This is a genomic window from Hymenobacter sp. (assembly GCF_036388155.1).
GTDB lineage: Bacteria > Bacteroidota > Bacteroidia > Cytophagales > Hymenobacteraceae > Hymenobacter.
This window is the reverse complement of record NZ_DASVSI010000043.1, coordinates 1-46283: the sequence shown is the minus strand read 5'-3', so window position 1 is coordinate 46283 and position 46283 is coordinate 1. Positions and strand designations below refer to the sequence as shown.

At 61.4% G+C, this 46283-nt stretch carries 33 protein-coding genes; 18 read left to right on the top strand and 15 right to left on the bottom strand.

Annotation, left to right across the window (positions count from 1 at the left end; all coding sequences use genetic code 11):
• Together VF629_RS06520 and VF629_RS06515 are read right to left on the bottom strand one after the other, a co-directional pair.
• The coding region (locus VF629_RS06520; protein ID WP_331057651.1) for a hypothetical protein at window positions 1-320 on the bottom strand (320 nt) is incomplete at its 3' end.
• A 282-nt stretch (window positions 321-602) separates the two neighbouring features.
• Window positions 603-1526 (bottom strand): bestrophin family protein, encoded by a 924-nt coding sequence (locus VF629_RS06515; protein WP_331057650.1) that lies wholly within the window; start codon window positions 1524-1526, stop codon window positions 603-605.
• A gap of 438 nt (window positions 1527-1964) precedes the next feature.
• On the opposite strand from VF629_RS06515, the gene VF629_RS06510 reads away from it, so the two are divergent.
• Complete coding sequence (locus VF629_RS06510; RefSeq protein WP_331057649.1) at window positions 1965-2639, top strand: DedA family protein; 675 nt, start codon at window positions 1965-1967, stop codon at window positions 2637-2639.
• Between the two features lie 113 nt (window positions 2640-2752).
• Entirely contained in the window at window positions 2753-3493 is a 741-nt protein-coding gene (locus VF629_RS06505; RefSeq protein ID WP_331057648.1) for a shikimate dehydrogenase, read from the top strand.
• A gap of 205 nt (window positions 3494-3698) precedes the next feature.
• Here the strand turns inward: VF629_RS06505 and VF629_RS06500 are convergent, their stop codons facing one another.
• The 6 genes from VF629_RS06500 to VF629_RS06475 all read right to left on the bottom strand — a co-directional run bounded on the left by VF629_RS06500 (window position 3699) and on the right by VF629_RS06475 (window position 11752).
• On the bottom strand, window positions 3699-6212 hold the full coding sequence (locus VF629_RS06500; protein WP_331057647.1) for a TonB-dependent receptor domain-containing protein: 2514 nt from the start codon (window positions 6210-6212) through the stop codon (window positions 3699-3701).
• Between the two features lie 187 nt (window positions 6213-6399).
• Window positions 6400-7143 carry a LytR/AlgR family response regulator transcription factor gene (locus tag VF629_RS06495; RefSeq protein WP_331057646.1) on the bottom strand — a complete coding sequence of 248 codons (744 nt, stop codon included), beginning with the start codon at window positions 7141-7143 and terminating at the stop codon, window positions 6400-6402.
• Window positions 7140-8354 (bottom strand): sensor histidine kinase, encoded by a 1215-nt coding sequence (locus VF629_RS06490; protein WP_331057645.1) that lies wholly within the window; start codon window positions 8352-8354, stop codon window positions 7140-7142. The genes VF629_RS06495 and VF629_RS06490 overlap by 4 nt, the downstream gene beginning before the upstream one ends.
• A 148-nt stretch (window positions 8355-8502) precedes the next feature.
• On the bottom strand, window positions 8503-9330 hold the full coding sequence (locus VF629_RS06485) for an ABC transporter permease (RefSeq protein ID WP_331057644.1): 828 nt from the start codon (window positions 9328-9330) through the stop codon (window positions 8503-8505).
• Window positions 9327-10250, bottom strand: a complete 924-nt coding sequence (locus VF629_RS06480; RefSeq protein WP_331057643.1) for an ABC transporter ATP-binding protein — start codon at window positions 10248-10250, stop codon at window positions 9327-9329. Before VF629_RS06480 ends, VF629_RS06485 begins: the two co-directional genes overlap by 4 nt.
• A 68-nt stretch (window positions 10251-10318) precedes the next feature.
• The gene (locus VF629_RS06475) at window positions 10319-11752 is read right to left on the bottom strand and encodes a serine hydrolase (RefSeq protein ID WP_331057642.1); all 1434 of its coding nucleotides are present in this window, start codon (window positions 11750-11752) and stop codon (window positions 10319-10321) included.
• A 271-nt stretch (window positions 11753-12023) separates the two neighbouring features.
• Here VF629_RS06475 and VF629_RS06470 point away from each other — a divergent pair, with 271 nt between their 5' ends.
• Entirely contained in the window at window positions 12024-13226 is a 1203-nt protein-coding gene (locus VF629_RS06470) for a sensor histidine kinase (protein ID WP_331057641.1), read from the top strand.
• A gap of 259 nt (window positions 13227-13485) precedes the next feature.
• Window positions 13486-14241: a LytTR family DNA-binding domain-containing protein gene (locus VF629_RS06465; RefSeq protein WP_331057640.1), complete on the top strand. Its 756-nt coding sequence runs from the start codon at window positions 13486-13488 to the stop codon at window positions 14239-14241.
• 236 nt (window positions 14242-14477) lie between these two features.
• Here the strand turns inward: VF629_RS06465 and wrbA are convergent, their stop codons facing one another.
• Window positions 14478-15092 carry an NAD(P)H:quinone oxidoreductase gene (wrbA, locus tag VF629_RS06460; RefSeq protein WP_331057639.1) on the bottom strand — a complete coding sequence of 205 codons (615 nt, stop codon included), beginning with the start codon at window positions 15090-15092 and terminating at the stop codon, window positions 14478-14480.
• Between the two features lie 382 nt (window positions 15093-15474).
• Between wrbA and VF629_RS06455 the strand changes: the two genes are divergently transcribed.
• The 6 genes from VF629_RS06455 to VF629_RS06430 all read left to right on the top strand — a co-directional run bounded on the left by VF629_RS06455 (window position 15475) and on the right by VF629_RS06430 (window position 21461).
• A complete protein-coding gene (locus VF629_RS06455; RefSeq protein WP_331057638.1) occupies window positions 15475-16128 on the top strand; it encodes a sigma-70 family RNA polymerase sigma factor in 654 nt (217 codons plus the stop codon).
• Complete coding sequence (locus VF629_RS06450; protein WP_331057637.1) at window positions 16118-17794, top strand: hypothetical protein; 1677 nt, start codon at window positions 16118-16120, stop codon at window positions 17792-17794. The genes VF629_RS06455 and VF629_RS06450 overlap by 11 nt, the downstream gene beginning before the upstream one ends.
• Before the next feature lie 264 nt (window positions 17795-18058).
• Window positions 18059-20101 (top strand): excinuclease ABC subunit UvrB, encoded by a 2043-nt coding sequence (gene uvrB, locus VF629_RS06445; protein ID WP_331057636.1) that lies wholly within the window; start codon window positions 18059-18061, stop codon window positions 20099-20101.
• Between the two features lie 48 nt (window positions 20102-20149).
• Window positions 20150-20377 carry a DUF433 domain-containing protein gene (locus VF629_RS06440; protein ID WP_331057635.1) on the top strand — a complete coding sequence of 76 codons (228 nt, stop codon included), beginning with the start codon at window positions 20150-20152 and terminating at the stop codon, window positions 20375-20377.
• An 89-nt stretch (window positions 20378-20466) separates the two neighbouring features.
• Window positions 20467-20652, top strand: a complete 186-nt coding sequence (locus VF629_RS06435) for a DUF5615 family PIN-like protein (protein ID WP_331057634.1) — start codon at window positions 20467-20469, stop codon at window positions 20650-20652.
• A 101-nt stretch (window positions 20653-20753) separates the two neighbouring features.
• On the top strand, window positions 20754-21461 hold the full coding sequence (locus tag VF629_RS06430) for a head GIN domain-containing protein (protein ID WP_331057633.1): 708 nt from the start codon (window positions 20754-20756) through the stop codon (window positions 21459-21461).
• A 94-nt stretch (window positions 21462-21555) separates the two neighbouring features.
• On the opposite strand, the gene VF629_RS06425 is transcribed toward VF629_RS06430, so the two are convergent.
• Window positions 21556-22887 (bottom strand): amidohydrolase family protein, encoded by a 1332-nt coding sequence (locus VF629_RS06425; protein ID WP_331057632.1) that lies wholly within the window; start codon window positions 22885-22887, stop codon window positions 21556-21558.
• Window positions 22888-23210: 323 nt separating this feature from the next.
• Between VF629_RS06425 and VF629_RS06420 the strand changes: the two genes are divergently transcribed.
• The 4 genes from VF629_RS06420 (at window position 23211) to VF629_RS06405 (ending at window position 33375) form a co-directional block, all read left to right on the top strand.
• Window positions 23211-26387, top strand: coding sequence for a T9SS-dependent M36 family metallopeptidase (locus VF629_RS06420; RefSeq protein ID WP_331057631.1), 3177 nt, complete (start codon window positions 23211-23213; stop codon window positions 26385-26387).
• Between the two features lie 295 nt (window positions 26388-26682).
• Window positions 26683-27393: a GAF domain-containing protein gene (locus VF629_RS06415; protein ID WP_331057630.1), complete on the top strand. Its 711-nt coding sequence runs from the start codon at window positions 26683-26685 to the stop codon at window positions 27391-27393.
• A 468-nt stretch (window positions 27394-27861) separates the two neighbouring features.
• Window positions 27862-30729, top strand: a complete 2868-nt coding sequence (gene galA / locus VF629_RS06410; protein ID WP_331057629.1) for a beta-galactosidase GalA — start codon at window positions 27862-27864, stop codon at window positions 30727-30729.
• A 21-nt stretch (window positions 30730-30750) separates the two neighbouring features.
• Window positions 30751-33375 carry a beta-mannosidase gene (locus tag VF629_RS06405; protein ID WP_331057628.1) on the top strand — a complete coding sequence of 875 codons (2625 nt, stop codon included), beginning with the start codon at window positions 30751-30753 and terminating at the stop codon, window positions 33373-33375.
• Between the two features lie 233 nt (window positions 33376-33608).
• Here the strand turns inward: VF629_RS06405 and VF629_RS06400 are convergent, their stop codons facing one another.
• Window positions 33609-34649: a glycoside hydrolase family 5 protein gene (locus VF629_RS06400; RefSeq protein WP_331057627.1), complete on the bottom strand. Its 1041-nt coding sequence runs from the start codon at window positions 34647-34649 to the stop codon at window positions 33609-33611.
• Window positions 34650-34712: 63 nt separating this feature from the next.
• A complete protein-coding gene (locus VF629_RS06395) occupies window positions 34713-36707 on the bottom strand; it encodes a glycoside hydrolase family 97 protein (protein ID WP_331057626.1) in 1995 nt (664 codons plus the stop codon).
• A 622-nt stretch (window positions 36708-37329) separates the two neighbouring features.
• Here VF629_RS06395 and VF629_RS06390 point away from each other — a divergent pair.
• Window positions 37330-38517, top strand: coding sequence for a DUF1624 domain-containing protein (locus VF629_RS06390; RefSeq protein ID WP_331057625.1), 1188 nt, complete (start codon window positions 37330-37332; stop codon window positions 38515-38517).
• 67 nt (window positions 38518-38584) lie between these two features.
• On the opposite strand, the gene VF629_RS06385 is transcribed toward VF629_RS06390, so the two are convergent.
• Complete coding sequence (locus VF629_RS06385; RefSeq protein ID WP_331057624.1) at window positions 38585-39550, bottom strand: hypothetical protein; 966 nt, start codon at window positions 39548-39550, stop codon at window positions 38585-38587.
• Window positions 39551-39974: 424 nt separating this feature from the next.
• Between VF629_RS06385 and VF629_RS06380 the strand changes: the two genes are divergently transcribed.
• Window positions 39975-41501, top strand: coding sequence for a response regulator (locus tag VF629_RS06380; protein WP_331057623.1), 1527 nt, complete (start codon window positions 39975-39977; stop codon window positions 41499-41501).
• A gap of 109 nt (window positions 41502-41610) precedes the next feature.
• Here VF629_RS06380 and VF629_RS06375 read toward each other — a convergent pair whose 3' ends face one another.
• Complete coding sequence (locus VF629_RS06375; protein WP_331057622.1) at window positions 41611-42339, bottom strand: hypothetical protein; 729 nt, start codon at window positions 42337-42339, stop codon at window positions 41611-41613.
• A gap of 63 nt (window positions 42340-42402) precedes the next feature.
• Window positions 42403-44004: a PKD domain-containing protein gene (locus VF629_RS06370; RefSeq protein ID WP_331057621.1), complete on the bottom strand. Its 1602-nt coding sequence runs from the start codon at window positions 44002-44004 to the stop codon at window positions 42403-42405.
• Window positions 44005-45185: 1181 nt separating this feature from the next.
• Between VF629_RS06370 and VF629_RS06365 the strand changes: the two genes are divergently transcribed.
• Window positions 45186-45746, top strand: coding sequence for a Crp/Fnr family transcriptional regulator (locus tag VF629_RS06365; protein ID WP_331057652.1), 561 nt, complete (start codon window positions 45186-45188; stop codon window positions 45744-45746).
• Between the two features lie 106 nt (window positions 45747-45852).
• Window positions 45853-46242, top strand: coding sequence for a RidA family protein (locus VF629_RS06360; RefSeq protein WP_331057620.1), 390 nt, complete (start codon window positions 45853-45855; stop codon window positions 46240-46242).
• Window positions 46243-46283 lie beyond the last annotated feature (41 nt).

Here is a 46283-nt window from a genome sequence, read left to right as displayed (position 1 = left end):
AGCGGGATGTTGACAAACTGCGTGGCCCCGGCGTTGTTGGCCAACGAGCCCTGGAAAACCCGCACAGACAAGAAACCTTCGTCAAAGGGGTCGCCGCCGTTTTCGTCAATAACCAGGTTACCGGCTGTGAGTTGGAAAACGTCGCTGGCAACGCTCAAATCGAACGTACCAAAGTCACGGTCTATAAAGTTGGGAGTTCCCACCACGCCCGCTACGACGTTGTAGTCGCTGGTCGTGCCGCGTTCGTTTAGCGTGACAAAGGCATCGGCTATCGTTGCCTGTGCCTGTGCCGTCTGCGACGCGCCCAAGCCTATGAACAAGGCTAAAAGGGGAACTAAGGAGCTTAGGAAACCACGCTGTCGGAACAGCTTTTGCGTAAAAGTTTGCTTATGCATTTGAATGGAAATTGGATGTTTAGAAGAGAAAACTGACACCTTAGCGTATCGTAACGAGGCGCATATACGCAGAGGTCAAAAAAAAGTCTATGGTTGCAGAAAAAATTAAAAGGTTTGTCAAGAGCGTTCAAATGGCGTTAAATCAGTAAATCCAAATACTTTCGTTAGAATGGAGAGCTTGCCGGTCGAAACTTGCCAACTGCGCGGTCAATGCACCACGCTGTAGGGAATGCTGGCCAAGGCCTTTTTCTCGGCCGGGAGCTCCACTCCCAGCAAATCGTGCACGCTCACGCGGATTTTGTTGGAGAGTTGGGTAATGGGCAAGTCGTTGCTGTCGTAGCCGAACGGGTTTTCGATTTCGTTGCCTATCATCTCCAGCCCCAGCATGGCGTAGGCTCCAATCATGGTGATGGGCACCATCCACCAGCCGCACGAGTCCACCAGCACCAGGGGCATTATCATGATGAAGATGGTGATGTAGCACTTGATGAAGAAGCTATAGGAATACGGAATCGGCGTGGCTTTGATGCGCTCGCAGGTGCCGTTTACGGCCATCATGCTTAAGTAGTGCTGCTTGATGTTGACCAAGTGGATGGGGTCGAAAATCTGCACCTGGCGCAGCTGCTCCACGCTTTCCATGAGCACGGCGATGATGGTAGACGCCACGCTTTCCGCTTTCTGCAGGCGCTCGATGATGTCGGGAGTGGCCTCCATCTTGTCGAAGCGCACGCGGTTGCGCAAGCTGCCTTCCACGGCAATGGGGAAGTTGGAGATGAGGGCGGCGAAATAGCGGCGGCTCGATTTGGCCTCGCGGGGCAGCAGGGCGTTCATTTCCATGGCCAGCCCCCGGCACTGCGACACAAGCACGCCCCACACCTTGCGGCCTTCGTAGTACCGGTCGTAGGCCGTGTTGGTGCGGAACACCAGCAGCAAGCTGAGCAGGATGCCCAGTATGGACAGGTACTCGCGCCCAATGCGGACGTTGAGGGTGTGAAAGTCGATGCTGATGACCGCAATGGCCGAGCCGTAAAGGCCCACCAACGCCACGCGCTTCAGCAGCAAGCGAATAACCGCGGAGGCATGAAAGTGCCCTAGAGCCCTCCACCAGTCTCCTCCCTGATAAACAATCATTGTTTTAGTAAAAATTTATGTCCTGCAACGGCAAAGCAAACGAGGAGGTTGAGGCCGGAGAGGGCCGTCTTAATAAAGAACAAATTGGTCCTGATTGCTACCCTTGTCGCCGGGGCGCACATCACACGTCATGCCAGTTTTAATGAAGAATCAGCTTACTTGCCTATTTAGCGACTGCTGCGCGGCAGGCAACGGGGCCAGAGTCGTCAAGGGCAGTGCTTTGGGGGTGGGGCAGCACTCAAAAAAACAATTGAGAAATACCAGCCGCCGGCACTGGGCCAGCAAACGGGGCCGCAAAAGTACGCCCAAAGGCTCAGCTTATTTCAGAATTTGATAAGATAAATGCTACCCCGCGGCGGGCCGAGGCGGCGGGTCGGGGCCGGGCGTAGCGCCATATCGGCGGCGGCCGGTTTTCTTTGTGGTTCACTTACCCCCGGCATGGAACTCCTCAAGCACTTCTTCGACATCGTACTGCACCTAGACGTGCACCTCAAATTGCTGGTGCACGACTATGGCAACCTCACGTACCTGATTCTGTTTCTCATCATCTTCACCGAAACCGGGGTGATTGTGATGCCTTTCCTGCCGGGCGACTCGCTGCTGTTTGTGGCCGGCACGCTGGCCGCGCAGCCCAACTTGGAAACGGGCCACCCCCTGCTGAATATTGTGGTGCTCATTCCGCTGCTCATTGCCGCGGCTTTTATTGGCGACAACCTCAACTATGCGGTGGGTGACTACTTAGGTCCGCGGGTATTTCGGGAAAATTACAAATTCCTGAACCGGAAGTACCTCGACCAAACGCAGGCGTTCTACGCCAAGCACGGCGGCAAAACCATCATCATGGCGCGCTTCGTGCCCATTGTGCGCACGTTTGCGCCGTTTGTGGCCGGCGTGGGCACCATGACGTACCGCTACTTTGCTTCGTACAGCATCATGGGGGCGTGCCTGTGGGTGATTTCGCTCACGCTGGCGGGGTATTTCTTCGGCAACATCGAATGGGTGCAGAAGAACTTTACGCTGGTCATTTACGCCATCATTCTCGTCTCGGTGCTGCCGCCGCTGTGGTCGTTCCTGAAAAGCAAGTTTGGCGCGCAGCCCGCCACCGAAGTCTAGCTGCCAGCCACTGACTGGCCAATTGATAGTGCGAAATGCCCCGGACAACATTGTGCGGGGCATTTTTGTTGAGCTAGCTTTGAGCTGCTTCTACCACTCTCTCCTGCCTTCCTATGCGTCGATTTGGGCTCATTGGCCGCACCCTGGGCCACTCGTTTTCGCAGACTTACTTCACCCAGAAATTCTACTCACTGAGCCTGCAAGAGCACCAGTACGACTTGTTTGAGCTACCCACCATTGGCGAGCTGCCCGCCGTGCTGGCCGCCCACTCCGACCTGGTGGGCCTGAACGTGACGGTGCCTTATAAGGAGACGGTGATGACCTACGTGGACGAGCTGGCACCGTCGGCCACCCGCGTGGGCGCGGTGAACGTGATAGAGTTCACGGCCGACGGGCGCCTGCGCGGCCACAACACCGACTGCGTGGGCTTCCGCAACTCGCTGCGCACCTTCTTCACCCCCGTGCCGTCGGACGCGCGCGCCCTGGTGCTGGGCACGGGCGGCGCGGCCAAGGCCGTGGCGGTGGCGCTACAGGAGCTGGGCATTCCGCACTGGCAAGTATCGCGTGACCCGCTGGGCACGGGCCTGACTTACAACGACCTCACGCCCCAGCTGCTGGCGGCCCACCAGCTCATCGTCAATGCCACGCCGCTGGGCACCTTCCCCCGCATTGATGAGTGCCCCCCCCTGCCCTACCAAGCCCTTTCCGAGCGGCACTACCTCTACGACCTGGTGTACAACCCCACCGAAACCCTGTTTATGGCCAAGGGCAAGGAAGCCGGCGCGCAGGTAAAAAACGGCTTCGAAATGCTGTGCCTGCAAGCCGAGGCCGCCTGGGATATTTGGAATGCGTAATGAAGAATGGTGCTATTGCGAGCGCAGCGTGGCAATTTTTCCTGGCTCAACGGCCAGCCCTTCGAGTGATACTTTTTCGAACAAAAAGCCCCGGCACTGTATAGTGCCGGGGCTTTTCACATTAGGAGAATAGTCGCTGAGAACGGAACGGATTGCCACGGCCTGCGGCCTCGCAATGACAATTTCTCATTAAGCAGCAGGCGTCTTACTGCTGGCCTTGAGTTTCACCGGCTTTGGTGTCGTCGTTGCGGATGCTGCGGCGGGGTTTGGGCGGCGCGTTTTCAATCTTGCCGAAGCGGTAGCCAAAGGCCAGGCGCACGCCGCGCAGGGCAATGTAGTTGTGCTGCTCCAACTCAAAGAAGGGCGTGCTCACGCGGGAGTTGAGGTCGCGGCGGGCCGAGAGGAAGTTGTCGGCGTTGAGGGTGAGGTCGCCTTTCTCCTTCAAGATGGTCTTTTTGATGCCGATGGAGTACCAGTTCCAAGCGGCGGCGCGGCCCTGCAGCTGCACCCGAGAAGAGTTGATGCCGCCGAAGAACTGCGCGCTCAGGCTCTTGGTGAATTTGTAGGTGGAGTTGGCGTTGATGTTGAAAATCAGGCCTTCGTTGCTGGTGTTGAGGAAGCCCGAACGCAGCACCACGTAGGTGAACGTGCTCGACCCGCTGACCTCCCACTTGGTGGTGGGCTTGAAGGAGCCGAACACGCTGCCGCCGTAGCTGCGGTTGCGGGCAATGTTGTCGTAGCTGGTGGTGGTGATGTCGAGGTTCTGGGTGCGCACCGCCTCGATGGCGTTGTTGGTCTGGCGGGTGAAGAGCGAGAAGTTTAGCACCGAGCCTTTTACGAAGGTGCTGTAGTTCAGCTCGTAGCTATCGGTAAATTCGGGGTCCAGGGTGGGGTTGCCGCGGCTGATGTTGAATTTGTCGACGCGGTTTTCGTAGGGGTTGAGGTAGAAAATCTGGGGGCGCTGGATGCGGCGGCTGTAGGCCAGGCGCAGGGTATTGCCCGGCTTGCGCGTGTAGCTAATGTTGGCGTTGGGCAGCAGGCTGGTGTAGCCGCTGGTGAAGCGGGTGACGTCGTTTTGCTGGAAGCGGCCGATGATGTCCGTGCGCTCCAAGCGACCGCCCACGCGGGAATTCAATTTTTTGCTCAGCGGGAAGCCGTAGGTGGCGTAGGCCGCGGCCACGTTCTGGTCGTAGTCGAAGCGGTTGGAGCGGAGGTTGTCGCGCAGGAAAGCGCCGTTTTCGCCCCGTAGCGTGTCAATTTGGTAGTCGCTCAGCACCCGGCGCAGGATGGTTTTGGCGCCCAGTTCCACGCTGCGCTTGTCGCCGATGGGGTGCACATAATCGGTTTGGAGCGTGGTTTCGAGGTTGCGCGAGAGGTTGTCGCTGCTTTCGCGGTAGTTGGGCAGGCCGGTGGCTGTGTAGCCGTCGTACTGGTCGAGCGAGTAGGGCTGTTGGTTGCGGTTGCGCGAGTGCTGGCCCAGCACGCTCCACTCGCGGCGCGGCTGGCCTTCGAAGGTGCGCGTGTAGGTACCGTTTAGGTCGAAGCTGTGCGACTGGTACTCGTAGTTGGTGGCGCGGGTGAACAGCTCATTATCCGCGGGCCGAACCCGCGAAACGAAGTCGTTGGTTTGGTCGCTTTCGCTGTTGTTGCGGTTCAGGTTGCCGCTGAAACCCACCGTGAGGTTGTGGTTTTTGGCCGGGTCGTAGTCCAGCGTGACGCGCCCGAAACCGCCGCCGCCAATGTTGTCGCCGCTGCCGTCCTGGTTCAGCGTCGACACCACGTTGTCGGGCGAGCCGCCGAAGTCGGTGCGGCGCGCGTTGCTGGCGCTGGGGCTGTAGTAGAGGTAGCTGCTGGCGCTGGTGTTCACGCCAATCTTGCCGCGGCGGACGTTCAGGCTGAAGTTGCCGTTGGAGCTGCGGTTGCCGGCGGCGGCGCCCACGCTGCCGTTCACGCCCTGCAGGTTGTTCTTTTTCAGGATAATGTTCACGATGCCGGCCGTGCCTTCGCCGTCGTATTTCGCGCCCGGCGTGGTGATGACTTCCACCGAGGCAATCTGGTCGGCGGGCAGCTGCTTCAGGGCGTCGGCCAGGTTGCCGGCCAGGATGCTGCTGGGCTTGTTGTTGATGAGCACCCGGATGTTGGAGCTGCCGCGCAGCTGCACGTTGCCATCCAGGTCCACATTCAGCAGCGGCACTTTGCGGAGCACGTCGGCCGCCACGCCGCCCTTGTTGGTCAGGTCGCGGTCGGCGTTATACACAATGCGGTCGGGCTTCACTTCCACGGTTTCCTTTTCGCCGGTCACGGTCACGTCGCCGAGCTGCTGGGCGGTGGCGGCCAGCGTGAGCGTGCCGAGGTCGGTGGCGCCGCTGGTCACGGTCACGTCCCGGGTGAGGGCCGCGTAACCCAGAAAGCTGAGCTGCAGGCGGTAGGTACCCGGCGCGAGGCCGCGGAGGTTGAAACGGCCTTTTTCGTCGGCCACGGTCCCGTCGATGGGCGTGTCGCCGGTGAGCGGCAGCAGGGCCACGGTGGCAAACTCAACGGGCTTTTTGGTGGCCGCGTCGAGCACGGTGCCGGTGAGGCGGCCGTTGCCTTTGGGTGCTTCGGGCAGCACCAACGCTTTAGGCGCGGCTGGAACTGGGGCAGTGGTTTGGGCGGCGGCGGGCAGGCGTAGGCCCAGTGCGGCCACGAATAACCCCGTGGCAAGCGTAGTGTGTTTCATAAAAAGGTACTGATTTGCAGAAAAAAGGCGCTGGAAAGGCGGTGTAGGACGGTTATGCCGCGCGGGCGGCCCGCCACATTATCGCAGAAAGCAGGTGAGCATTACAGGTGTGAGAAGACGTTTGGCAAAGACGGACTGATTGGTTGTGATAAAACGGCTTAACTGGCCTCACTTTCGAAGAAGCCGCTCACCCCAAAAGCGGCTTCACGGCATCGGCGTAGCCGCGGCTGACGCGCACCACCCGGCCGCCGGCCAGCGTGGCGTAGTAGCCGCCGCTGCCGTCGCGCTCCAGGTCGCGCACGGCGTCCAGGGCCACCAGCAGCGAGCGGTGAATGCGCAGGAAGCGGCTGGGGTCGAGGCGCTGGGCCAGCTGGCCCAGGCCGAGGCTGCTGAAAAACTGCCCGCTGGCGGTGTGCAGCGTGGCGTAGTCGCCGGCGGCTTCCACCAGCTGAATTTCGGCCACGGGCACCGCCACCAACCGGCCGCCCTGGGGCACAAACAGGCGCGGCGGGTACGCGGCCGCCGGCGCCCCGGCTTCGTCCAGGCGCTGCAACAGGCGGCCCAGCGCCGCATCGGGGGCGGCGGGCTGGGCCAGCACGCGCGCCACGGCCAGGCGAAAGCGGGTGCGGTCGTAAGGCTTCAGCAGGTAGTCGACGGCACCGGCGGCAAAGGCGTCGAGGGCGTGCTGCTGGTAGGCCGTGGAAAAAATGACCCGCGGCACTTCCGTGAGCTCGGCCAGCACTTCGAAGCCGGTGAGGCCAGGCATTTGAATGTCGAGAAAGACGACGTCGGGCCGGTGCTCGCGGATGGCGGCCACCGCCGAGAGACCGTCGGCGCACTCGGCCAGCACGGTGAGCTGCGGAAATTCGGCCAAGTACTGCCGCACGATGAGGCGCGCCGGGGCTTCGTCGTCGATGATGAGCGTGGTCATGCGGGCGTGGGTTCGGGGGTGGCAACCGGCGCGGCCGCTACCGCCGCCAGCGGAGCCGACAGCGGCAGCACGAAGCTTACCTGCAAGCCGTGCGGGGTGTTGGAGCTGATTTCGAGGCCGGGTACGCCCAGGGCGCGCAATCGGGCGTGGGTGTTGCGCAGGCCGAGGCCCGTGGCGCCGGCCAGCAGGGCCGCGGGGTTGGCCACGCCTTGCCCGGTGTCGGCTACGGTGATGCGCAGGGCGGTGCGGCCTTCCGGCACGGCCGTGATGATGAGGCGTCCGCCCGCCACGCTCGGGGCCAGGCCGTGGCGCACGGCGTTTTCCACCAGCGGCTGCACCAGCATGGGCGGCACCAGCTGGTCGAGCAGGCGTTCGTCGGCGTCAATTTCCACTTGCAGGCGGGCGCCAAATCGGACTTGCTCCAGCGCCAGGTAGTCTTTGAGGAAAGCCAGCTCCTCGCCCAGGGGCAGCCGTTCGTGGCGGGAAGCGGCCAGGGCAAACCGGAAGGTGTGCGCCAGCTGCACTATCAGTTCGCGGGTGCTTTCCAGCTCGGGCGGCACCGAAGCGCTGATGGAATTGAGCGTATTGAACAAGAAATGCGGGTTGATTTGCGCCTTGAGCGCGGCCATTTCGCTGTGGTGGGCCTGCTCGCGCAGGGCCTGCTCCAGGCGGCTGCGCTGCTGGAGTTGCTGGATGAACTCGACGACGTGCAGGGCGCCAAATTGCATTCCGTAGAACAGCACCGGAATGTAGACGTCCCAAATGCGGCCCGAGCCCCGAATGGTGCCCACGCCCAACCAGTTCGCCGCGCCGTAGTAACTGCTGAGCCAGACCACTACCCACAGCGGGCATAGCCACGCATGGTGCAGCAGGCGCCAGGGCCAGTTCACGCGCCGCAACGGCCCCCGAAACACCAGCCACCACACGGGCAGTGTCCACAGGGCTTTCAGCGGGTAGTCTACCAACAGCACCCGGCGTAGGTCGTTGGGCAAATTGCTGACCTGGTAATCTTGCACCGAGTAGGCGATGGTGCATGCATAAAACACCCCAAACAACAGGTAGAATACCCCATACAGCAGCAAACCGGCCCCCGTGATGCCCGACCAGCCCGTGGCCTCCACCGCGTCAGCCGAATCGAGCCTGGCATTGCCGAAGCCGGGTTCCAAGCCGGCGGGCCGGGGGGCTGAATCGGAGAGTTGCGCGGCTTTCATTTGGTGACTTGGCTGGTGTGCTGGCAAAATTAGCCTGCCCTTGGCCCCGTTTATAGGCTATTTCGCCCAATGGTAGATAGCGCCGATGAACGGTAGTAAGCGCCGCCTAATGGATGCGGAAGCGCAGGGGTTGGTAGCGTATGCTTGCTCAGGCCAGGTTGCGCCAGCGCAACACCACATAACCCAGCACCACCGCGGCCCCAAACCACACCAAGTGGTACCACTCGTGCGGTGCCAATGCCGCGGCGGCGGCCCAGGGCTGGCCCTTGAGCTGCGTGGTTGAGCTCAGCGTGAGGTAGGGGCCGGCGTAGGGCACCCAGCCCACGTGCTCCCAGCGCAGCAGCGTGAGGCCCGCCACCCAGCCAGCCATGCCCACCGCCACCGGCAGCACAAAGCCCTTCTGCCACTTGCCGAGCACATATTGCACGCCCACAATGCCCAGCGTGGCCACATAGGTGCGCACCAGCAGCCGGCCCAGCACCTGGAAAGGCGGCGAAAACTGACTGAGGTGTAGCTCGGGTCGCAGGACCTCGAGCAAGTAGCCGGCCGCCAGCATCAGGCCCACGAACAGCAGCTGGGCCAGCAGGTTGAGAGCCAGCAGCACCAGCAGCTTGCTGAGCCACACCGGCACGCGGCCCACCGGCAGGGCAAAGAGGTGCTTCCACCCTTCCGATTGGTTTTCGACGGACACCACCAAGCTGGTCAGCAGCACCACAAACAGCGGCAACAGCACCGCGGCCGTCTGCCAGCTCATGCTCGCGTATTTGACCCAGCCATCGGCTCCTTTCGCAATTATTTGGTGGCCTTTGAAGTAGATAATGCAGAAATTGAGCAGCACGGGCAAAGCGCCACCGGCTAGCGTGAGCCACAGCGCCGGCGTGCGGCGCAGCTTCAAGAAGTCGGCCGACAAGGTGCGGCCCAGTTGCGTGAACGGGCCCGGAACGGTGGGCAGGGCGAAAGTAGCGGCAGAATTCATGACGCGGCAACGGGTTCGGTGAGGTGCAGGAAAGTGTCTTCCAGGCTGGGCTGCTCGCAGTGCAAGCCGTACACGGGCTGGCCGGCCGCCACCAGGGCGCTGGCCAGCGCGGCCGTGTGCTCGCGCGACTCAAAAGGTACCCGCAAGGTGCCCGCCTCGATGATGGCGGCGGTGGCCAGCTGCGGCAACAGCTGCTGGCACGTGGCGGCGCAGGCGGTGTGCAGCACCAGTTGCGCCCTTCCCTCCTGCCGGGCCTGCAGCTCCGGCAAGCTGCCCTGAAACACCAGCCGCCCTTGCTGGATGACGCCCACGTGGGTGGCCACTTTTTCCACTTCGCCAATGAGGTGGCTGGACAGCAGGATGGTTTTGCCGTGCTCTTCGCGCAGCTGGCGCAGCAGGGCCCGCAAGTCGCTGATGCCGGCGGGGTCGAGGCCGTTGGTGGGCTCGTCCAGCACCAGCAAGTCGGGGTCGGGCAGCAGCGCTAAGGCCAAGCCGAGGCGCTGGCGCATGCCCAACGAATAGCCCTTCACCGGCCGGTGGGCATCGGCGCTGAGGCTGACTTGGGCCAGCACGGCGGCGGTGCGGGCGGCGGGCAGCCCGCGCAGGCGGCGCGTGGCTTCCACGTTTTCGTGGCCGGTGAGGTGGTTGTAGAGCGAGGGATTCTCGATGAGCGCCCCTACCCTACTCAGCAGGGCCACGCGGTGGCGGGCCAGTTCGTGCCCAAACAAACGGACGCTGCCGCTAGCCGGCCGCAGCAACCCCAGCAGTAGGCGCAGCGTGGTGCTTTTGCCGGCCCCATTGGGTCCCAGAAAGCCGTAGATGCTGCCCTGCGGCACTTGCAGGTTGAGGCCGTGCAGTATGGGCCGGGCGCCGAAACGGAACGACAAGTCGCCCGTCTCGACCGGATAAGCAGCATTCATTGCAGAAAAAGAAGATGAGAAAAGCACACGAGAACGAGGCAATGGCGGGCATTAGTATAGCAGCATGGCTATTCTACCTTGGCGGCAGGCTGGTCGTGGCCGCCCTGGTGCAGAATGAGCTGGGCCACTTCGCCCTTGGCATTTTTAGCAAATTCGACTTGCGCCGGCACGCCCTTCAGCGTGAACAGCACCGGGGAAGCAGCCTCGGTTTCAAATTCTTTTTGCCCAGTGGCTTGCACGAAAATCTTGCCTTCGCGCTGCCGCACCGTGATGCGGAAAGTGGGAGCCAGTTCGTACACGCCCACGTAGGTATTGAGGGTGGCCGCGTCAAGGGCCACGGGCGCAGCCGCCGGCGATGCAGGCGCGGCGGGCAACACGGGGGCAACTGGCGCCTGCTGGTACAGCACCCGGAGCAGGCCGCGGCGTAGGTCGGCCAGCGCCTTGCTGCTGTGGTTGTCAAGCAGCACAATCACCTGCTGGCTTTTGGGCACGCGCACCAGGTAGGAAGCAAAGCCATTGATGCCGCCGTTGTGCTCCTGCACCGCGACCGTATCCGGGCCCATTTTGGCGGTAAAAGCCGTCCAGCCGTAGGCATAGCCGTCTTTGACGGGCGTGAAAAGCAACTTTTTGCTGGCCGCCGACAGGACCTTGGTACCGTCCAGGGCTTGGCTCCAGCGGTAAAGGTCCTGAGCCGTGGAGGTGATGGCGCCGGCGGCATAGGGCACCGTCATGGCAATGGGCGGGGTCTTGACGAGGCCGTTGGCCGTGGGCACGTAACCGGCGGCGCGGCGCTGGTCAGCGGGCTCCACGGTGTCGTAGGCGGTGTCTTTCAGCTTCAGCGGGCGGGCAATGTTTTCCTGGAAAACCTGGGCGTAGGGTTTGCCCATCACCTTTTCGATGATGGCGCCCAGCAGCACGTACCCCGAGTTGCTGTAGCTAAACTTGGTGCCGGGCGCAAACTCCAGCGGCAGCGCCGAGAAGAGTGCCACCAGCTGCGTGGGCTCCTGGGGCGTGCGCATCACCTCGGTCACGAACTTGGGCTGGGCGGTGTAGTCGGGCAGGCCGGCGGTGTGCGAGAGCAAGTGGTGCAGCGTGATTTGGTCGCCGGCGGGCTTGGGGTAGTTGGGCAGGTAGTCCGTCACTTTGCCGTCGAGCTTGAGCTGGCCTTTGTCCACCAGCTGCAGCACCATGGCCGCCGTGAACTGCTTGGTGAGCGAGCCAATGCGAAATTTGGTATCGGCGGCATTGGCAATATTTTTCTCGCGGTTGGCCAGGCCGTAGCCTTTTTCGAGCACCACTTTGCCCTGGTCGGCCACCAGCACCGTGCCCTGGAACAAGCCGGCTTTCTCGTATTGCCGCACGTAGTCGTCGAGCTGCTGGGCCATGGTGGCTTTTGAAACTGGCGACGCGGTGGGTGCAGCGGCCGTTTGGGCGTGCAGCAAGGCGGGGCTGCCCAATAAGCCCAGGCAGAAAAGAGCAGCGGGGAGGAAGGTGTTTTTCATAAGAGCAGAAGGAAGAGGTGAGAAAAGCATCAGCGTTGAATCCGAGGCAAACCTAAACTAGCCGAAATATTTCCAAATACCTATTCAACCAACTCCAGGCGCCTCTCCCGAAACGCCGCATTTCCGAGGGTCAACCGCTGTTTTGCACCGCCCAAACCGGCAACGGTTATTCGGATACGAGTTGATGCAATTCGCGCTGGCGTTGGTGCCGCTTCGGGCGGCGTTGGTTGAAAACTTCCTGGCCTCTTTGGGTGGTCCGCTACCTTGCGACGTGGAAAATTCCTTGCATTCTTCGATAGAAACAGCGGAAGCAACGCCGCCGACCGCAGCCCGCCCATCGGCCGGAGCACCAGCCCGCCGCGCCCTCCAGGGCTGGTGGCCGCAGGTACGCGACAACACGCCGGTGCCGTGGTGGGTGCACGCGCTGCTGATGCTGGTGCTGGTGGGCATCGATGCGCTGCTGTATTACACCATTCGCCTCAACCCCAAAGCTGCCCAGGGTGTCCGGATTGATAAGGTGTGGTACCTGCGCAACGCGGTGCTCGACGTGGTGACCGCGGCGCTGTTCTATTGGAACTGGATGGTGCTGTTTCCGCGCACCCTTTCGCTCGGCCGCGTGGGGCAATATTTGGTAGTGGCCGTGCTGGCCGCGGGCGGGTTCTCGCTGCTGCGCATCGTAGCGTCCAACCTGGTGTATCAGCTCATGAATGGCAAACAGCCGGGGGCTGATGCCTACACCTGGCCGTTGTTTCTGGGGCTCTCGGTGGGCGGCCTGCTCACCATGGTGGCCAGCTCAGGCGTGCGCATGACCATCGACTACCTGCAGGGCCAGCGCAACCGCCGCGAGTTGGAGCGCAACCGCCAGGAGCTGGAGCGCCAGCACCTGCTCACGGAGCTGGCCGGGCTCAAAACCCAAATCAATCCGCACTTCCTCTTCAACACCCTGAACAACATTTATTCGCTCACCAGTCGCAAGTCCGACCGCGCGCCCGAAGCTGTGCTGCGCCTCGCCGAAAGCATGCGCTACCTGCTCTACGACAGCAGCGCCGACGCCGTGCCGCTCAGCCAGGAGCTGGCGCATCTGCGGGGCTTCCTTGAGTTGCAGCGCCTGCGCCTGCCCCAGGCCGAGGCCGAAAGCGTCATCGTTATGGATATCCACGGGCCCGTCGATACGGCTTTTCCGGTGGCCCCGCTCCTGCTGCTGCCGCTGGTCGAAAACGCCTTCAAACACGGCGACCTCGCCGCCCGGCCCGAAGCCATTCGCATCGAACTGGAAATGGCGGACAACGAGCTGCATTTCTCCGTGCACAACTACGTGGCCGCAATCGCCGACCTGCCGCCCCAGCCCGGCGGCCTGGGCCTGCACAACCTGCGCCGGCGCCTGGAACTGCTCTACCCCGGCCGCCACGAGCTAAAGGTTCGCACCCTCCCCGGCGAGTACGCCGTGGAGCTCGTGCTGATGAGCGGTGAATAGCACTGCGGAACCTCACCCCCGGCCCTACCGGGTACGACCCCTCTCCGAAAGGGAGGGGAGCCGGACGAGTTGTAGCGCGGACTTTTAGTCCGCGAGTGGCCCGCGGTTATCCCAGTTCACGCGCGGACTAAAAGTCCGCGCTACGGCCGCGCCGCCGTCGCTCCCCTCTCCTGGGGAGAGGAGCCAGGGGTGAGGTCCCGCAGTGCGTACGGCCGAACGTTTCTTTGCTTGCTGTTCTTTCAACTATGCCCTCCAACGCATGCAACGCCTAACCTGCGCCATCCTCGACGACGAACCCCTGGCGGGCGAATTGCTGGCCGACTACTGCGCTCAGGTGCCGTTTCTGGAATTGCGCGGGCAATTTCACGACGCGCTGGCTGGCTTGGCTTTCCTGCAGGACAACCCAGTCGATGTCGTGTTCATCGACATTCACATGCCCCGCCTGACGGGTATTCAGTTGGTGCAGCTGCTGCCGGCGCCAGCGCCCCGCATTGTCTTCACCACCGCCTACGACCAGTACGCCGTGCAGAGCTACAGCCTGAACGCGGCCGATTATCTGCTTAAACCCATTGCCTTCGACCGGTTTCTGCAGGCCGTGGCCAAGGTGCGCCAGTCGCTGCCCGGCCCTAGCGCGCCGGTGACCGTTGCTGCTCTCGTTCCGGCCGATGCACCAACTGCTTCCTCCGCCCCCGCCGACGCCATGTTCGTGAAAAACGAGCACCGCCTGCAGCGCGTGGCTTTCGACGACATTCTGTACATCGAAGGCATGAAGGAATATTTGCTCATCCACACCGCCAGCGCGGGCCGCATCCTCACCCTGCAATCCTTCCGCCGCGTGGAGGAAGTACTGCCGCCCGAGCGGTTTGCCCGCATCCACAAATCCTTCCTCGTGGCCCTGAGCCGCATCGAGCACGTGGAGCGGGGCAAGGTGCAGGTGGCCGGCCGGCTCCTGCCCGTGGGCGATACCTACCGGGAGTCGTTCGCAGAATTGATTCGGGCCCACAATCAGCTATAGTGCTTCGGCCGGCCCTTGCGCATTCTGTCATTGCGAGCGCAGCGAAGCAATCCTTCTTCCTGTAGCAACCAGCCTTATAATATGACACCTTTTTCAAACACAAAGCCCTCCCGGGTACGACCCCGGCACTGCGCAGTGCCGGGGTCGTACCCGGGAGGGCTTGTCACACTATATGGGTGAATCGCTGAGAACAGGACAGATTGCTTCGCTGCGCTCGCAATGACACGCTGGTTTTTCTACTTTGCCGCGAGCTTCTGAGCGATTTCGGCGGTGTGCTTGCCTTGGTGGCGGGCACCTTCCAGCTCGTTTTCGCTGGGCTGGCGCTCGCCCTGGCCGCCGGTTACGGTGCTGGCGCCGTAGGGCGTGCCGCCGGTTACTTCCTCGTGGCCCATCTGGCCCTGCCAAGCGTAGGGCAGGCCCACAATCACGAAACCGTGGTGCAACAGCTCGGTGTGGAAGCTGCGGATGGTGGTTTCCTGGCCGCCGTGCTGGGTGGCCGTGCTCACGAACACGCCGCCCACTTTGCCTACCAGCGCTCCTTTGGCCCACAGGCCACCAGTGCTGTCCATGTAGGCCTGCATCTGCCCGCAGACGTTGCCGTAGCGCGTGGGCGTGCCGAAAATGATGGCGTCGTACTCGGTCAGTTCGTCGGGCGTGGCCACGGGAATGTGCGCAAACGCCTGCTGCGCGCCGGTAGCGCCCACTTTGTCCAGAACTTCTTTGGGCAGGGTTTCGGGCACGCGCTTCACTACGACTTCGTTGCCAGCAACTTGGCGGGCGCCTTCGGCCACGGCTTCGGCCATCTTCCAGATGTGGCCATACGTGGAATAAAACAACACTAGGGTCTTCATGCGAGAGGGTTTTTAGGGTGAATGAGCAAGTGAAACGTGTACGTTAGGCGTTTTGGGCATGGCTGTTTGCTAAATCAGCAGCCGCTATGCATGTACATACATCAAATGTAGCAACATGGTTTTGCATTATTGCTCAAAAGCCAAAATTATTTTACCCGAGTGCCTGCTTGATTAAACTGCGGCACCCGGTAAATTGCCTGTTCTCTTCGGCATTTTCTTTTCGGCGCCAAGGAGGTTGCAACCTTTTTGCCTCAGCGGGCATCCACATGCAGCAGGCCGGCCCCGGCTGGCTTTCTACTTGCTTGAACCGCCTTTCTATGCTGCAGAAAATGACCTTCTTTTTCTACTCTTTCCCCGCCGGCACGGGTGCCCGGCACACGGCATGAGCGCCGCGACGTGGTTTGCTTTCGGCGCCGACGACGCCCTGCCCGACCAGGCGCCCACGGCGCCGCGGCTCACGGCCAGCCGCAGCTCGGCCGTGACCAGCCCGCCCACCGAAGCCGAGCTCATCGACGGCTGCTTGCGCGGCCGCCAGCTGGCCCAGAAGCTGCTCTACGACAAGTACGCCGGCAAAATGATGGCCGTGTGCCTGCGCTACGCCCAAACCACCTTCGAAGCTGAAGATGTGCTGCAGGAAGGCTTCCTCACGGTGTTTCGCACGCTGGGCAGCTTTCGGCGGGAGTGCCCGCTGGAATTTTGGATTCGCCGTATCATGATTAATGCGGCCCTGCGCCAGCACCGCCGCAACGCGTCGCTGGTGGCAGTGAGCGACGGCGACTATCCCGAAACCCTTGCCAGCGAAGAATTTACCCTCAGCAACTACAACTTCCAAGAACTGCTAACCATGGTGCAGGAGCTTGCTCCGCGCTACCGCATGGTCTTCAACCTCTACGCCATTGAAGGCTACACCCATAAAGAAATTGGAGAATTATTAAGCATCACCGAGGGCACGAGCAAGTCACAATATTCCCGGGCCCGGGTCATCCTACAAACTAAACTGGAGCGCCTCGGGGCTCCAACCCGCCATGTCAGTTAATCCTATCGAAGAAAATTCTACGCCTAAACCCACCGGCAGCTTAGAGGACTTGTTTCGCCACCATTTGGGCGAGGAAGCCGCCGTGCCCCCGCGTCCCATGCTCTGGGACCAGATTGATAATTCCCTGCTCATCCGGCAAAATGAAATGTACCGGCGGCGCCTTGCCGCTACGCGCTGGGTGGCCGCGGCCAGCCTCGTGCTCGCCTCGCTGGCCGGCACCGGCTGGTGGGCCCACCGCGCCTCCGACATGGCCGGTGCCGGCCTAGCCACCGTGCGCCCGTCAGCGGGCGCTAGCTCTGGCGCCGCTACCACCGGCAATGGCGCCGGCCTGGCCAACGGCGGCCGAGAGGGAGCGGGCACCGAAGCGCAAACCGGATTATCCGACGCTTCTGTTGCGGCCAATGCGCCCGCAGCCGCCACCAGCCCAGCTGCATCGGACCGCAGCGCAGCGGCCGCTACTTCAGCCACGCAAGGCACGGGCTTTGGCCGGGCAGCTACTCGCGCCCGCTTTGCGCAGCGCACAGCCACGGCAACTTATGCGGGCACTTCAGCGGCCCGCACCGCGGCAGGCCCCGAATCAATTGGTGGTGTTTCGGCCGCTGATGAGAACCTTGCCGCCCCAAATGCTACGGCTACCAGCACCACCAGCGCAGGTATTGCGGCGCGCGGTACGCAAGCGGCCACCGGCAGCACCGCGCTGGGCGGGGCATCCGGCCAGGGCGGTGCTCCTACTGGCACGGCGGCAACGAGCGGCGGCATCTTAGGCACTTCTGCTTCCGCTGAAGTAACGGTGGCCCAGGCCTCGTCTGGCGTGGCAACTGAGCAGATGGGCTTCCTTGCTTCGCGCACGGCATCTCTGAGTCTGACGGCTGCCGAAGCCGTGCCCAACGGTCTAACGGCCCTGGCACTGCCCGAGCCGGAGCCCCTGCCGGCCACGGATGCCCACAAGTGGCACTACGGCGCCGCCTACACCGTGGGCATGTTCAATCCCAACGTCAACTTCTCACGCAATGGCGTAGCCGCCGAATACGGCTACAACCCCGCGCTCGGAGCCGAGTCGCCGGCTCTGACCGAGGCGGCGGCGGCACAGCACCGCGAGCACCTGCGCCCCGGCCTGAGCCAGCGCTTGGCCCTGTTGGCCACTCGCCGGCTCACGGGCCGCTGGTCCCTGCGCACGGGCGCCGAATTCAGCCAGGCCTCGGCCCGGTCGGCTTCGTCGCTGTCTTTCGTTGGCGAGCAGATTCCTGACCTCGGCCAATCGATGAACCGCGACTTGCGCACCACCGACTTCCGCTACCGCCTGGCCAGCGTCCCGCTAGAAGTGCGCTACGCCGACCCCGTGAAGCGCGGCTGGAGCCTCTACGGCCGTCTGGGCGGCGTGGTGAGCGCCCTGCTGGGCGTGCGCAGCGAAGTGGAAGGCGAGCCCGAAGCCACCAAAACGTATTCCCTCGCCTCGGCCAGCGGGCCATACCGCCGCCTGCTGGGCAGCGTGCGCGGCGGCGTGGGCGCTCAGTACCGCCCGGGCACTGGCAACTGGGCCCTCTCGCTGGGGCCGGTGGCTGAGCTGGGCCTGGTGCCCCTGAACGCCCACCCGGCGCAAAGCTATTTTGCCCAAAGCCGCCCCTACAGCTTCGGGGTCGAAGCCGGGGTGGAATTCGGGCGGTAAAAATTTTGAGGCGCATGAATTAGAGCCCGCGCTTGTCATCCTGAGCAAAGCGAAGGACCTTATCACGATGAACGACGAGTTCTAACCTGATAAGGTCCTTCGCTTTGCTCAGGATGACAAGCGGGGCGGGCGAGATGCCTCGGCTGCGCTCGGCATGACGGTTTTACAGGTTGGGCTCCACCGTCCTTTTTCCTTCCGACGAAACTCAACATCGGGGTTTTTGGTTAAGTTAGGCTGACCTTTTTGGCCTACCTTTCCCGTTGCATGGAGTACCAACTGACCTCTGAATTTAAGCCCACCGGCGACCAGCCCACGGCCATTGCCAAGCTCGTGGAGGGCGTGAACGCCGGCGAGCACTCGCAGGTGCTGCTCGGCGCCACCGGCACCGGCAAAACGTTCACCATGGCCAACGTCATTGCCGAAACCGGCAAGCCGGCCCTGGTGCTTTGCCACAACAAAACGCTGGCGGCCCAGCTCTACGGCGAATTCAAGGCTTTCTTCCCGAACAACGCCGTCGAGTACTACATCAGCTACTACGACTACTACCAGCCGGAGGCCTACATCGCCAGCACCGACGTCTTCATCGAAAAGGACCTGGCCATCAACCAGGAAATTGAGAAGCTGCGGCTGCACACTACCTCCACCCTGCTCAGCGGCCGGCGCGACGTCATCGTCATTGCATCGGTTTCGTGCATCTACGGCATCGGCAACCCCGAGGAATTCGCTAAAAACGTCATTTTCCTGAAGCCGGGCATGCGCTACACGCGCAACAACCTGCTCTACCAGTTTGTGCAGATTCTGTATTCGCGCACCGAAGTGGAGTTCTCGCGCGGCACGTTCCGGGTGAAGGGCGACACCGTGGACGTGTTTCCGGCCTATGCCGACTACGCCTTCCGCATCTACTTCTTCGGCGACGAAATCGAGTCCGTGCACAAGATTGACCCGGTGAGCGGCAAGAAGCTGAGCGACGAGTCCAACGGCGTGGCCCTGTACCCGGCCAACCTGTTCGTGACCGGCAAGGAAACGCTGAACACGGCCATCAAGGAAATTCAGGACGACATGGTACAGCAGCACGCCTACTTCGAAAAGGAAGGGCGCGACGCCGAAGCCAAGCGCATCATGGAGCGCACCGAATTCGACCTGGAAATGATTCGGGAGCTGGGCTACTGCTCGGGCATCGAGAACTACTCGCGCTACTTTGACCGGCGTACGCCGGGCTCGCGGCCCTTCTGCCTGCTCGACTACTTCCCCGACGACTACTTGCTGGTGGTGGACGAAAGCCACGCCACCATGCCCCAAATCCGGGCCATGTGGGGCGGCGACCGCAGCCGCAAAACCGCCCTCATCGAATACGGCTTCCGCCTGCCTTCAGCACTGGACAACCGGCCACTGACCTTCAACGAATTTGAGAGCATGTTCCGGCAGGCCGTGTACGTGTCGGCCACGCCTTCGGACTACGAGCTGACCCAGGCCGGCGGCGTGGTGGTGGAGCAAATCATCCGTCCCACGGGCCTGCTCGACCCCGAGATTGACATCCGGCCCAGCGTTAACCAGATTGACGACTTGCTGGACGAAGTGGACAACCGCGTGAAAATGGGCGACCGCGTGCTGGTGACCACCCTCACCAAGCGCATGGCCGAGGAACTGAGCAAGTACATGGACCGCCTGGGCATCAAGGTTGAGTACGTGCACTCCGACGTGAAAACGCTCGACCGCGTGGAAATCCTGCGTAAGCTACGCCTGGGCGAAATCGACGTGCTCATCGGCGTGAACCTGCTGCGCGAAGGCCTTGACTTGCCGGAAGTGAGCCTCGTGGCCATTCTCGATGCCGACAAAGAAGGCTTTCTGCGTGACCAGCGCAGCCTGATTCAGACCATGGGCCGGGCCGCCCGAAACGACAAGGGCAAGGTGATTATGTACGCCGACCGCATCACCGGTTCCATGCAGCGCGCCATCGACGAAACCAACCGCCGCCGCGCCACCCAGCTGGCCTACAACCAGGAGCACGGCATCACGCCGCGCACGGTGCGCAAGAGCCACGCCGAAATTCTGGGCCAGACGGCCTTGTCGGACTACCGCGTCATCGAAACCCAGGGCTACGCCGGCCCCGACGATGGCGGCACGGCCCTGGCCCTGGCCGCCGAGCCCGTGGTGGCCATGATGACGCGCCCGGAACTAGAAAAGCTCATCAAAACCACCGAAAAGCAGATGGAAGCCGCCGCCAAGGAGCTCGACTTCTTGCAGGCCGCTAAGCTGCGTGACGAGCTAGCGGCGCTCAAGACCATGCTGAAGGGCAAGCGCGAATAGCCGGCCGGGCACGCGGCGTTTCTTTGTTCGTTTCGTAGTTTTAGAACCATGAATTACGCGCACGACCTTATCAGCACCCGGCCCGAAATCCGCTTCGGCAAGCCTTGCATTGTGGGCACTCGCATTGCGGTGCAGGATATTTTGGCTTGGTTGGCTTCGGGCATGACAAATGCAGAAATCCTAGAGGACTTCCCGGAATTAACGTTGGCGCACATCCAGGCAGCGTTGGCTTTTGCGGCCAACATCGAGCAGCGCACCCGTCAGCTGGCTGCTTAGATGAACTGGCTGCTGGACGCCAACCTTTCCTACCGACTGGTGCGGCAGCTGACCGGGAAATTTGGGAGTGGGCGAAGGCCGAGGGCTATTTGGTTATTACAAATGATGAAGATTTTTACCGGTTTGCCGGGGTGTGGGGATTTCCACCGAAAGTGCTGATGCTGCGGACGGGCAACCAGTCCACCCGTTTTTTAGGCGAGTTGCTCAGAAAGCACTTCACCGATATACAGGCGCTGGTCGACTCGCCGGAAAGTGGAGTATTGGAGCTCTATTGATATGCATGCAATTAGGCATGAATCAGTAACTTGAGGCAAGCCAAGCAACCACATTGCGGTTTCTAACATCAAGCCATTTACACCTTTATTCTGCTTTTGTCATGAAAACACTCTTTCTGACTGCGGCCGTGGCCGCAGTGTCGTTCGCCTCCTGGACGGCGCAAGCCCAAGTAAAACAGTCGCGGCAGGTGCGCGACTTCCAAATGGTGAGCTCCAGTGGCGGCATCGACGTGGTGCTGAGCCAAGGTTCCAATACCTCCGTGGTGGTGGAAGCGGCGCCCGAAGCCCAGGAGCACATCGTGACCGAATTGGACGGCAACACCCTGAAAATTGGCTGGGAGCGGAACTACTCGTGGCGAAACCTGCTGAGCAGCAAGCGCAAGGCCACGGTCTACATCACCTGTCCGCGGCTCTCGGGCGTGGCGTTGAGCGGGGGCGCCGATGCCAAAGGCCAGTCCAATTTTTCGGCCGATAACTTCACAATTGACGCCAGCGGCGGGTCCGACGTCAAGATGACTCTGACCGCCAAAACCCTGAGCATTCAAGCATCGGGAGGCAGCGACGTGGACCTTTCGGGCCGCGTAGAACGGCAGAAAGTAGACGTCAGCGGCGGCTCCGACTACAACGGTTTCGAGTTGCGCAGCAACACGGCCACGGTGCAAGCCAGCGGCGGCTCCGACATCAACCTAACCGTGGACGGCGAACTATCTTCCAACGCTTCGGGCGGCAGCGACATTCGCTACAAAGGCAACGCCCGCGTTGCCAATTCCAGCAGCAGCGGGGGTGGCAGCGTGCGCCGGGCAAACTAACTTGTTAGTAGTGAATGATTAATGGTCAGGGGTTAATGGATTTTGCATTAACGGCGGCTATGCCCAATTAATCATTCACCATTAACCACTAAAACTACGGCTGCTTGTAGAGCATGCCGCCCTTCATTACCAGTCGCACGTTGCGCACGGCGGCCACGTCCTGCGTGGGGTTGCCGGCCACGGCCACCAGGTCGGCCAGCAGGCCGGGGCGAATGCTGCCGCGGTCGGCGAGGTGAAAAATTTGGGCGTTGCCGAGGGTGGCCTGGCGCAGCACTTGCAGCGGCGTGAGGCCGTAGTCGCGCACCAACTGCTCCATTTCGCGGGCGTTGTCGCCGTGGGCAAACACGCCAACGTCGCCGCCCATGGCCAGCGTCACGCCAGCCTTGAGGGCGTGTTGCACGCTCTGGCGCTTTTCCTGCAGCCGCGGGGGCAACGGGTCCTGCCCTCTTTTCCAGCCGCGGTATTGGGAAATGGCGTCGTTGGCGGCTACGGTGGGGCACAGGGCCACGCCGCGCTGCTTCATCAGCCGGAATATTTCGGGGGTGCCGTCGTCGCCGTGCTCAATGGTTTCCACGCCGGCCAGGATGGCGCGCCGCATGCCTTCGGGCGTCACGGCGTGGGCCACCACGGCCCGGCCGGCCGAGCGGGCCGTTTGCACAATCAGGGCCAGTTCTTCCTGCGAGAACGTGGGCGCGGCGGTGCCGTTCAGGCCCCAGCGGTAGTCGGCGTACACCTTGATGATGTCGGCCCCGCGCCCAATCTGCTCGCGCACGGCCCGGATGATGCCGTCCACGCCGTCGGCTTCCTGCGCGCCCTGCGGCACGTCGGCGTCGCCCGAGAGCTTGGGACCGTAGCTGCCCGTGGCCACCAAAGCGCGGCCCGCCACCAGCAGGCGCGGCCCAGCAATGATGCCCTGGGTGATGGCCTGCTTCAGGCCCACGTCGGCAAAGCCGGCGCCCTCGGTGCCGAGGTCGCGCGCCGTGGTGAAACCGGCCAGCAGCGTGCGCTGGGCGTGCACGGTGGCCCGCGCCACCCGCACGGTTTGCGACTCTAGCAGCACCTGGTCATTCCAGGAAGTTTCGTTGTAGGGGTGCAGCAGCAGGTGCGAGTGCCCTTCAATCAGGCCGGGCATTAGGGTCAGGCCGGGCAAGTCGAGGGTGCGGGCCCCGGCGGGCAGGCTTACCTGGGCCGCGGGGCCGGCGGCGGCAATCTTGTCGTTTTCCACCAGCACCACCCAGTTGGGGTGTAGTTCCTGGCCGTCGAAAACGGCGGCGGGGCGTAGCAGCAGCGCGGTGCTGCTGGGCTGCCCATGCGCCCGCAAGGCGCAACTTATAAGCAAGGCGGCGAAGGCGCTCCAGCGCCGGGCACGGAGGCGAGAACAAAAGCGGGCAGGCTGGCGCATCAGCACTGCGAGAAGGTTGGGCATGGGAAGTAGAATGGCGCTGCAAGTCCAGTGACGCAGCAGAACGAAGCTACTCTCCAAAGTGGCTTTGGTAGCAACGGAACCGCAGGTGCTTGTGTCAGCAGCTGTGACGCGAAGCATGATAGGACTACCCGATAAGCTCGACTGTACTGCTAAGCCTGAGCGCAGCGCGGTATCGCTCACATATTTATTCAATTATTAATATTTTATAAAAACAACAACATTATGTGATTTGTGTCAACATAAACGAGGATTTGATGAAAATATTCATAGTCGTACCTACTTTTAGTACGCTTTATATACCACTCTCACCTATTTGGAAACAAATGCAAAAACACCTACCAACGGTAGCTCGGCTTGGCCTGACTGCCCTTCTACTAACCGGGGGGCACGCCTCCTATAGCCAAAACAAGGCGCCCGACGCCAAAAAAGCCCTGCCTCAAGCGGCTCTCGACCACTTGCGGAGCAACAAACAAGCCCTTCGGCTAACCGACGCCGACATTGCCAACCTGGAGTTGAGCAACGAACTGGTGTCGAAAAACAACGGCGTCAAGCACCTCTACCTCCAGCAGACGTTCAACGGCATTGCCATTCACAACGCGGTGTCGAACCTGAACCTGACCAAGGACGGCAAGGTGCTGAACCTGGGCGACCGGTTTGAGAAAGACGCCAGCCGGCGCGTGGCCGCCAGCAAGGGCAGCACCCTCACGGCGCAAGCGGCCGTAGCGGCCGCAGCCCGGCACTTGGGCCTCACCATGAAGCAGTCGCTGGCGGTGCAGAAGCAGCCGAGCGGCGCCGACGGCGAAACGGTGTTTTCGCCAGCTGGCATCTCGCTGGAGCCCATTCCGGCCCGGATGGTGTACCAGCCCATGGCCGACGGCAGCTTGCGCCTGGCCTGGGAGGTGACCATCTACACGCTGGACGCGCAAGACTGGTGGGACGTCCGCGTGGATGCCGCCACCGGCGCCTTCCTCGACAAAAACAACCTGGTGGTGCATTGCGAGTTCGACAATGACGGCGCCGGCGGCACGGCCATGCACGCCACCCACGCGCGCGCCGTGGCGGCGTCGAAGAACTTCAACTTTGCGGCGGCCCTGGCCGACCCCACGTCCAATGCCTACCGGGTATACCCCCTGGTGACGGAAAGCCCCAGCCACGGCCCGCGGGCAATGGTGAGCGGCGATGCCGCGGACGCCGCTGCCTCGCCGTTTGGCTGGCACGACACCAACGGCGCAACCGGGGCCGAGTTCACCATCACGCGCGGCAACAACGCGCACGCCTACGAAGACCCGGACAACAACGGCCTGGCCACCAACTACAGCCCCGACGGCAGCCCGACGCTGCTGTTTGACTACCCCGTCGACCTCACCAAACAGCCGGTGGCGTACCGCGACGCGGCCATCACCAACTTGTTCTACTGGAACAACCTCATGCACGACCTGTGGTACCAGTACGGCCTCACCGAGGCCTTTGGCAGCTTCCAGGTGAACAACTACAGCAAAGGCGGCCTGGGCAACGACGACGTGCGCGCCGAAGCCCAAGACAGCCGCAACATTCCGGTGCCGCCGCCCGGCGTCACCACCCGCAACAACGCCAACTTCGGCACCCCGCGCGACGGGCAGCGCCCCCGCATGCAGATGTATTTGTGGAACGGCATTCCCGACCGCAACACGTTCCGGGTAACCGCTCCGGCCAGCGTGGCCGGCAGCTACCCCGCCGTTGAAGGCTCTTTCAGCCGCAAGCTGACGCCAACCCCGGTGACCGGCAAACTGGTGCTGGCCCAAACCACGCCTCCCCCCACCGTGCCCCCGGCCACGCCGGGCGTGCCCGAAGAAGGCTGCGCCGACTTCACCAACGCAGCGGCCATCAGCGGCAACATTGCGGTGGTGTACCGCGGCAGCTGCGGCTTCTCCGACAAAGTGCAGAACGCCCAGAAGGCCGGCGCCATTGCCGTGGTGGTCATCAACAACGCCCCCGGCGCCCCCATTGTGATGGGCGGCACGCCCGTGAACCCCTTGCCGGCCATCGTCATTCCGGCCGTCATGATTAGCCAAGCCGACGGCCAAACCATCCGCGGCCTGCTGAACGCGCAGACGGAAGTGACCGTGGCGCTGAAAAACGACGGCGCAGGTCCGGAAATTGACGGCGACTTCGACAACGGCATCATTGCCCACGAGTACGGCCACGGCATTTCCAACCGCCTCACGGGCGGCCCCAACATTGTGAACTGCTTGAGCAACGCCGAGCAAGCCGGCGAAGGCTGGAGCGACTGGTTCGGCCTGATGATGACCATCAAGCCCGGCGACACCGGCGCCAAAGTGCGCGGCATCGGCACCTACGCCTCGGGCCAGCCCACCACGGGCCGCGGCATCCGCCCCGCGCCGTACAGCACCGATTTTGCGGTGAACAACTTCACCTACGCCGCCACCAACAACACCGCCGGCATCTCGCAGCCGCACGGCATCGGGTTTGTGTGGGCCACCATGATTTGGGATTTGAACTGGGCCCTGGTGGACAAGTACGGCTATTCCACCGACCTCTACCGCGGCAAAGGCGGCAACAACATCGCCATGCAGCTGGTGATGGACGGCCTGAAGATGCAAGTGTGCAGCCCCGGTTTCGTGGACGCCCGCAACGCCATTTTGATGGCCGACGTGGCCGACTACAATGGCGCCAACCAGGAGCTCATCTGGCGCGTGTTTGCGCGGCGCGGCCTCGGGTTCAGCGCCACGCAGGGGTTGAGCACCAGCCGGATTGACCAAGTTGAGGCCTTCGACTTGCCGCCCATCTATGCTTGCTCGGCGCCCACCATTGCCGTATCGCCCGCCAACGCCGGCTTTACGGGTGCGGCCCCCAAGACCATCTACCTGGGCTACGGCGCCCAGAGCGTGACCCTGACGGCCAGCGGCGACCCCACCTTCGCCTACACCTGGTCGCCGGCCGCTGGCCTGAGCAACCCCAACATTGCCAACCCGGTGTTCACGCCCACGGCCGCCGGCACCTACACCTTCACGGTGAAGGCCGTCAACACGGCCTTGTGCACCCGCACGGCCACGGTGACCATCAACGTGATAGACGTGCGCTGCGGCAACAAGCTGGACAAAGTGCAGGTGTGCCACAAAGGCAAGGTGCTCTGCATTGCCGCCTCGGGCGTGGCCGACCACCTGGCCCATGGCGACATGGTGGGCGAATGCCGCGACGCCGACAAATCTAGCCTGAACGGCATTGAAGCCGCCGCTGACAACCTGCTGCTGACGGCCGCCCCCAACCCCGCCAATACCCGCACCACGCTCTCCTTCACCCTGAAACAGCGCGGCGCTTACCGCCTCGAGGTGATGGACGTCCGCGGCGTGACGGTGGCCGTGGTGGCCGAGGGCACCGGCGAAGCCGACGAGACCTTCTCGTACGAGTTCAACCGGGGCCGTTTGGCCGCGGGCCTCTACATGGCGCGCCTCGTGTCGGGCAAGCAGAGCAAGACCACCAAGCTCGTGCTGCAAGACTAAGCGGCTATTGATTAGCGCATTTACAAAGGAGGCCGTGATTGCTCACGGCCTCCTTTGCTTTTTGGTCGCCTCACCACGTTTCGCTGGCGCCTAGTTCAGGCAAGGTCATTGGGATGCCGACTTTCCCGCCCAGGCCTTGCTAAAGAAAAAATTCAACTCCCTGCTAAAAGCCATTTTGGCAGCCCGAAGCGCGCCGCCGTAATAAGTTGCTGCGCACAGCCATGGCTGACTCTATCTTCGCAATTTGGTGCTTCGGCCTATTACTTTACTGGTCTTTTATTCTTCCATTTTCCCTTTGGCGACTACCCCGCTTTCCCACCTGCCCGAAGACGAAGCCGCCCGGCTCCGCAGCCTGCGGGCCTACGAAGTGCTGCCGGCCCTTACCGAGCCCGTGTTTGATGAGTTTGTAGCCCTCACGGCCCGCATTTTCAGCCTGCCCATCTCCCTCATTTCTGTGGTTGAGGAAGACGACGTGTACTACCCCGCCAACGTGGGCATGCCCGGCAACGACCAGCAGCCCCGGGCTGAGGCCATCTGTTCTACCGCCATCGCGCTGTCGCGGGCCGTGGTTTACCACGACCTAGCCCTCGAACAACCCCACATTCCCTCGGAAGCCCTCCAAGCAGCCGAAGCCAACAACCTGCGCTTTTACGCCGGTGCCCTGCTGCGCCTGCCCGACCAGCGCCCCCTCGGCACGCTGTGCATCATCGACCGCGCCCCCCGCACCTTTACCCCCGACGAGCAGCACATTCTGGAGTTGCTGGCGGCGCTGGTGAGCCGCACCATCGCCGTGCGGCACCTCTGCCGCCAACAGCCCGAAACGGGCGAGGCCGAGTGGGCCCGCCTCAGCGCCGAGCTCTTGGAAGAAGTACAGGCCCTAAACGCCCTGGTTCGCTACCTGTTTGCCCGCCACGGCACCCAAGTGCCCGTTCCGGCCGACTTCCTGACCCAAGTCGAGAGCCGTATTCGCGACTTGCGGGCGCTGCTTGATGCTTTCCGCATTTAGGGGACCCTGCGAAGCGCTCTCGCTCTAAAGGCTGTGCATAATTGGAAAAAGCACTAACCGGCAAGGTTTAACGACCCAATTTTGGGTGGCCTTCGGGCAGAAAGTTCGCGCCGGGTAAATGGGACATCTTTACTGAAAGGTCCTTGTGCTCTTTCAAAGCACTGTGTGGGCGCGTAGGCAAAAGAGACTTGAGAATTCTCCCACAATCCTTTGTCTTGGCTCAAGTTTACATAGATTGCAAGAAAATTGCTAAAACCATTTAGCAGTTCATCAACGATTGTGCTGCGTGGCCGGTCCGAAGGGCTTGTCTTGACTTGGAAAATTGATTCAGTAATGACTGTTGGAGCCAGGTTTTGGAACGCCGCTTTTGTCATCCAACGCGTCGTAGCAGCGCACCAACAACGCTAGTTGCACCCAACGCTTAGCCCGTCTTTGCCCCCTATGTTTTCACGCCGCCTGCTTACTTGTTTGTTAGTACTGGTCGGAATTACTCTGCCTTTTTCATCTTACAGCCAGCAGCTTGCCGGGCGCGAGCGCCTGCTCCTGGACTTTGGTTGGCGCTTCGCCTACGGCCACCCTTCCGACACCAAGCAGGACTTCGACAACGGGACTAGTTACTTCTCCTACCTCGCCAAAACCGGCTACGGCGACGGCGCCGCGGCTCCCGGTTTCGACGACCGCAGCTGGCGCGTGCTCGACCTGCCGCACGACTGGGCGGTGGAGCAGCCTTTTAGCGAGAAGGCCAGCTTCAGCCATGGCTTCAAGGCCATTGGCCGGGCATTTCCGAACGCCAGCGTGGGGTGGTACCGCAAGTCATTTAAGGTGCCGGCCACGGACTTGGGCCGGCGCATTAGCCTGGAATTTGACGGGGCGTTTCGTAACTCCATTGTGTGGGTGAACGGGCATTACCTGGGCACCGAGCCCAGCGGCTACCACGGCTTCCAGTACGACATTTCGGACTACCTGCATTACGACGGCCGCGACAACGTGGTGGCCGTGCGCGTGGACGCCACCATGGAAGAAGGCTGGTTTTACGAAGGCGCCGGCATTTACCGCCACGTGTGGATGAGCAAAACCGCACCCGTGCACGTGGCGCCCAACGGCACGTTTGTTACCACGCAGCTGGCTAGCAATGCCGGCACGGTGACCGCCCAGGCCACCATCGTGAACGGCAGCACCACGGCGCAAACCTTCGACGTGGTGCAGGACGTGGTGGACGCCGCCGGCAAAACCGTGGCCACGGGGCAGGTGGCGCAGGTGCGGCTGGCCGGCGCGGCGCAGCAGGACATGACGGTGCGCCTGCCCGTGGCGGGGCCGCAGCTGTGGTCGTTGGAGTCGCCCTACCTCTACACGCTGGTGACGCGGGTGCGGCAGGGCGGCAAGGAGGTCGACCAATACAAGACTCGCTTTGGCATGCGCACCATTCGCTTCGACGCCAACGAGGGCTTTTTCCTCAACGGCAAGCACGTGAAGCTGACCGGCACCAACAACCACCAGGACCACGCCGGCGTGGGCGCGGCCCTGCCCGATGCGCTGCAAACCTGGCGCATTGCCCAGCTCAAGGCGTTTGGCTGCAATGCCTACCGCACCTCGCACAACCCGCCCACGCCCGAGCTGCTCGACGCCTGCGACCGGATGGGCATGCTGGTCATCGACGAAAATCGCCTCATGGGCATCACGCAGCAAAACCTGGGCGAGCTGAAGCGGCTGATGGTGCGCGACCGCAACCACCCGAGCGTCATCAGCTGGTCGATTGGCAACGAGGAATGGGCCATCGAGAGCAACGTGCTGGGCGCCCGCATTGGGGCCACCATGCAGGCCTACGCCAAAACCATCGACTCGACGCGGGCCATTTCGGTGGCCATCAGCGGGGGCTGGGGCAAGGGCACGTCCACGGTGATTGACGTGATGGGCTTCAACTACATTGGCCAAGGCGACACCGACGCGCAGCACGCCCAGTTCCCCAAGCAGCCCAGCATGGGTACCGAGGAAGGCTCGACCCACGCCACCCGCGGCATTTACGTCCGGGACAACGACAAGCACTACGCCGCGGCCTACGATGCGAAGCCGAACCCGAAGTTCTACAGCATCGAGGGCGGCTGGCAGCACTACGCCGCGCGGCCCTACCTGGCGGGCATGTTCATCTGGACCGGTTTCGACTACCGCGGCGAGCCCACGCCGTTTGGCTGGCCGTCCATTACCTCGTATTTCGGCATGATGGATTTGTGCGGCTTCCCGAAGGACAACGTCTGGTATTTGAAGTCGTGGTGGACCAACGAAACGGTGCTGCACCTGCTGCCCCACTGGAACTGGCCCGGCCGCGAAGGCCAGCCCATTGACGTGTGGGCCTACAGCAACTGCGACGAAGTCGAGCTTTTCCTGAACAAAAAGAGCCTGGGCAAGCAGGCCATGCCCAAGAACTCCCACCTGGAATGGAAGGTGAGCTACGCCCCCGGCACGCTGGAAGCCGTGGGCTACCGCAACGGCAAAAAGATTGCCACCGACGTGGTGCGCACCACGGCCGAAGCCTCCGCCATTCAGCTCACGGCCGACCGGCCGACGGTGCAGGCCACCCGGGAGGACCTATCCGTTGTCACGGTGCGGCTGCGGGACAACAACAAGCTGCCGGTGCCCACCGCCAACCAGGAAATTACCTTCCGCCTGAGTGGCCCCGGCCGCATTATTGGCGTGGGCAACGGCGACCCTACTTCGCTGGAGGCCGATAAGTACCTGGAGAGCGTGCAGTCATTGCCCATTACCAACCTGAAGGAGCGGGGCGCCGAGAGCATGAGCGCCGGGCCGGAGGTAGCGGCCACTTTCGACGATTCGGCCTGGGAAACCAATAAGGCGCGGAAGTACGACGCCACGCAGCTCGTGCCCACTGCGAAAGTGTACGTCAGCCGGGGCAGCTTCGAGCTGCCGCAAGACCTGAGCGGCGCCCGGGTTACGTTCTTCTACCAGCCCATTGGCCGGGAGCAAAGCATCTACGTCAACGGCAAAGCCATTGCCCAAAACCTCACCGGCGAACAGGCCGCCAAGGACGGCTTCGTGCTGGACGCCAAGCTGCTGAAGCCCGGCCGAAACAGCATTGTTTTCGTGGCCACCCCGCTGCTCAAAAAACAGGTCTGGGATACGCCCAATACCAATCCCGGCACCGTGCAGGTGATTCTTCCGGCCCCCGCCTGGAAGCGCAAAACCTTCAATGGCCTGGCGCAAGTGCTGGTGCAAACCACGGCCGCGGCCGGCGACATCACGCTCACGGCCACTGCGCCGGGCCTGAAAACCGGCGTGCTCACCATCAAATCGGTGGCCGCGGCCCAGCGGCCGGCGCTCTAACCGCTTTTCCTACTCACTTCTATGCCTTGTAATTCCCACCAAAAGATGAACATGCTCGCGTTTAAAAATAAGTTTTTTTGGGTGCTGTGTTTGGCGCTGCTTTGCGGCCGCGCGCAGGCCCAAAAACCCCTCTCGCTTACCGGCAAATGGGAATTCCGCAAAGCCGGCGACGCCAAGTGGAGCCAGGCCACGGTGCCCGGCACAGTGCACACCGACCTGCTGGCCACCAAGCAGATAGAGGACCCGTTCTACCGCGTCAACGAGCGCGAACAGCAGTGGATTGGCAAGACGGACTGGGAATACAAAACCACGTTTGCCGTTGACGACAAGCTGCTCGGCTCCGACAAGCTCTACCTCACTTTCGACGGGCTGGACACCTACGCCGACGTGTACGTGAACGACGCCAAGGTCATTGTGGCCGACAACATGTTCCGGCAGTGGAAAGCCGACGTGAAACCGCAGCTCAAAGCCGGCAACAACACGCTGCGGGTGTACTTCCACGCGCCCATGGTGAAGGGCGACGAGCTGTTCAAGAGCCTGCCGTTTCGGGTGCCGGCCAGCGACAACGACCAGGCCGGGCCCGGCGAAAACAAGGTGAGCGTGTTCACCCGCAAAGCCGGCTACCACTACGGCTGGGACTGGGGCCCGCGCCTGGTGACGTCGGGCATTTGGCGGCCGGTGTACCTGGCGCCCATGACCGCGGCCCGCATCCAGGACCTGTTTGTCAAGCAGAAAAAACTGAGTTCTGACCAGGCCGACCTGGAAGCCCGCCTGGAAGTGGAAAGCCTGACGGACGGCACCAAGCAGCTGGAAGTGCTGGTGGACGGTTCCACCACGCCCGTTTATTCCCAGCCGGTGCACCTGGACAAGGGCATGACGAACCTGGTGTGCAGCTTCGCGCTGCCCAAGCCCGAACTGTGGTGGCCCAACGGCTACGGCGCCCAAAAGCTCTACACCTTCCGCGCAGTGCTGAAAGACGGTGCCACCACCGTGACCGAAAAGCAGGTGCGCCGCGGCCTGCGCACCGTGGAGGTGGTGCAGGAGTCCGGCCCCAAGGCCAACTCATTCTACTTCCTGGTGAACGGGGTGAAGATGTTCATGAAGGGCGCCAATTACATTCCGCAGGACAACTTCCTGCCCCGCGTGAACAAGGCACGCTACGAGCACGTCATCAACACGGCCGTGGCCAGCAACATGAACATGCTGCGCGTGTGGGGCGGCGGCATCTACGAAAACGACCTGTTTTACGACTTGTGCGACGAGAAGGGCATCCTGATTTGGCAGGACTTCATGTTTGCCTGCGCCATGGTGCCGCCCATCGAAACCTTCAAGCAAAACATCTACGAAGAGGCCGTGGAAAACGTGAAGCGCCTGCGCAACCACCCGGCCATTGCCATGTGGTGCGGCAACAACGAAATAGCCGCCTATATGGGCTCCAACTACTGGAACACGGCCAAGGGCGCCTTCCGTACCCGGGCGGACTCGATGAGCATTGTGAACACTTATAAAGAGGTGTTCCACAGCATTCTGCCCGCCGCGGTGAAGGGGTATGACGACGAGAAATTCTACTGGTCCACGTCGCCGCAGCCCACGAACTGGTCGCACACCAACAAAGACAGCCGCACCTCCGGCGACGTGCATTTCTGGGAAGTGTGGGGCGGCAAAAAGCCCATCGAATTGTACCTCACCAACATTGGCCCGTTCATGAGCGAGTACGGTTTTCAGTCGTTTCCCGACATGCAAACCATCAAGTCCTTCTCGCTGCCCAAGGACTACGACATCAACTCCGAAATCATGAAGTCCCACCAACGCTCCTACGTGGGCAACGAGGGGATTTTGATGTACATGAAAGCCTGGTACAAGGTCCCCACGGCCTTCCCCAATTTCCTCTACACCGGCCAGGTGCTGCAGGCCGAAGCCATCAAGCTGGCCATTGAGGCGCACCGCCGGGCCAAGCCCTACTGCATGGGCTCGCTGTACTGGCAAATCGACGACTGCTGGCCCGCCGCCTCGTGGTCGAGCATGGATTACAACGGCTTCTGGAAGGCCCAGCAATACGTCTCGAAACGCGCCTTCGAACCCCTGCTGGTGTCGCCCATCATCACCAAGGATTCGGTGAACGTCTTCGTCGTGTCCGACCAGTTGCAACCCGTGACGGCCCAGCTGCAAATTCGCCTGCTGGACTTCAGCGGCAAGGTGCTCAACGAAAACAAGCTCACCGTGAACGTGCCGGCCAACACCAGCACCAACGTCTACAAAGTGCCGGTGGCCGAAGCGTTAAAGGGCGCCGACCGCAACAGTGTGGTTCTCGATGTGCGCCTGCTGAACCAGAACGAGGAGCTGGCCCAAAACTGCCTGTATTTTGAGCTGCCCAAGGACCTGAAGCTCACCCAGCCGTCCATCCGCTACACGCTGAGCAAAGGCAAGGAGAAAGACGCCTACACGCTCAAACTCACGGGCACTAAACTCGCCAAAAACCTGCGCGTTTCGGCCGGCGACGACGCCATCATCTTCTCCGATAACTACTTCGACCTGATTCCCGGCACCGAGAAAACCATCACCTTCCGCTCCAGCAAGCCCATCAAGAAAAGCAACATCACCCTGATGAGCATCAACGAAGCCGACCGATTGACCGCGGCGCGGTAAACGGCTTGCAAAGCAACATTTGCTCCTTTAAAAAAGCATCACAACTGCGCGGCCCTGTCATCCTGAGCGCAGCGAAGGACCGTCTCACGCCTGCACATTTTGTGTGTGCAAGCCGTTCAACGTGAGGAGGTCCTTCGCTGCGCTCAGGATGACAGGGCCGCCGCGTTTAGTAGCCCGTCGTGCTTTGATAAGGACGTACGCTCAACTTTAGCATGCCCTGGCTGCTAGCAAGCCTACTTCTCCACGTTGTATTTGCGCAGGTATTCGCGCACTTTCAAGCCGGATTCTTTCAAGTCTTCATCCTTCCAATTGCCGGTGTCGCTGGCCGTTTTTTTGAGGATGGAGCAGGTTTCGTCCTTGTCCGACACCGACCACGTGACCCAGCTCAGGCGATGGGCTTCCATCCAGTCGATGTACTCCTGCCAGGCCGCATAGTTGAGGGGTCCGTCGCCCGTCGCTTCCATTCCCGCCGATTCGGAGATGAAAATTGGCAGGCCGCTTTTCAGGGCCTCGTCGGTGCGGTCGCGCAGGGCCTTCTGGTGCGTGGCGGCGTAGAAATGCATGGTGTACATCAGGTTTTGCTGGTTCCTGATGGGGTTGGCGGCGGGCAGGTTCACGTCCTGGTCCCAATGCGGCGAACCAACCAAGATGACGTTGTCCGGGTCGTTTTGCCGAATGACCTTGATGACTTCCTCGGCGTAAGCTTTCACCTCGTCCCAAGTCTCGTAATCAGGCTCGTTGAACACCTCGTAAATGATGTTGGGGCGCTTGCCATACTTCTTCGAGATTTCTCCGAAAAAGGCCTTCGCCTCTGCCAAATTGATGTTGTGGCTGTGCCAATCCACGATGACGTAGACGTTGGCCTTGATGGCGCCGTCAATCACCGCCGTGGTTCGCTCCACCGAGAAAGCCGGGTCTTTCTGGTAGCTCCGATTGCCGACTTCGATGCCCATGGCGGCGCGCACCACGTTGCAGTTGAAGTCCCGCTGCAGCCACTGCACGGCCTGCTCGTTGTAAAAGCGCGGCCACAAGCTGTGCCAGCCGAAGCTGAGGCCGCGCAGCACGATGGGCTCGCCCTTTTTGTCCACGAGCTGCGTGCCTTTCACGCTCAGCTGCCCGTGCCGGCGCACGAAGCCTGGCTTCTTGGCCACGGCCGTTGCGGAAGCGGGCGGAGCCAGGGGAGCGGCATCCGCTGGCTCAGAGGGCTGCGCGACTGCTGGCAGCAATACTGCTCCCAGCGCGGCCAGCGCCAGGGTTCTTCTCAAGCTTTGCATAGGAGCTGATTGATACGATTGGCGCAGTCGAAAACTGCGCAGGTAGCGCGAGCTAAGCCATTACTACTTGGCGGGGTACATGCGGGCCGCCCAGCCGCCGCCGGGGCTCAAGGCAATTTTCAGGCGGTCTTTCGACGATACTTTCACCACTTCGCGCTTGTAGTCGGTGGCGTCGCGGTCGGCGTTGACGCCGTCGCGGAAGATGACGGCTTCGTAGTTGCCATCGCCCAGAAACGAGCAGTCCAGGGTCATTTCCCGCGCGGTCCAGTTGCTCATGGCGCCCACGTACCAGGTGTCGGCCTTCTTGCGGGCCAGGGCTACGTACTCGCCCACCTTGCCATCGAGGGCCACGGTTTGGTCAAACACCGTGGGAATCTGGGCGATGAAGTCGGTGCTTTCCGGCTCCCTTTTGTACGCCGTGGGGCTGTCCGACAGCATTTGCAGCGGGGCTTCGAACACCACGTACATGGCCAGCTGGTGGCTGCGCGTGCCCTGGCTCATGGGCAGCGAATGGCTGAGGTGGTACTCCGACTTGGTGGCGTTGCGCATGGCGCCGGGCGTGTAGTCCATGGGCCCGGCCATCATCCGGATGTAGGGCAGGGTCACGTCGTAGCGCGGCACGTCGTCGTCGGGCGTCCACTTAAAGTTTTCGAGGCCCTTCACGCCCTCGTAGCCCAGCACGTTGGGGTAGGTGCGCTGCAGGCCGTCGGGCTTGTGCATGCCGTGGAAGTCGACCAGCAGCTTGTAGTCTGCGGCCTTGCGGGCCAACTCGTACGAAGAGCGCACCATCTTCTGGTCGTCGCGGTCCAGAAAGTCAATTTTGAAGCCCTTCACGCCCATGGCGGAATACTGCTTGTAGGCCGAGTCCATTTTCTCGGTGAGCGAGCGCCAGTTGGCCCACAGGATGAGGCCCACGTTCCGCTCCTTGCCGTAGGCAATGAGCTCCGCCAAATCAATCTTCGGCGAGACCTTCATGAAGTCGGTTTCTTCTGACCAGCCCTCGTCCAGAATCACGTACTCCAGCTTGTTGGCGGCGGCAAAATCGATGTAGTGCTTGTAGGTGGGCGTGTTGAGGCCGGCCCGGAAGTCGACCCCCGAAATGTTCCAGTCGTTCCACCAGTCCCAGGCCACTTTGCCGGGCTTTATCCAGCTCACGTCCTTCACCCGCGACGGGGCCGCCAGCTTGTACACCATGTCGTTGTCGGCCAATTGCCGGTCTTCCGCGCTGATGACCACCGCCCGCCACGGAAACGTGCGCGAGCCCCGGGTTTTGGCGATGTAGTTTTCGCGCCGGGGCACCACCAGCTGAATGTTGTGGAAGCCGCCGGGCTTCTCCTCGGCCGGGTAGCGAGCAAAGTCGCCGTGCAGGCCCAACGCCGGCGCCTCGGTGCTCTTGAGAAACATGCCGGGGTAGTCCTCTACGTCGGCTTCCAAGATGACGGCTTTTTTCTGCTCGCCTACGGCCACCAGCGCCGGCAAAAACGCCAGGGAATCCTTCTTGGCCCGCGACAGCTTTTGGGCTGAATACAGGCTCTCGAACGACGACATGTAGGGGTCAGTGGGCACGCGCAGGTCGCGCACAAACGGAATCAGCGACTCGTAGTCTTGCGCAAAATTGAAGGTAGCCTGTTCGTTGAGCACGGTCAGGCTGCCCTTGCGGCTCGTGAAGAAGCGGTAGGCCACGCCGTCGTTATAGGCGCGGACCACCAGGCCGTAGCCGCCCTTTAGCGTCAGGATGAGTTGGTTGTAATTGTCCGGAATCTGGCTGCGTTTGTAAATGGGCGACGCAATGGTGGCGCTGACCGAAGTGGTTTTGGCGCTGCTCACCACCGGGTTTTTGCCCAGCACCTCGCCGCCGGCCAGCGCCAGCGAGACTTCCGAGGGCGTGATGACGGGCGTGGTTTCGTGCTGCACCGACCAGCGCAGCGTGGGGCCGACTTGCACCAGCAGGTCCAGCTTGCCGTCGGGCGACTTCAGGTGGTAGTCGCGACTGGGCGGGGCTGCGGCGGCAGCACCGGCTACAAACAGAAATCCCAAAAGGGCAACACGATGGGGCATAGCTGAGCAAAGAGGGTGGGAAGTCAGTATCTCAAACAACGACCAAGCGTATTGCAGCAAAATCGTTTAAGCACCGCCAAGAAACAACTTTTCTGGAACAAATACCGCGAAACTGCTTTTGCTCCCGCGTGTGCTTCTTCATTAAGCCGCTTCCCTCCTCTGCTCACCAGCCAAGCGTCGGCGCCTAAACAACTCTGGCGGCCATTTAGGCCCCCCAATTGCCTCCCCCTGAAACCGCGAAGCGGCACAAGCATTTTCCACAAGCACATTCTGCTGCCCCACGCGCAACCAAGCCCGATGCAACCTGAAGCGGCGCGGCAGCTAGCTAGCCGCGTTTGCAATAGGCCCACACTGCGCATCTTTTGGAGCAATAGCTTTTACCCGCTCCCCCGCTCTTCCGGAGTTTGACTCCGGAAGCCGACTGCTAGGGACTTGTAGTCCCCGGCATATAGCTAACGCCCCCACGCGGGCGGAGTGAAACTCCGCAACGGCTCTGCTTCCGGAGTCAAACTCCGGAAGAGCGCACACAGAGGCACACGCAGCGGAATGCGGCAAAGTTGTTCCTGGTTACATTGCCAGGGCAACGCGTGCTCTTACGTCCCCCTCCGCTCCTGCCCTGCTGATGACTCCCAGCCTTGCTGCGCCTCCGTTGGTTCTTCCCCGTGCGACGACTCCCCGCGTTCAGGCCCTGGATGTGGTGCGGGGCCTGGTGATGGTCATCATGGCCCTCGACCACATCCGCGACTTTTGGAGCATCACGCCCGTGCGGCCCGAAGACGTGGCCCACGCGCCGGCGCTGCTTTTTCTCACGCGCTGGATTACGCATTTCTGCGCGCCCACCTTCGTGTTTTTGTCGGGCAGCAGCATTTATCTGTACGAGCAGAAGCAGCCCAACGGGGCGGCGGTGAGCCGCTTCCTGCTCACGCGGGGGGCGTGGCTGGTGCTGCTGGAAGTGGTGGTGTTCACCTTCATTCTGAGCTGGAATTATACCCTGATACTGCTGCTGGTCATCTATGCGATTGGGGCCAGCATGGTGCTGATGGCGGGCTTGCGCTGGCTGCCCCGCGGGCTGCTGGTGGGCTTGTGCGGGGTCATCCTGGCCGGGCACAATTTGTTGCCGAATATCCAACCCGTCACGGCGGCCAATGCCGGGTGGGCGCTGCTGCACAACGGGCCGTTTGTGCTGCCGGTGCCGGGCAAGCCAGTACTGGTGGCGTATTCGCTGGGGCCGTGGCTGGGCGTGATGCTGGCCGGCTACCTGGTGGGGCCGTGGTTTCGGCTGCCGCTGCCCGAGCGCAACCGGCGGCTGCGGCGGGCCGGGGCGGGGCTGCTGGTGTTGTTTGGGGTGCTGCGCGCCACCAATTGGTACGGCGACCCGTCGCCCTGGAGCGTGCAGCCGCAAGGCCTGCTTCACACGGCGCTGTCCTTCGTCAACGTGACCAAATCGCCGCCCTCGCTGCTCTTTGTGTGCCTCACCCTCGGGGTGGCGCTGCTGCTGCTCAGCCGGGCCGAAACCGCAACCGGCTGGCTCAGCCAGGTCCTGCGCACCTTTGGGCAGGTGCCTTTCTTTTACTACCTGCTGCACTTTGCGCTCGTCAGTGCCTCGGCTTGGGTCTGGACGAGGCTCGCGTTTGGCCAAGCGGTAAACCTCGCGTTTGCCTCACCCACCGACTGGCCCGCGGGCTACCAGCCCAGCTTGGCGCGGGCCTACCTGGTGTGGGCGGCCGTGGTGCTGGCCCTGTACTGGCCCTGCCGCTGGTACCAGCGCTTCAAGCAGCACCACACCTACTGGTGGCTGTCGTACCTGTAAACCGGGGAAGGCGACTCGCCCAGAGCTGAATTCACCAGAGCCAATGGTCTATGTAGTGTAGGGTGGCCTAAACAGGAGCAACCGGCGGGCCCGGCGCCCCACGTACTACCCGGGCGCGGGTGGGGCGCAGGGCCAGCAGCAAGAGCAGCCAGAAAAGCCCCGGCGTCAGCGCCTCCGACCACGACGGGGAATAACCGGCGGCGATGAAGTCGTCGAGGGCTGCGTTGTAGTAAACAGTCAGCTGCGAGTTTTGGGGGCTTAGCCGCTCATAGTCGGCTTCCTCGATGGGCACCACGCGCTCCTGGCCGTTGTACCGAAAGGTGGCCTCGTAGGTGTACCAGCTTGTTTTGCGGCCGTGCGTACGCCGGTCGGTGTCCACCACGGCCACCGTCATCGGCCGGCCTTCTTGCCGCAACCGGGCCGCGTACCGGAACTGCTCCACGGCGTTGTAGCTGAAAAACACGGCCGCTACTCCCAGCCCCACCACCAGCACGACGCGGGCCAGGCGCTGAATAAACGTCCAGCCCGTAAGGGTCACGAGCAAGCCGCTGCCCACGAAAAACAACGCCGCTGCCACCAGGGCAAAGAGCCCCAGCGCCTTGGTTTCGGCCGTAAACCCGGCGGCCACGGTCCACTTCACCAGGCGCGACACCACGCGGCTCGGGCTGGAATGGGGCACCAGGGTCGGTTGCCGGAACACGTCCAGCTGCGGATGGTAGCGCAACGTCACCCGGTCGCCGGTCGACAGCCATACCGTGTCGTACACCATGCGGGTTTCGTAGGGCCGGTTGTGGTAGGTGAAACCGATGTACGTGGCGTTGCCCAGCGCGTCCCACAGCTCCCGCGGGGCCCGGTCGGTGCGCTCGATGCGCACCGTTACGGGCTGGCCCCCGGTGCGCAGCTGGCTTTGGATGTGCTCCTCCTGGTAAAAGTGCCACGTCACCACGGCGGTCACTCCCAGCAGCGCCGTCAGAATCAGTGCCCAGAGCATGCCATACAGCTGGCCCAACACGCGAAACAGTTTCTGGAGCATAGCGAAAAGGGGGGTTGGAATGCGTTGCTTCGTAAGCACTCATAATATATGTTATTTTATATGCTTTACAATTTGTGCCATCCTCCTATCGGCCCGGGCGTGGCTACACCCCGGGAGCTGCGGCGTGCCGGCCACTGGCCGGCGCGTTGGGATTGGCAACCGGGAAGGCACCACGCCCCATCTGGCCAAGCCACGAGGCCGCCCCGCGCCAACCACTGGCACAAGGAGAGTTGCAGACCGTGTGGCCCAAAAAGCATTCGAGCCCGTCCAATATTTGGCCGTTTAGCCACAAATAAATTCTGTATTGTGAATTACTTTCGGATGCGTATTGGGGTATAAGTGATTCCTCACTCCCTCCCATGCCTTGCTAACCTTTTATCCGCCGGTAAGGCGCGTTCTATATCTCAACCTATACCTCGTACGCATGCCGCATCTTTCCTGGCTCCTGGTCCTGTTCCTCACATTGGGCGGCCCATTGCGGGCGCAAGAGACTCCTCGGGACGCTCGTTCCGCAGACTTGACCGCGGACCAGGACCTCTCCCACAACGGCGCCCTCACGGTGGCCATTGAGGGCTCGGGAAATGGCTTTTCGGTACAGTTCGGGGCCGTGGATGATGCTAATTCCCAGGGCAGCCGCTACGCCTACCGCCTGGAGGGCTACCACGACGACTGGGTGTACCCGCCGGCGGGCCAGCGCACGGCCGCCTTCGCCAACCTGGCGCCCGGCCGCTACACTTTCCTGGTGAAGGCCGGCCAGGGCGAAGGCCAATGGTCGGAGGAGGTGCGCTCGCTGCGGGTTGAGGTGCGGGCGCCGTGGTGGAAAACCGGCTGGGCCTGCCTGCTCTACGGGGCCATTGGCTTGGCGGGCGTGGCCGTGTACCGGCGCGTAGCCAGCCTGCACAACGAATTGGGAATCATACGGGAGCAAACGCGCAAGCTGCTCACCCAAGTGAATGAGCTGCAGGCTTTTCGCAACGCGGAGAGTGGCAGCGTGCCCTTGCCCGCCACCTGCCCCGACGCTATGGAGCCAGACAGCCACGTTGAGCAGCACCTATCCATTAGCCGCCAGCACCCGCTGCCCGGCAACCAGCCCGAACCCGCGCCCGCCGCACCGCTGGCGCCCGAGGCCGCACCGGAACCAGAAGAAGCACGGGCCGCCTGCGAAGCCTTCGCGGCGAGCGGCGCGTCCTCGGCCCGGCCGCCGCGCGTGCTGCTGGTGGAAGACAACGACGAGGTGCGCCAGTACCTGCAGCAGCTCTTCGCGGCCGACTACGAGCTGTTCACGGCCGAGGACGGCTTGGCGGGCTGGGACGCGGCCCTGCGCCAGCTGCCGGACCTGATACTGAGCGACGTGATGATGCCGCGCAGCGACGGCCTGGAGCTGTGCCAGCGCCTGAAGCAGCACCCCAAAACGGCGCACATCCCCGTGCTGCTCACGGCCCGCACCGCCGAAACCCACGAGCCGGAAGGCCTGGGCATGGGCGCCGACGAGTACGTGAGCAAGCCCTTCAACCCCGCCCTGCTCCAGGCCAAGGCCGCCGCGCTGCTGCGCAACCGCCGCAAGCTGCACGAGTTCTACCAGCGCCAGATTCTGCTCGAACCCCCCGACATCGTGGTGGCCGACGCCGACCGCGAGTTTCTGGCCCGCGCCATGGCCGTGGTGGAGCAGCACCTCGACCACGCCGACTTCAACGTGCAGGTGCTGGTGAGGGAAATGGCCATGAGCCAATCGGTCTTTTACCGGCGCATCAAAAGCATTAGCGGCCAGACGGCCGTCGAGTTCATCCGCGACGTGCGCCTGAAGCGCGCCGCCCAACTGCTGGCCCAAACCCCCATGCGCGTCTCGGAGGTGGCCATGGAAGTGGGCATTGAGGACAGCAAGTATTTCCGCAAGGCGTTTCAGAAAATTTACAACGTGTCGCCGTCGGAATACGCCAAGCAGCACCGCTAACCCTAGGAAACCGCCGCGTCGGCCGCAGCGGCGGAGTAGGCCTTGAGCGGTGGTTAACAAGAACATGCTTAAGCACCCGGAAAGCCGACGCTGCGAACCAAAGCACGTTTTACCTGAACCAGACCACTAATTCAGCCGCCGCAAATACGGGCCGGCCTTTCACCGTGCCCGTGGTCTGGCGGGGGCTGCCCGCCGGCCCGTTGTAGGTCAGGGTGGACGCGTACCGAATCGGCGCGGTCGGCGTGAAGTTGTAATTGTAGCGCAAGTTGAAATCCACGCCCTTGTACAAGCGCAGCCCAACACCCGCTTCGGGGCCGGCTGACCACACCGTGGGATTTGGGGCCGTGTAGTCGAACGCGACGGACAGGTTGCTGACGGGTCCGTCGTAAAAGCTCACCGCCGCGTTGTCGAATTGCAGCCGCTGCCGTTCCACCCCCGCCAGAAAACCGCCAAACACCCGAAACTGCTTGTCGCCACGCTCCAGCAGCACCCGAGATAGCCCAACGGACAAGCGGTAAGAAAATCGTTCGGCTTGCCACGTGTACGCTACTTGAAAGGACGTGGGCACCACCGCTACCACGTCGTAAAACGTGTCCGTGCGCAAAAAACGCAGGTCGGCGTTGAGGGCGGTTTTGCTTTCGAGTGGCAGCTCGGCATTGAGCCCCAGCATGTAGCCCAGCCGCCCCTCGGCGTGCACGAAATCGTTGCGCCCCTTGGTTGAAAAACCTTGCGGGTACACGAAACTGCGGACCAACCCAGCGGAAACGCCGAATTTGGTACGCTGCGCAAGGGCCTGTTCCGTGCCGCTCACCAGGAGGAGGATAAGTAGTATTTTCACGATTGATAACGGTAAAGCAGGCTGCCGACAGCCAACAGCCTGCTAAAAATGCCTGGGGAGCCGTTAATCTATTTCCAGTTGCCTGGTTGAATTGTACCTTCTGCCGTCGACTTTCACGTAATGGGCAGACCGCAACGATTGTTTTCTCAGCTGAAATTTATGCACAAGGCCGACGTCCGTTTTGGCTTTGTCATCGTTTGTTTCGATTTTCTCTCGAGAAAAGGTATTGCCGACCCCGCCGCAATCCACACCGTTGTCTTTAAAATATTCGGTGCCAAATACTTTCGCGGACACGCGGGCGGCCTTTGAATCCCTCCATCTGCCGTTTTTCCGCTCAAAATTTTTGGTTTTAGCGCCCACGCGGTGGTAGAAAGGGGCATTGGTTGCCCAAAGTTTGTATTTGAATTTTTTGGTGGGTAAATAATTTTCCTCGAATTCCTTATCTCTGTTAAAATAGCCTGGGGTAATGCAGCTCGACGCAGGCACCGTCACGGTGGTAGTTTGTTGAAACACGCAGCCTTGGGCGTTGCGCAAATACATCTTGACCGTCAGGGTTCCACTCTGGAGGTAATTATGGTAAAAACTGCCGGTGCGGTTCGCAGCCGGGTAGGTGTCCACGGCACCATCCCCAAAGTCCCAGGTATAAGTATGGTTGCTGGTGTAGTTCCGGGCCAATTCAAAGGTAAAGCTTGTGCCAACATTGGAAACTTTAAAATTGAGCGCATCAGTGGGCAGGATGCAAAATTGGCTGGAATTAACAGTAGTGACCACTTTGGAGGACTTGTATCCTCCGCAATAACCACCTAAGGTGAGCACAACGACGTAAGACCCGGGATTGAGGTACTGGTGGGTCGGTTGACGGGCATTGGAGATTGTGCCGTCGCCAAACTCCCACCTGTATACCCTATCTGGACTGTCGCTGATGTCGGGCACAAAGATGAAGGAGGACCCGTTGGATTGCCCCAATGCCGTGAAGCCACTCACGCAATCTGTGGGCCTGTTCGCAGAATTCTGTGTGCTTGGGGCGCTGTGGTGATAGACCACGTTGGGACTGTTTTGATACGCTTGGTCGCCGCTGCGGTACATTTCGAGCGTCATCCAGTCAGAATTCTGAATCTCGATGATTAAATTCTCGTTGGCCACCACGTAAATGGATGGTCCAACCTTCAGTTCCAAATCCTTGTTGAGGAATGTGCGCAAAATGTCGCTGTCCACGTAAAAGTCGTCGGGGTCGTTATTGTTTGTCCACTGGTCCGCATCCATTAGCTGCCGCCTTTTTATTTCGAGCACCGCGCGCGTAGAGTGAAAGCCAGGAAATTGCTGCTCAAAGTCGACCAGCACACTGTCTTGAATGACACTCTCCGAGTACTCACCAGGCGGAGGTTGGACGATACCACCGTTTGCTGGGTCACTGCCGTTGACGTTCGAGGAAGCGGACGCACTGGGCGTAATCATTTGCACATTCCCGGCAAGTTGGTCCGCAATTCTATCCAGAGCGGCTTGGTCAACAAAAGAAAGCAGGCCGTGTTCGTAGTTTACCCCCTGATAAGTCGAAGAGGCCTGCAAAACACGCGGTTTAAGCTGCTGTTTCCCATCGGGTTCACCTTGCTTTTCGCAACTGATGGCGCTTAGTGCCGCGAGGAATATAAAAATTTTCTTGAACATGGCATGGTAGGTTAGTGGGTTCACATTTGCGTACTCTTAAGCAAGGACATCTTCCTCCTTACATCTGATTTTTCGAATGACGAGTTGCGTTTTGCGTTGCTTCTGACAGATAGTACGCTGGCGTTCTCGCTGGTCTGTTAGCAACCTACCCTGTTCAATAACGTTGCGAACAGAATGTCAATGTTACTATTTATCGACGAAGGATTGGCAGACCGCTACCCGCAGAACAGCGTTCCCGCCCCTTGCCGGCCGCTTACCTGTTGATGCCGCAAGAATGTATCAGTTAGAAAGCCACTTTATCATAGGCAGCAAGAAATAGGGTGTGCGGCTTCGCAAATCCCCGAAGCCCTAGGAGACAGGTTCTGATATGAAACAGTGCACAACCGTCGGCTTGCTTTAGCACTCAACCAGCAATTTGCGGAATTGCGTTCGATAGCGTGAATGCCCGTTATGCTGCAATGGCAAGGCCATATAACCCTTACCTTCTGGTTTCACGAAGGAGAATGACCTGTGATTCACAGGCGCTATTCATCCAACGGGCTCAGTCGGAAGCGGTGCCTTTTCTCAACTGACATTGCTTGACCAGCAAGTGCTCCCGCGGCCAAATGCCGCGTACCAAAGAACGCAAAGGGTAGAATTAGCAGCGCCGGAATCAGCGCGGCTAACAATGCGAACAAGGGCCCCATAAGAGGATACCTAAAGTTCACGGAAGAACATAGGAGAGCAAAGGGTATGACCGGCGTGGACGCCGGAACGTAGGCTGCTGGTCGCACGGGTTGGTTGCCACACCAGAGCCGGAGCAAGGTAAATATTTGCTAAAATATATGCAATTTAATTATGATATTTTCCTAAATTTCTTACATAGACGTAAACATCTTCGGCCTTAGCTAACGCTAGAGCTTAAAAATGAGCGGGCGATTAGGCCCTGAAATACTCTTTACGCTTTGACTTTGACGCGCTCTTCGCTTTTTGATGGGAGCGCCCAGCCGACTCGCCCGTTTAACTTTTTTATTAAACATTTAACAAAAAACCTTCTCTATACTATATTAGGTTAAACTATTACCGCGCCAAGCCCCGTAGACCTCCGTTCCAGCCCTCATGCGGTGGCATAATGGGTCTTTAAATGGCTTCGCTAAACGCTCAGCACTGCGGCCACTTCTGCTGGACTTCCCGAGCGTAGGATAGACCGGCTGCGTGAGCACCTCGGCCAGGTAGCGAGGCTTTCCGATGCTGAATTTGAAGCGGGAGGGGGTCCTTTCATCACTAAAGCCTATAAAAAGCGCGAGTTTCTTATGCAGGAGGGAAGCCGCGTGGCCTGTGTTTATCTCGTGGTTACTGGGCTGTTGAAGCTGGTGTACACCGACGCGGCGGGCAAGCAGCACATCCTTTCGTTTGCGCTGGAAGACTGGTGGGAAAGCGACTTCAACGCGTTCCACCGACAGACCAACGCCACCCTCTCGTTGGAATGCCTCGAAGACACCACCGTGTTGCGCCTGACCCTGGACGACTACCGGCAGCTCTGCGCCACCCAGCCCAAGATGGCCTACTTTTTCCTGCACAAGGCCACGTTTGGCCACTTGGGCGCGCAGCAGCGCATTGTATCCTTGCTGACGAGCAACGCCCAAGAGCGCTACGACCAAGTGGTGCGGCAATTTCCTTCCTTGCTGCAACGCGTGCCCAAAACCGTGCTGGCCACTTACCTGGGCGTGTCGCGCGAAACCCTCAGCCGGTTTTCGGCTTAGCGAGTGAGCTGGCGCACACGGAAATTGTGCGCTAGCTCACAGCCGCTTGCCTCTCCGCTGCGGGACCTTTGCCGGGCATATTGTACCCCCTTAACCCGCAACGAACATGGAAAAGCGAATCATCAATCCCTGGCAGTGGCAGGACCAGCGCAGCTACGCGCAGGCCGTGGAAGTAAAAGAAGTAACCGGCACGCTCTACTGCTCGGGGCAGACTGCCATTAACGCGGCGGGCGAATCGAGCACCGCCGACATGAAAACCCAGCTAATCGAGAGCCTGCAGAACCTGGAGCAGGTCATCGACGCAGCGGGGTACGCGTGCTCGGGCATCGTGCGCTTGAATATTTACACCACGTCCTCGGCCGAGCTATTCGCGTGCTTCGACGTGTTTCAGGCCTGGATAGCCAAGCACGGCATTACACAAGCCACAACCTTGTTCGAAGTGAAAAGCTTGTTTGAAACCCTGACCGTGGAGCTGGAGGCTACCGTTGTAAAGTAACCCGTGGTCAAAAAGTAGTTTGACTAATAAATGACTAATTA

What these genes read in the sequence shown, in the direction of transcription:
- VF629_RS06455 (WP_331057638.1), top strand. Translation starts at nt 15,475, where the DNA reads ATGAGCGCCGCGACGTGGTTTGCTTTCGGCGCCGACGACGCCCTGCCC.
- wrbA (WP_331057639.1), bottom strand. Translation starts at nt 15,092, where the DNA reads ATGAAGACCCTAGTGTTGTTTTATTCCACGTATGGCCACATCTGGAAG.
- VF629_RS06385 (WP_331057624.1), bottom strand. Translation starts at nt 39,550, where the DNA reads ATGCTCCAGAAACTGTTTCGCGTGTTGGGCCAGCTGTATGGCATGCTC.
- VF629_RS06495 (WP_331057646.1), bottom strand. Translation starts at nt 7,143, where the DNA reads ATGACCACGCTCATCATCGACGACGAAGCCCCGGCGCGCCTCATCGTG.
- VF629_RS06500 (WP_331057647.1), bottom strand. Translation starts at nt 6,212, where the DNA reads ATGAAACACACTACGCTTGCCACGGGGTTATTCGTGGCCGCACTGGGC.
- VF629_RS06420 (WP_331057631.1), top strand. Translation starts at nt 23,211, where the DNA reads ATGCAAAAACACCTACCAACGGTAGCTCGGCTTGGCCTGACTGCCCTT.
- VF629_RS06370 (WP_331057621.1), bottom strand. Translation starts at nt 44,004, where the DNA reads ATGTTCAAGAAAATTTTTATATTCCTCGCGGCACTAAGCGCCATCAGT.
- VF629_RS06480 (WP_331057643.1), bottom strand. Translation starts at nt 10,250, where the DNA reads ATGAATGCTGCTTATCCGGTCGAGACGGGCGACTTGTCGTTCCGTTTC.
- VF629_RS06400 (WP_331057627.1), bottom strand. Translation starts at nt 34,649, where the DNA reads ATGCAAAGCTTGAGAAGAACCCTGGCGCTGGCCGCGCTGGGAGCAGTA.
- VF629_RS06390 (WP_331057625.1), top strand. Translation starts at nt 37,330, where the DNA reads ATGACTCCCAGCCTTGCTGCGCCTCCGTTGGTTCTTCCCCGTGCGACG.
- VF629_RS06395 (WP_331057626.1), bottom strand. Translation starts at nt 36,707, where the DNA reads ATGCCCCATCGTGTTGCCCTTTTGGGATTTCTGTTTGTAGCCGGTGCT.
- VF629_RS06425 (WP_331057632.1), bottom strand. Translation starts at nt 22,887, where the DNA reads ATGCCCAACCTTCTCGCAGTGCTGATGCGCCAGCCTGCCCGCTTTTGT.
- VF629_RS06475 (WP_331057642.1), bottom strand. Translation starts at nt 11,752, where the DNA reads ATGAAAAACACCTTCCTCCCCGCTGCTCTTTTCTGCCTGGGCTTATTG.
- VF629_RS06450 (WP_331057637.1), top strand. Translation starts at nt 16,118, where the DNA reads ATGTCAGTTAATCCTATCGAAGAAAATTCTACGCCTAAACCCACCGGC.
- VF629_RS06405 (WP_331057628.1), top strand. Translation starts at nt 30,751, where the DNA reads ATGCCTTGTAATTCCCACCAAAAGATGAACATGCTCGCGTTTAAAAAT.
- VF629_RS06485 (WP_331057644.1), bottom strand. Translation starts at nt 9,330, where the DNA reads ATGAATTCTGCCGCTACTTTCGCCCTGCCCACCGTTCCGGGCCCGTTC.
- VF629_RS06380 (WP_331057623.1), top strand. Translation starts at nt 39,975, where the DNA reads ATGCCGCATCTTTCCTGGCTCCTGGTCCTGTTCCTCACATTGGGCGGC.
- uvrB (WP_331057636.1), top strand. Translation starts at nt 18,059, where the DNA reads ATGGAGTACCAACTGACCTCTGAATTTAAGCCCACCGGCGACCAGCCC.
- VF629_RS06510 (WP_331057649.1), top strand. Translation starts at nt 1,965, where the DNA reads ATGGAACTCCTCAAGCACTTCTTCGACATCGTACTGCACCTAGACGTG.
- VF629_RS06505 (WP_331057648.1), top strand. Translation starts at nt 2,753, where the DNA reads ATGCGTCGATTTGGGCTCATTGGCCGCACCCTGGGCCACTCGTTTTCG.
- VF629_RS06440 (WP_331057635.1), top strand. Translation starts at nt 20,150, where the DNA reads ATGAATTACGCGCACGACCTTATCAGCACCCGGCCCGAAATCCGCTTC.
- VF629_RS06490 (WP_331057645.1), bottom strand. Translation starts at nt 8,354, where the DNA reads ATGAAAGCCGCGCAACTCTCCGATTCAGCCCCCCGGCCCGCCGGCTTG.
- VF629_RS06465 (WP_331057640.1), top strand. Translation starts at nt 13,486, where the DNA reads ATGCAACGCCTAACCTGCGCCATCCTCGACGACGAACCCCTGGCGGGC.
- VF629_RS06430 (WP_331057633.1), top strand. Translation starts at nt 20,754, where the DNA reads ATGAAAACACTCTTTCTGACTGCGGCCGTGGCCGCAGTGTCGTTCGCC.
- VF629_RS06360 (WP_331057620.1), top strand. Translation starts at nt 45,853, where the DNA reads ATGGAAAAGCGAATCATCAATCCCTGGCAGTGGCAGGACCAGCGCAGC.
- VF629_RS06515 (WP_331057650.1), bottom strand. Translation starts at nt 1,526, where the DNA reads ATGATTGTTTATCAGGGAGGAGACTGGTGGAGGGCTCTAGGGCACTTT.